Origin of the sequence: Tolumonas lignilytica, from assembly GCF_000527035.1 — a bacterium.
GTDB classification, from domain to species: Bacteria; Pseudomonadota; Gammaproteobacteria; order Enterobacterales; family Aeromonadaceae; genus Tolumonas; species Tolumonas lignilytica.
The window spans coordinates 3,121,350-3,179,020 of sequence record NZ_AZUK01000001.1; the positions used below are offsets into that span (position 1 = coordinate 3,121,350).

A 57,671-nucleotide genomic window follows, 5' to 3' on the forward strand; every position below is an offset into this window, starting at 1 on the left:
CACCGTGATCACCGGTTCCAAGAACCGTGAGCTTCACGACCGGCTGTATTAATTAACGAATTTGAATACGGGAGCGGGGCTTGATCTTCGCTCCCCAGTCAGAAAGGAATCCAATATGTCTTGTGATTGCGAAACAACCGAAAAGAAATGTGGCGAAGTTAACGCCCACAAAAAGGAGCGTTCCGGTGTTATTAACCCGATGCTCGATTGTCAGCCTGCGGGTGCCCAATATGCCTGTATCGGCATTCAGGATTGTATCCCGCTGGTCCACGGTGGCCAGGGTTGCTGTATGTTTGTGCGTCTGCTATTGGCACAGCATTTCAAAGAGAATTTTGATATTGCGTCATCTTCTTTGCATGAAGATTCTGCGGTATTCGGCGGTGTGCAACGTATTCAGGATGGCGTCATGGTGCTGGCCAAACGCTACCCGGAACTGCGCATTATCCCAATCATCACCACCTGTTCGACCGAAGTTATCGGCGATGACATCGAAGGGACAATCCGTCTGTGTAATAAAGCACTGAAAGAGGAATTCCCGGATCGCGACATCCATCTGGTACCAGTGCACACGCCAAGTTTTAAAGGCAGCCATGTCAGTGGTTATGACGAAGCGATGAAAGCGCTAGTCAAAACACTGGGCAAAAAAGGCAAACCAACAGGCAAAATCAACCTGTTCACCGGTTTTGTTAACCCTGGTGATGTTGAGCTGATGAAGCATTACCTGTCTGAAATGCAGATCGACGGTACGGTATTTATGGATACCACCACCTTCGAATCGCCGATGCTGCCTGGGAAAGAAATCAAAACGCGCGGTAATACTACTGTGGAAGATTTCCAGAACAGTGCCAATGCGATTGGGACTATCAGTCTGGCCCGTTACGAATCTGACACCGCCGCAAAAGCGTTGTTTGAAGAATTCGAAGTGCCGATGATCCCGACGGCGACGCCATATGGCATCAAAAATACCGATCTGTTATTGCAGAATTTAAGCGCGATGACCGGTAAACCGATCCCGGAATCACTGGTGCATGAACGCGGTTTGGCTCTGGATGCGCTGGCTGATTTAACTCACATGTTCTTTGCCAACAAAAAAGTCGCCATCTTTGGTCATGCCGATCAGGTGCTGGGGCTCGCTGAGTTCTGTATGGAAATGGAGATGGAGCCCGTGTTGTTACTGCTCGGTGACGACAACTCACGCTATAAAAAAGACACCCGTATTGCTGAACTGAAAAAATCAGTGAACTTCGATATGGAAATCGTCTTCAACGCCGATCTGTGGGAACTGGAAAACCGCGTTAAAAATGGTCTGAAACTGGATCTGATCCTAGGGCATTCCAAAGGCCGTTATGTTGCCATCGACAATAACATTCCGATGGTGCGTGTTGGCTTCCCAACCTTCGACCGTGCTGGTTTATACCGCAAACCGACTATGGGCTACCGCGGCGCGATGGAGCTGGCAGAGCAGATTGCCAATACCCTGTTCGCCCACATGGAATATACCCACAACAAAGAGTGGATCCTGAACACCTGGTGATCAGTTTTAAACAGCTCCGGTTCTCCGGAGCTGATTTCCTGCAGGAGATACCCACATGGAATCATTAGCCAGTTTACTTGTTGCGGCCGATCGTGAACACGGTTACCGGAATTTTCGTACGGAATACCGCGATATAGAGATGTACACCGCGAAAAACCGCAGTGCAGCGATTACTGAATATTTTCAAGCGCAGACAGGTCAACAGGCAATGCTTTCAACCCTGAGCGGCTTATGGTCATTGCTTACCTTGTTAGAAGCCGAGTTTTGTCAGCAACAACCGGAGTTACTGGAAGGTGTGACCGGTTGGCAACGCTACCAGCAACTCAGTAAACGCAACCGGATCGAGAAGATCATCGCGGAATGCTACCGCATCTTGCGGGTCATCCGCATTGCCTGGATCCACCCGGAGGGTGAAATCAAACAAAAGCAGGGCGTGATCGAATGTGGTTGTAATTGCAATGAATATCCGGTTCTGCTGCGTCTGACCCAAACCGGAGTCGGTCTGCTCCAGACGCTGGTACAGCGTTATCTGGAACGCCGGAACACGCCATATGGTGAGCGCTATCATGAAGCGATATTGCAAAATTATTATCAGGATCTTCTTGGCGAAATCCGGGGATTTGAGGACGAAGATCGCGCACTGTGCCAGTTTCGCACCGTGCTGAAAATGAATCGGCACGTAAGGCTTAATTGCCGCAATCCACGCTATGAGGTGTGTGATGGCTATTGCGTGATCCAGCTTGGCCCAAGTTTCGACGACGGGCAGTGTCATCCCATTGATTTTCATCTACGGCTCAATGACCGGTTTTATATCGTTCCGATGGAAGCTTTTTTTCCCTATCAGTCGGTTCCTGCCAGCGCATTGGCTAATTCCATCGCGATGACGGAACTGAGTGGCTGGGCGTGCCGTTCCGATTTTCAACCCCCAATGTAAGGAGTATTCCAATGTCAAAGAAAATAGGGCATTTACGCGTTGCAATATGCAGCAAAAGCCTCACACATGTTGATGCTAACTTTTCATTCGCCAAGCAGATTGTATTTTACGATGTGAGTTATGACGCCATTACGTTCCTTGATGTCACCAAATTCGCGTCACCACCACGTCGGCATGAGGCGGCAAAAGCAGCGGAAAGTCAGCCGATGGGAACTGGTCGGAAAGGGGGATGTTGTATGGCTGAACTGGGTGGCAGTGAAGTCGATCAGCTTTCTGCTCGGGTGGCCAGTCTGGAAGAATGTGATGTTCTGTTTTGTGTCGGCTTAAACGATTTGGCTGCTGTCCGCATCCGCGATGCGGGTGTTTTTCCGGTGAAGATGGAGACAGTCCGGGAAACGGATGAGGTGCTGGCTTCGTTGCAATGGCGCATGAACCACAACCCGCCATTGTGGATCCGCCGTCTGCTGGGCTATGGCAACCGAAACACCGAATACCGGGTTGCCGTGGGTGCTGAATAACGCATAAGCAGGAGCTTGCAGATGGAAGGTTCAACTTCTCAGTCGTGGTTGCAAAACGGCCTGAAAATTCTGGTGCTTGCCAGACATGTTCCGGATAGCAATCTGCTTTTACCTCTGAAGCAAGGGGTGCCAGACTATTCCGCATTCAGTTGGGTGCTGAATCCTTTTGATGAGGTAGCAACCGAAGCAGCGGTACAGTTACGACAGCAATTTAAAGAACAACATCCCGATTTACCTGCGGAAGTCATCATTGTCGGGAGAGCAGGGTCTGCGGGAACAGCCGCAGTGGAGCGTGCCCTGTCGTTGGGGGGTGACAGGGCACTGCTTCTTTCTGAAGCAGAAGAGCCGCAGATATTTTTAGCGCAACTGATTGAGCAAATCCGGGAAATTGCTCCCCATCTGGTACTACTTGGCCGCATGGCGCTCGGTGAGGAAAAAGGTGAATTGGCCGGTCAGCTGGCTGGCACATTAGACTGGCCATTGGCTACAGCGGTCAGCGAACTGGTACTTGAAAATCAGGCTTTGAATTTTCTGCAAAGACGTATCACGCAATCTCGTCACGCCTCACTGCCACTACCTGCCATTGTCAGTGCCGAACTGGATCTGGCTATTCCGCGTTATGTCACATTGCCAGCCTTGGTGGCCGCCCGACGTAAGCCTAAGCAAATGTGTGCTCCTGTCTCTGCGGATACAGAAACAGAGATCGCAGTTATGCCGGAAAACTGGCAATCACCACCAACCCGTCAAACCGGCTGCAAGGTTAATGATGTCCACGAGTTATTAGCCCGTCTCGCTGAACAGGGAGTGTTCTTATGACAATTCTGGTGCTGGCTGAACACGCGGCTGGAAAATTAACACAGGCAACCCACCAGTTGTTGGGTGTAGTGAAACAATGGCAGCAACCAGTGCATTTATGCATCGCGGCGACCGCAGAAACGCTGCCGACACTAATTGCGGATGCTGTAGTGTTGGATGGCGTTGAACAAATACTGACGGCGGCGTCAGCGCAGTTACTTTGGCCGGAACCGGCAGTCATTGCTGGATATCTCAAACCGCTTATTCCGCATTATCAGATCATGGCGGCTCCGCATCAGCAGGATCTGCTGGCGGCATTTGCGCTGTTATCGGGTAGTGAGCATTTACCGCTGCTAACGGATGTCGTGGGGTTTCGATGCAGTGACGAGAAACCGGATAAAGTGCCTGATCAATTTCTGACTGCTTATTATGATCAACAGGCATGGCGCTGGTTTCATCATGCAACGCCATCCGCTAAAAGTTTATTGATCACGGTGCAGACCGGGCATTTTTCTATGTCTGTACAGCAAAACAAACCCGCAGGCACCATGTTTTCTGTACAGGAGCTGACGTTGGCGATCTCTTCAAACGCAGCGGTGACGCAAGATTTTACTCAAGCATCAGGGGATGGAATGCGGCTGGATGAAGCAAAGATTGTGATCGGCGGTGGTCGTCCGTTAGGTAAACGTTTCATGCCGGTGATGAAACCACTGGCAACCTTGCTGTCTGCGGCGATAGGTGCGACGCGTGGTGCCGTGGATGCCGGTTTTGTGCCGTTTACCAGCCAGATAGGGCAAACCGGTTCGCATATTACGCCGGAGCTCTATATTGCCGTCGGGCTTTCTGGTGCGCCTCAGCATATCGCTGGCATTGGGCAGAGCCGGGTGATTGTCGCCATTAATAAAGACATCTCGGCCCCCATTTGTCAGCAAGCCGATTACATTTTGCAGGGGGATATGTTCGAGCTTCTGCCCGCCTTGTGTGACGCTATCCGGGCTCAAAGATCAGCACAGCAAACAACCGTGCTGGATGCAACGGATGCAGTTGTTGCGGAGGTGCTCTCTTGAATGAAACCGACGATGCTGCATTACGCTACGACATCCTGATCATCGGCGGCGGTCCGGCAGGGCTGTCTGCTGCTATTCATGTTAAGCAGCTCGCACCTGAATTATCGGTTTGTCTGCTGGAAAAAGGTGCTGCTATCGGTGCTCACCAACTCTCCGGTGCGATCGTGCCGGATGATTATCTGGCACCACTGCAGGCACTGGGGCACTTTTTTTCTCCTCCTCCCGCTGCGACAGTTGTGACGGATTCCCTATGGCACTGGTACAGCGCCCATCGGCAGTTTCGTTTGCCTGATTGGATCTTACCGCCAGCGTTCAGGCGGAAAAAAAAACAGTCATTGATTCAGCTCAGTTCACTGTGTCAGTGGCTGGGTGAGGAAGCCATGCAGCTTGGTGTGGATCTCTTTACGGCGCAGGCAGCCGCACATGCGCTTTATGATGATAATGGTGTTGTATGCGGAGTCATGACGGGGGACATGGGATGCAACGAAGACGGCACACCCGGCCCGCAATATATGTCAGGGATTGCCATTCATGCTGCCTATACCTTGCTGGCGGAAGGGGCTAAGGGGTCGCTGAGTCGTGAAATTGCGGAAAAATTTCACAGCCATGCAGGTAAACCGCAACATTACGCACTTGGATTCAAGGAACGATGGCATTTGTCGCAGGGTGGGCTAAAAGCCGGACAGGTGATCCACTCAATGGGCTGGCCGTTAAATCGTCATGCTGGTGGTGGTTTTCTGTATGCGTTCAGTGAACATGAACTGGCGGTTGGCTTGATTCTGCAACTGGATTATCGGGAGCCGGATCTCGACCCTTTTGCACTATTTCAGCAGTTCAAGGCACATCCGGCTATAGCCACCCTGCTGCAAGACGCTGAGTGTCAGGGGTTTGGTGCAAGAACACTGAATGAAGGTGGTTGGCAGGCTTTGGGTCAACGGGCTTTCCCGGGTGGGGCCTTTGTTGGCTGTGCGGCCGGATTACTCGATTTACTCAAGCAGCAGGGCATTCCGCATGCTATCCAATCGGGCGTACTGGCAGCAAAAGCCTGCGTCAATGCCAGAGGGCGAGGCGAGTCAGGTACTGTATTGCATGAATATGATTTGGCAGTAAAACAAGGGCCAATAGGTCAGGCATTGCGAGAGGCAAGCCCGATAAAGCCAGCACTGGCCAACCTGGGGGGAATAGTCGGAACATTCTGGCTGGCTGCACATTATTGGCTGAAAACGGTTGGTGGCTGCTTGCCGCAATTTGGGGTGAAGCTAGCAGACCATGAAAACCTGCTAACCGTCTCTTCTTCCGTTAAGGCGGTATTTGCGGCAGAAACGGCGCGCGATCAGGCGCTTTATCTAGCAAGAATAAAACACCCGGAAACGCAGCCATTGCATCTGCAGATCAGTGACAAGCCAATTTCACCACAGGAACTGGAGTACAGCAGACGGGTTCTTAGCCATTGTTGTCCTGGAAAGGTTTATGCGGAAGACGACGCTGTATTTGCTATCAGAGCCAACCGTTGTCTGCATTGTAAATGCTGTGAAATTAAAGATCCGGCCCAGCAGATACACTGGACACCACCTGAAAGCGGCAGCGGGCCGTCGTATTTAGGTTTATAAAGTTATCTTATTGTATTTAAGGATAAAATATTGCAGTGGTTATGCTGGTGACTGGCAATGATTCGAAAAGAACACTACATACGTAGTGTTCTTTTTTGTCCATTTTGTTCCCTTTCTGTGCAAAAAAAGCCTTTGTATTTCTATTTTCATGAAAAAATCATAATAATATCAATATATTAAATTAATGCCGTGTGCCGCCATTTCTGGTCTTTTTTTTGCTATACATCGTTATGCAAAAAAATATACAGAGGTGGTTATGCCGGATAACACAGCATTCTCGAACCATACCAGGGATGAAAAAGCGTTTCATTGCCAGCATCGGAAACAGCATACGATCCATCAGGTTGAGCAGATCGTCAGCGAATCCGATGTGATGAAACAACTAATGAAAGCACTGAGAAAAATCGCTCCGACACAAACAGCAGTGATATTGCGTGGCGAGCCGGGAACGGGGAAGGAAGTCATCGCCCGGGCCATACATCACTTTTCGCAAGTAGCCGACGGGTCGTTTGTTAAACTCTGTTGTGAACATCTGAACGATGAAAAACTCATGAATGATTTGTTCGGCAACCACGAACAGCAGGGTAAAACAGAAGGAAAACTGCATATCGCCGATGGTGGTACCTTATTTCTCACCGAAATTGCCCATTTCTCACTGCAGCTGCAAGGCAAACTCTTGCAATATCTGGAAGAAAACGCTTTCGAGCCAATAGGTGCCGCGCAGCCTGAATACAGCAATATCCGCATAATTTGTGCTTCAGAAAAAGACCTTGAGGCATTAGTGTTAACTCAGCATTTTTTACCTGAACTTTATTACCGTCTGCACATTGGTGTATTGAATCTGCCACCTTTACGGGAAAGAAAAGCCGATATTCCCGGACTGGTTCGTTATTTCTTTGAACGCTATAACCAGATCAACCATAGAAAACTGACGATCGATGCTGCTGTTTTGAAGCCGATTTTCAACTGCCATTGGCCGGACAACGTCCGTGATTTAGAGAACTGTCTGGAACATGCCGCATTGTTATCTGAAGATGATACGGTGCAGTCATTACCTTGCCAGCAAGGGAGGTGTATCCGGCAATACCTTGATGAAAAGATATCTCAGGCAAATAAAATCGCCACTGCTCAGTCGGAGAAAAAAATTATAGTTGGTCCGGAGCTGACAGCGCCGGTTGCCGGGGATGAATCCGCACTAAACACAAACTCGCACTCCTTGCTATCTTCTGTCGAACTGGAACGCAGTCGTCTGGTCATGACACTTGAAAAATGCGGATGGGTTAAAGCCAAAGCAGCCAGACAACTGGGCATTACAACCCGGCAATTAAGTTATGCGCTGCAGAAGCTGAATATTGCAGTGAAGAAATACTGAGGCGGGAGTTCTCGCCTGTTTTTAACCGGGTCTTCTGTTCTTAATTCAGAAAATGTAAATCGGAATAATGGAATCCAAAATGATGACAGGTGTTTTCCAGACTTCGGGTGGAAAATGCCTGTCGTGGCAACCGGGCATAATATTCATGCCCATTTACGTCGAGTAAAAGTTTCAGTCCACCCAATGCCGGAAACACTTTCTTTATTTTTGCGTCAAACGTGATCACATCGGTTGCTTCTGCATGATGTGATGGATGCGATAGAAAAATGGCGTCACCAGGCAGACAACATAACGACGCATTCAGTGACAGGGCGGAAAAGTGGCTTGCTAAGATATTTCCCGGTAGTTTCAGTTGCTGATCATTTAGCGAAACCGGCAACAGATTGTCCATCGCCACTAAGCGCGCAATGGATTCATTGACGGGTTTTCGCATGATGATCTCCGGGGAATCATCCTGAACAATCCGGCCGTTATCAATCACAAGTGCACGATCAGCAAAATTCAATACATCGGTAAAGATATGACTGACTAAAATAGCGGTTATTTGATGCTGGTTGCAGAACGAACGCATCATCTCAATCATGTCCCGTCTACTGGCCATATCTAAAGCTGCCGACGGTTCATCGAGTAATAAAAGCTCTGGCTTGGCGATCACGGCTCGGGCGAGGCAAACCCGTTGTGTCTCGCCTCCCGAAAGTTGCGCGGCATCGCGTTGTATCAGATGTTCCGCCTGAAATGCGGCTAAAGCCTGACGGACTTTGCCGGGAATGTCTCTTTCAGTTGTTTGATGAAACTTTAAAACACAGGCCAAATTATCATAAACACTCATATTCAGCAGGTGGTTTTCCTGAAAGGCGAGGGAACAGCGGCGTCTCAGCGTAATTGGCCGTGCTGTTGCGGTATCTTCGCCAAACAATGAATAGCGCCCCTGAAATGCAGTGAGTAAATTGATGACTTGCAGCAGGGTACTTTTCCCTGCGCCATTCCGACCCAGTACCGCAACAAGTTCTCCTTGGTTAATTTGCAGGGAAGGTATATTCAGGATCTCTTTGTCATTTTGCCAGACAGACAGTGCCGTCATGTCAATTACCGGCGACGTCATTTCGCTATCCTCACCAGCTTCATACTTTTGTACTGCAGATAAGTCATGCACCAGACCACCAGAAAGGTGACCAATAACAAAATCGCGCCAATCATCAGTGCAAAACCATAGTTGCCTTTACCCACCTCTAATACGGTGGCGGTCGCCAGCACGCGTGTCTGACCTTTAATATTGCCGCCCACCATCATAGAGGCTCCCACCTCTGAAACGATGCGGCCAAAACCAGCAATCACCGCAGCGACTAACCCGATTCTGGCTTCATGCATCAGATACCTGATTGCCTGCAAAGGGGTCGCACCCAGCGACAACAATTGCAGATAGAGTTTTTCATTCAGACTACAGATGGCTGAAAAACTCAGACTGGCAACAATCGGCGTAGCGACAATCGTTTGCACAATAATAATTGCTGATGGGGTATACATCAGATTCAGAAATCCAAGCGGACCATAACGCCAGAATATCAGACTCACGATTAAGCCAACCACGACGGGGGGAAGGCCCATGCCGAAGTTCAGAAATGCACAGAGGATCTTTTTACCTCGGAATTGATGAGTGGCCAGTAAAATCCCGGTAGGAACACCCAGAAATACACTGATTAACGTGGCTGTCAGTGAAATACTCAGAGTGAACAGGGTAATCGACAGCACATCACTTCCGGCAAATAAACGGGATAATTCACTGAAATCCGGCATGGGTTTCTTCCCAATCTTGCTTGAGTTATAAACCGTAGTCTTTTTCTGATTTGCCGCCATCAATAACAAATAACGGTTTACCAAATTCTTTTATGCCATGGTCAGCGATGAGTTTTTGTCCCTGTGGTGATAACAAAAAGTCGACAAACGCTTTACCAGCCGCTGCATTCACACGATTGAATTTTTGCGGGTTGGTTTGCATGGCATGAAAAAGATTTAATAGGCGGTTTTCATGCCCGGTCATTACATCCAGCGATAAGGTTTTTTTCAAAAAGGTAAAGGTGCCGCTGTCCGTGAGTGTATAGCCGTTTTTCTCATCACTAATGCGTAACGCATCGGCCATGCCTGCCCCAACTTCCTGATACCAGCCGCCTTTGGGCTCAATGCCAGCTGATTTCCACAGACTCTGTTCCATTTTGTTGGTACCGGAATTGTCACCACGGGAAATAAACGTCGATTTGGCAAGGCTGATTTTTTTAAGAGCATCTAACGAGTCGAGGCCATGAATATGCGCCGGGTCTTTGGCCGGGCCAACGAGCTGATATTCATTGTGCATGATGAGTTTGCGATTTACGACTGCCCCCTCTTTTTCGACAGCTTGCTCTGCTTTGGGGGCACAAACCAGCAAGGCATCAACTTCGCCTTTTTCTGCCAGTGCGAGTGCTTGTCCGGTTCCTATCGATAGCTTTTTCACCTTATAGCCAGTTTTTTGTTCAAAAGGTGGGACAATGACATCCAGTAATCCGCTGTCTTCAATACTGGTTGTCAGCGCGATGATCACTTCTTTAGGGTTATCTGCGGCGTATGAAAAAGAGCTCGTACTCATTGCCGCAAAAAAGATTGTTTTGAATAACATATTTTTAAAGTGATAAATCATGGTGATGAACTCCATTTTGTGATGTTCATCTCATATGGCAACTAATGTGCCGCTATGGTATTAATTGATATGCTATTGAATATAAAGTAAAAAATATAAAATCTGACGGTGCATTTATACATCTTTGTACTAAAAGAGGAGGGTAAATACGTGAATGAACAATATAAATAATGGTAAAACATATGGCATCGAACTCTCCTTTACGAAAGGCTTGTTAATTTAATGAGAATTCGAATAAGTTTAAATTATGTACCTATTGAATTGACCTGTAGCTAGGTTAAAAATGGAGCATCACTCGAAAGAGTAAAAATTTGTGTAAGTAGCATTCTGATACCCCCTATTACAAGGAGACTGGAATGCTAATTTCTGATCAAATCCTCGATCAACTTCCTGCTGATTGTAAATCCCCTAAGGACCTGAGAAGTGAACAAGGTTTACTCCGTCAGTTAACTAAAAAGCTGGCCGGCCATTCTTCCGCCAAACAAAGTAAAATTTTATAGATTTCGAGGGCTTATGAGAAATCATAAGCCCTTTTTCGTTTCTGCGTTCTCAACAGATTTTAGGGGGAACAGAGAGCCAGTTATTGTGCGGTTTCAATAATATGTGTGACATTGGCGATGTAGTTTTTTCCTGAAAAACCTAACTTATCCAGTTGAAGTGCTATCTTTTCAATAAGATGTTTAGCGTTATACACAGATAAATCGGCTGCAGTGAGCATGGCCTTGTCCATGCCTAACGAGATGTACTGCTGTTTGGCAAACCCAATGACATAACCAATTTTATAATCATCTGACGTTGATATTCCGCCGATCGCACGGTCTATTTTTCTTGTTTCTGAGGCTAATATGCCTGCGATATGACCTGTATTAAAATCGCTCATTTTGTGCTCTCCCTATAAGAAAATTTAAAGGAATACGGTATTGAATAAACAAATATATTGATTAATAACAACCAAATAGACATTTATTTCGTATTTATTTTCATTATGAGAGCAAGCCTGCAAAAGTTCATTACAGACATCTTGGAACTGGTTTAATCGAAGACAAGGACAAAGTCAATCTGAATATTAAGGAGCCTTAATCAAGGCCCTTAATATTCGTGCTCATTTAATTGAGCTGTCCGAGAGGAACGGTTGAGATGCTGTTTTTAGGTGAGCCGTCGACCAGCTTGTCGGAATACACCAGATACACTAAGACGTTTCTTGTTTTATCTAAAAACCGGACGACATGAATTTTTTTAAATAATAAAGAGGTTTTCTGGGTAAACACCTCTTCGCCATCGGGTTTAATGTCATGTACCTGAATAGGCCCTATCTGGCGGCACGCAATGGAGGCATCCGAGGTATCTTCAGCGACGCCTAATGACCCTTTAACACCGCCCGTTTTTGCTCTGCTTAAATGACATGCCACACCACTTACTTTCGGGTCATCGAATGCTTCGATAATGATTTTGTCATTTGCCCCTAATAGTTTAAACGTCGTACTGACACTCCCTATAATCTCTGCTTTTGCGATCAAAGGAATGAGGCTTAATAGCAAAACAACAGCACTGGATACAAACTTTTTCATTGGTTATTCCTTAACTGAATGACGCAACCCATTGCATTATTACATTACTCTAACATTGCAGACCGGATAGCTTTTTCAAGTTATTTTCGGCAGGCAAAGTTAATTTTGGTGATGTAAGTTCGATTCATGGCTGGCTATGTTTGTTATAACGAAAACTCAACAAACAATAGGGAAGCATATTATGGTCAATGTTGAAAAATTACAAAAAGAGCATTTTATTAGCTATGACCTTGTATTACCTCACTTTCATGGCTATCCAATTCGGGTTATTACGGCATCCTGCCCATGGTCTGAGGAACATCTCTCGGCTAACATACTGAATGTTGCTGTCACCCTGCCTGGCGAGGATGGAGTTGCACAACTGAAACAGATGCTGAAATCAATCGACGTCACGCCCGGTGAATAAGTACGCATTTCAATGTATCTTACACAAACAGGCGTAGTTGGCTGAACCATCGGCCAACTACTCGATAAATGGGCTGTGATTAGCTGTATTTCTTACATTTTTAGGTTGTATTTTTTTAGATATTCCGCGGCCAGTGTTTGTGCTTCATACAGGTCATCGGGGCTGAGTTGCTGGGCAATGGTATCCCGCGTTTTGATGGCATCCTGATTATGCATGGCTGCGACAGATAACCAGGCATATGCTTGTTTATCGTCTTTGATCATGCCTTGACCTTCATAATACATTCCGCCCAAAAAGGCCTGCGCGTTAGCATTTCCCTGTTCTGCAGATTTTTGATACCAGTAAGCGGCCTGAGCATAATTGTGGGGAAAGCCTTGCCCCTGATAATACATGGTACCTAGGCGGAATTGCCCGTTATCATCACCTTGCTCCGCCGCTTTTTGATACCAGTATGCGGCTTGCTGAAAACTCTGATAAACCCATTGGCCTTCAAAATACATGGCACCAACAATCACCATCGGATGAAGATTGACTTGCCTTGAGGCTTTTTGAAACCAGTAGGTTGCCTGCTCGTTGCTTTGTTGAACGCCATTCCCCTCAAGATACATTGAACCGATCAATGCCTGAGCGTTGACATCACCATGTTGTGCGACTTTCTGAAACCAATATGCAGCTTGCTGATAATTTTGTGGAATACCTTCGCCACGGAAATACATCGAACCAACCAATGTCTGAGCAATAGTGTTACCTGTTTCTGCGGATATTTTACAGTAGGGGAAGGCTGCAGCATGATTTCCTTTGGTATCAAGAGAGATACATGTCTGGGAAGATGAAATCTTATTGATCTTCATTTTATCAGCCATGTCGGTTTGCTCTGGTTGATTAGAGGAACACCCAAAAAGCAAAAGCGCGATCAGAATTGAAAATTCCTTTTTTAACTGAAACATAAGCTAATCCTTATATTGCTGAACATGAATATTCCGGATCATGAAGCACACTAGGTATGTTCAGATGGTTATCAGTGACGAACGCTTTCATTCTTAATAGTAAATAAACGCGTTCTTATCAACCTGAGTGGGTGGTTACGGCTTACAAGTCACGTATTCAAATATCTCAAAGCTGGTTCATTCAATTAGGCCCTGAGATAATCCATCTTTATTGTCTCTATTCTCAAAATTCATAAGAGCCATTGTATGTCTGAAAAATATTCCGGATTCACAGAGATCCTGACGCATCCTGATTTTATCGTGGTGAACAAAATGGCAGGGGTGGATATGCATGATGACATGGGCGTTCCGGGTCTGGTCTCTCGTGTTTCAGCCGCTATTGGTCAGGATGTTTATCCTGTGCATCGATTGGATAAGGTGACCTCCGGCGTGGTTCTTTTGGCAAAAAATACCGAAGCCACCCGCTTGTTGAGCCTGTCGTTTGCTGAACGAAAGGTCAAAAAAATCTATCTGGCTATCAGTGATCGTACACCGAAAAAGAAGCAAGGTTGGATCAAAGGCGATATGGCAAAAGGAAGGAATGGTTGCTGGCGCTTACTTCATTCGCTAGATAATCCTGCTGTTACCTATTTTCAGAGTTTATCACTGAAAATACCCAAGCATCGCTTGTACATCATCTTTCCTCATACCGGTAAAACTCACCAGATCCGGGTGGCCATGAAAAGCATAAGTGCCCCAATTCTTGGTGATGAGCGTTATGGTGGAACACCGGCAGAGAGAACCTATTTACATGCCTGGCGACTGCAATTTCCCTATTCAGGAGCAGATTATAGTGTGGAAGCCCCACATCGGTGGGGTGAAAAAATAGACAGTGATGTGGATTTGCAAAATTTTATCCCTTAAAAAGGTTTTTTTTGCTATCTTATCTGCCTGAAGTGAGGTTATTTGATGCTTGTTTAGTTTTTTATTCTGTAAAAAATGGCATCTCACGAACATTACTTCTGGTTTTGTGGCTAACTATCGGAACATAAACCAGAAAATAGCCCGGAATCTTGATTTTTGACCTGTTGCACCAATTTGGGGTTTCTGGTTGGTGCTGTTTATGTCAGATATGCTTTATTTCGTGGTGTTTTGCAGAGTTTTATAGCTCTGCATTTTGGCCTGATAGTTGCTTTTATTGATTGCAAGTGCTGCTAAGCATAGTCAGTACTAATCCAATAATGTGATTCACTCAACCTGGCAGGGAAGATATATGTCAAAACTAAAATATTTAACAGGCGTTGCATCTGCTGTTGCTTTATTAGTCGCAAGTAATGCTCAGGCAGCATCAGGTGACACTCTGGCAAATGTTAAAAAGAAAGGCTATGTGCAATGTGGTGTGAATGATGGTTTGCCTGGCTTTTCCAGCCCGAATGCAAAGGGCGTTTGGGAAGGTATGGATGTTGATGTATGCCGTGCATTGGCTGCAGCTATTTTCTCTGATGCCAGCAAAGTGAAATATATTCCATTAGGTGGTAAAGAACGTTTCACCGCTCTGCAATCAGGTGAAGTTGACATTCTGTCACGTAACACAACTTGGACTCTGACTCGTGACGCGACTCTGGGTCTGATCTCCACAGCAACCAACTATTATGATGGTCAGGGTTTCCTGGTTAAAAAATCATTGGGCGTGAAAAGTGCTAAAGAGTTAGATGGTGCAACCGTTTGTGTAGAAGGCGGTACCACTACAGAAATGAACCTGGCTAACTATTTCAATGCTAATCATATGAAATACACACCAGTGGTATTCGATAACAATGATCAAACCGTGAAAGGTTTTGAATCTGGTCGTTGTGACGTTTATACCTCTGACAAATCAGCAATCTATGCTTCTAAAACCAAACTGGCTGATCCGAACAGCGTAGATGTATTGCCTGAAATTATCTCTAAAGAACCTTTAGGCCCAATGGTTCGTCAGGGTGATGACCAGTGGCAATTGTTAGTTAAATGGACTGTCTTTGCGATGGTCAACGCAGAAGAACTGGGTGTTACCAGCAAAAACGTTGATGAAATGAAAACCAAAGGCAGCCCAGATGTGAAACGCCTGTTAGGTCTTGACGCACCGGATGGAACAACTCTGGGTGCAGTGAAAGACTGGGGTTACCAAATTGTGAAACAGGTTGGTAACTATGGTGAAGTTTATGACCGCAACGTAGGTAAAGATTCACCACTGAAAATTACGCGTTTAGAAAACAATTTGTGGAACAAAGGCGGTTTCCTGTACGCACCACCAGTACGTTAATTGCATTTGGAATGATGGGCGGAGTGTTTCCGCCCATTTAAGTGACAAGTTTTACTGGAGTTAAATTTAGCATGCCTGCTGAAAACTCAAAAAAAAGCAACAACGCGGTAGCTACTCGCTGGATTTATGATCCTAAAGTACGTGGGATTTTGTTTCAGGTGTTAGCGGTTGCCTGTGTTGCATGGATGTTGTTTTATTTCGTTAGCAACGCTATGCACAATATGGAATCACGCGGGATCGCGACAGGTTTCTCTTTCCTTCAGCACCGGGCTAGTTTTGGTATTGTTCAAACCCTGATTTCTTATTCAGAAGATGATACTTATGGCCGGGCATTTGTCATCGGTTTACTCAACACCCTCCTCGTATCAGGAATAGGTATTATTTTAGCCACTGTTCTTGGTTTCCTGATTGGTATAGCTCGTCTGTCAAACAACTGGTTACTGAGTCGTGCTGCTGCGGTTTATATTGAGATATTCCGTAATATTCCATTACTTCTACAGATTTTTTTCTGGTATTTCTGTGTGTTACGCGCATTACCAGGACCAAGACAAAGTATCGATATCGCCAATGCATTTTTTCTGAACGTACGTGGGTTATACATTCCTGCACCAATAGCCGAACCAGGTTTTGGTATTGTTGCTATTGCGTTCGTGATTGCCATTGTCGGTGTGTTTTTTCTCAGCCAATGGGCTAAAAAGCGTAAAAATCTGACTGGCCAGCCTTTTCCTGTGTTTTTCAGCAGCTTGGGGTTATTAGTTGGTTTGCCGTTGGTCGTTTTTCTGATTGCCGGTATGCCGTTGCATTGGGAATTACCAGCCCTGAAAGGATTTAACTTCCGCGGTGGTTTAACAGTTATTCCTGAATTGTTCTCTATGGTTGTGGCGTTGACTATTTTTACTGCGGCATCGATCGCGGAAATAGTTCGCTCTGGGATCATGGCTGTATCCAAAGGTCAGGTAGAAGCGTCACATGCGCTGGGGTTGAAAAATGGTCTGACACTGCGTTTCGTGGTGATTCCTCAGGCCATGCGCGTCATCATTCCTCCATTAACCAGCCAATATCTGAACTTGATTAAAAACTCTTCACTGGCTACTGCGGTGGGTTATCCGGATCTGGTTTCTGTCTTCATGGGCAGTACGTTAAACCAGACTGGTCAGGCTGTGGAAATTATTGCCATGACAATGGCGGTCTATCTGACTATCAGCATTGTGACCTCTGTGTTAATGAATATTTATAACGCCAAAAAAGCGTTGGTGGAGCGTTAATATGGTTGTATATCGCGATCAGCCCAGTTTGCCTGCGCCGGCCAGTCAAACCAGCATTGCCGGATGGTTACGTAAAAATCTGTTTTCAAGTGTAACTAACAGTGTTGTTACTTTAGCTTTACTGTATTTTTTAGTGCCTCAGATATGGCATGCGATTGAGTGGGGCTTGCTGAAATCAGATTGGTTCGGCGATAACCGCAGTCAGTGTGTGTCTGGTGGTGCGTGCTGGGTGTTTATTACTAATCGGTTGAACCTGTTTATTTATGGTTTCTATCCGTCTAGTGCATATTGGCGTGTGAATTGGGTTTATGTCTTAACGGCTGTTCAGGTTGTGGCCTTGCTGTATCCAAAAACACCGCATAAAACCATTTTATCTGTGATTTTCTTTGTGGTTTATCCCTTTGTTGTTTTCTTCTTACTCCACGGCGGTGCATTCGGGCTGCCAGTAGTTGAGACCAATAAATGGGGCGGGCTGATGCTGACGTTGTTGCTGGGGATTGTGGGCACTATTGCCGCTTTGCCTCTGGGCATTGTTCTGGCATTGGGTCGCCGTTCTGAGATGCCAATTATCCGAGCTTTAAGTGTCGTTTTCATTGAGTTCTGGCGTGCTGTACCATTAATTACTGTGCTTTTCATGGCATCAGTGATGTTACCGCTCTTTTTATCCGGTCAAGTAAACATGGATAAATTGCTGCGTGCTATGATCGGTATCATTCTGTTTGAGTCAGCTTATGTTGCGGAGGTTATTCGTGGCGGTTTGCAGGCTATTCCGAAAGGTCAGTATGAGGCAGCGAAAGCGTTAGGTTTGAACTACTGGAAATCAATGGGTCTGATCATTATGCCGCAGGCATTAAAATTGACGATCCCTTCATTGGTTAACACGTTCATTGAGTTGTTTAAGGACACCAGTCTGGTGACAATTATCGGGCTTTTCGACCTGTTGTCGGTTGCAAAAGCAGGGTTGTCAGATCCGGCTTGGTTAGGTTTTTCTACTGAAGCGTATACCTTTGTCGCTTTAGTATTCTGGGTTTTCTGTTTTGGTATGTCTCGTTACTCTATGTATTTAGAAAAACTGCTGCATACAGGTCATAAGCGCTGAGGACATGTTGATGAATATCGCTAAGAATGAAATTGTTGTTGAACTGAATGATGTCAACAAGTGGTACGGTGAATTTCATGTTCTCAAGAATGTGTGTTTGCGCGTCAAGAAAGGTGAAAAAATCGTTGTTTGTGGCCCGTCTGGTTCTGGCAAATCAACCATGATCCGTTGCATCAACCGTCTTGAAGAGCATCAGCAGGGCGACATCATTGTTAAAGGTACACCTTTGACCAATGATCTGAAAAACATTGAAAGTGTACGCCGTGAAGTCGGCATGGTGTTCCAGCACTTCAATCTGTTCCCACATCTGACGGTGTTGGAAAACTGCTGTCTGGCGCCTATGTGGGTACGTAAGGTTCCGCGTAAAGAAGCAGAAGCCACGGCAATGAAATATCTGGAACGTGTACACATTCCGGATCAGGCTTTGAAATATCCAGGTCAGCTTTCTGGTGGTCAACAGCAACGTGTGGCAATTGCCCGTAGTTTATGTATGAACCCTGAAATCATGCTGTTCGACGAGCCAACATCAGCACTGGACCCTGAAATGGTCAGTGAAGTATTGGATGTTATGGTTGAGCTGGCAAAAGAAGGGATGACGATGCTGTGCGTGACCCACGAAATGAACTTTGCCCGTAAAGTGGCCGACCGCGTCATTTTTATGGATAAAGGTCAAATCGTTGAAGAAGGGACGCCAGATGAGTTCTTCAATAATCCACAGTCGGAACGTGGTCGTATCTTCCTGAGTCAGATCCTGCAACATTAATTGTGGGTTGCTGACATGAAAAAGCCGCTTGAACAAGCGGCTTTATTTTTATCAGGATTTAGCCAATCTGATAAACCCTTACCTCAAAAGGCTGTAATAGTATGCGATTGATTGCGCTATGCGGTGATACGAAGTAGTTGTTCAGCCAAAGCTGGTCGTGATAGAGGCGAAATTCCTCATGGTGGAATAACGCATCATGATCGCTCATATTACAGATGATGATCGCTTTCTTATCACCCAGCGAACGGGTATAGGCATAGATCTGTGGGTCGTCAGCCATCAACAGTTCGTAATTACCATAGACCAATACGGATTCTGCTTTGCGCAGCCGGATCATCTGGCGGTAAAAGTTCAAGATGGAATCGGGTTGCGTTTCCTGCTGTTGTACGTTAATCAAGGTATAGTTCGGGTTCACCTTCAACCAGGGTTTTGCCGAGCTAAATCCGGCATTATGGGTAGCATCCCACTGCATAGGGGTTCGTGCGTTGTCTCGCGAGGTCAGAGACAACCAGTTGAGGATCATTTCATCGGTCATCCCCTCTTTTTTCATGCTGTGATAACGGTTTATTGACCAGACATCGTCAAAGTCCTCAATGGATGAGAATTTGGTGTTGGTCATACCGATCTCCTGACCCTGATAAATAAACGGGGTACCCTGCATCAGGAAATACATCGCGGCAATCGTGGTGGCACTTTCCCGCCAGTAGCGATCGGTATTACCCCATTTGGAGATCACCCGCGGAATGTCGTGGTTTTCAACATATAGCGCATTCCAGCCTTTACCGTGCAAATTATGTTGCCAGCGAGTAAATATTTCCTTTAGTGAACAGACATTTAATGGGCTGGTTGGATCGCCTTCCCACAATTTGACGTGTTCAAACTGGAATATCATATTGAGGCGGTTATGCCGCTCGGCCACCCAATCGTCAGCTTGTGTCGCTGAAACCCCATTCGCTTCCCCGACAGTCATGATGTCGTAATGCGCGAAGGTGTTTTTACACATGTCGTCGAGATAATCGAGCACACCTGTGGCATTGAGGTGTTTATCGAAAGAGGGGACATATTCTAAACCGGCAGGGTTTGGCATGTCTGCCAGGCCATCTTCCTTTTTCATATGGCTGATGGCATCAATACGAAAACCATCAATGCCTTTATTAAGCCACCAGTGCATCATGTCATACACCGCTTTGCGGACATCCAGATTATCCCAGTTCAGATCCGGTTGCCGACTGGAGAACAGGTGCATGAAATATTGACCGGTGAGCTCATCTTTTTTCCAGGCTGAGCCTTTAAAGATGCTTTCCCAGTTGTTGGGCTCTTTACCGTCTTTACCATCACGCCAGATATACCAGTCACGTTTGGGATTATCTATGGAAGAACGGGACTCCAGAAACCAGGGGTGTTCATCACTGGTGTGATTGACTACTAAATCGAGGATCAGGCGCATGCCACGGCTATGTACTTCACTGAGCAGGCGATCGAAGTCGGCCATGGTGCCGAATTCATCCATGATGTCCTGATAATCGCTGATGTCATAACCGTTATCATCGTTCGGTGATTTGTACATCGGGCAAATCCAGATAACATCAATACCTAGGTTTTTCAGATAATCGAGCTTGCTAGTGATGCCGTTCAGATCACCGATGCCATCGTCGTTGGAATCCATAAAACTGCGCGGATAGATCTGATAAGCGACCGCTTCTTTCCACCAGTGTTGGGTAATTTGTTGGCTCATAATCTTAATCCTTTCATCACCGGGTTCATGCCATTGATTGCTGATAGGCCACAGCAAAAGACTCATAGGGTTGCAGGGTGATTTCATCAGCCAGTGCGTGATGTGGCTGATAGTTACTGATCAGGCATTGGCCCTTGATGTATTGCACCTCGGCGGGTAATGACACGGTTATTTTCTTCGCACTAAAGTTGTTGAGCACGATGATGCGCTGCTCATTTTGAACACGTAAATAAGCAAAAATATCCGGATGGTCGTCGAGTAACGGGATGTATTGACCGTAAGTCATAATCGGTTGCTCTTTGCGCAGCTTGATCAGTTTTTGGTAGTGGAAAAAGACCGAATCTGGTTCATTCAATGCGGCTTGCACATTGATCTCGGTATAGTTCGGATTGACCTTCAGCCAAGGTTGGGCAGCGCTGAAACCGGCATTGACCTCATTATTCCATTGCATCGGAGTACGGGCATTATCACGGCCGTTTGCGTAGATCCCTTCCATCATTTTTTCATGTGGTACCCCAGCGGCAGTGCGCTCGTAATACAGGTTCAGTGATTCGATATCCTGATAATCATCAATCGTGTCGAATTTGACATTGGTCATGCCGATTTCTTCGCCCTGATAGATGTAAGGTGTCCCTTTGAGAAAATGCAGGGCGGTTGCAAGCATCTTGGCCGATTCAACGCGGAATTCACCGGTATCACCGTATTTAGACACCGCGCGTGGTAAGTCGTGGTTATCCCAAAACAGGGAGTTCCAGCCATTATCTGCCAGCTCGGTTTGCCATTTCGTGAATACTTTTTTCAATTTGATCAGATCAAAGGGTTGTGGCTGCCATTTACCGTGCTGTGGGTGCCAGCCGATGGTGATATGTTCAAACTGAAAGACCATTGAAAGTTCATTCCGGCTTGGGTCGGAATATAATTTTGCAATTTCCGGTGTGGCACTCCAGGCTTCACCCACGGTGAGTACGTCGCGATGTCCAAAAGTCGCCTTGTTCATTTCCTGCAGTAATGGATGCAGTCTGGCACCGTTCGCCATGACTTTTTGATCAATGTCTTTACCGATCAGGTCGATAACATCCATGCGGAAGCCACCGATGCCTTTATCCAACCACCAGTTCATCATCTTATGCACTTCTGCCTGCACTTTGGGGTTTTCCCAATTCAGATCAGGCTGACGTTTAGAAAATTGGTGGAAGTAATATTCGCCGGTCGCGGCATCAAACTCCCAGCCGCTACCGCCGAAGTAGGAGTGAAAATCGTTCGGCGCAGAGCCATCGGCTTGTGGCTCGCGCCAGATGTAATAATCCCGATAGGGATTGTCTTTGGATTTTCTGGCTTCGATAAACCAAGGATGTTCATCCGATGTGTGGTTGACCACTAAATCCATCACAATCTGGATATCGCGTTGTTTTGCTTCCGCGATTAGATTTTCCATCTCGGCCAGCGTACCGAATTCGGCGGCGATATCTTGATAATCTGAGATGTCATAACCGTTATCGTCCATGGGCGATTTATAAACCGGGGACAACCAGATGATGTTGATTCCCAGTTGCTGTAAATAATCGAGTTTGCTGATGATGCCGGCGATATCACCGATACCATCATTATTGGCATCACAGAAGCTGCGTGGGTAAATTTGATACACCACCGCGTTATGCCACCATTTTTTAGCTAATACGTTACTGTCCATCATGTATGGCCTATTTAATTTGTATGCAAATTAGGAACTGGCAGCCGTTTGACTGCCAGAGAAATTGATTAATGTTTGTTCTGCTTTTGAGGGAGGCGCTGGAATGCCTTGCCATCACCATCAAACAGGTAGCAATGCTCTACCGGTAATTGCACGCCGACGACTTGTCCGGCAGAAATGATGGAACGTTCGGCATTGCGGACGACCCAAGGCTCACTGGCATTCCCGTTATCAAGATAGAGATAGGTTTCGTTCCCCATGTGCTCGACAAACATGACATGAGCCTGGTATTGAGATTCCTGAACGTTGCCCCACAAGATATGTTCGGGGCGAATGCCTAAATTGACGCTTTGGCCTTCGGCATAACGTGGCGTGCTGATTGGCAGCACCAGCTGTTTGCCGTTATCTAGTTTCACCACACTTTCTGTTTCACCAGCCTGAACCAGACTGGCGGGGATCAAATTCATTTTGGGGGAGCCGATAAACTGCGCCACAAATTCGTTTGCAGGGTGGTCATACAATTCCAGTGGCGTGCCGACCTGTTCGATGTTGCCTTTGTTCAGCACTACGATTCGGTCAGCCAGCGTCATCGCTTCCACCTGATCGTGGGTTACATAGATGATAGTTGAGCCCAGACGTTTATGCAGATTGGCGATTTCCATTCGCATTTGTACGCGAAGGGCCGCATCCAGATTCGACAACGGTTCGTCAAACAAGAACAGTTTCGGTTCGCGGGCAATGGCGCGCCCAATGGCTACACGCTGCCGCTGACCACCAGAAAGATCTTTCGGGCGACGTTGCAGCAGAGGTTCTAACTGCAGAATGCGAGCACTGTTTTGTACTTTTTCGTCAATTTCTTCTTTTGATTTACCAGCCAGTTCCAAGCCAAAAGCCATGTTCTGATAAACACTCATATGCGGATAAAGGGCATATGACTGGAACACCATGCCGATACCGCGTTCCGAAGGGGTATCATCATTCACATAAGTGCCATCGATATACATACTGCCGGCAGAGATATCTTCCAGACCTGCAATCATGCGCAGCAACGTGGATTTTCCACACCCTGAAGGGCCAACAATCACAATAAATTCGCCGCTGTTTACCTGCAGGTCGAGTGATTTGATGACTTGAGCATGTTCGCTATAACGTTTGTTTAATTTCTCTAATCTTAAATGAGACATGGCTTTACATCCTGTTCGGTAGGCGTTCCCATTGGGAACGCCATTCATCATAAAAGTTATTTCAGGTAATCCAGATAAGGGCTCTGACGCGCGATCATCAGATCCACCAGCTCCGGTATGCTGCGGCATTTGTTATTCACGGAATCCACCAGCAAGGCCTGCACCACCAATTCGCGAGACTGATTCAGCACCGCTTCTGCCGTCAGATCGTGTACGGCCACCTGATTGGATAGCAGACCGGCAATACCCGCGGGTACATCGAGCTCAATACCGTGGACACCTTTGCTGTCGATGATGGCCGGCACTTCAACCGCGATAAACTCAGGTAACTGCTTGATAAAACCTTTGTTTGGAATGTTGACGGCCGCTTCTTCATAACCGGCATTAGTCAGAATGCCTTCGATGATGGGCACGACACGTTCTTTCAGTTTCAGCTCAATTACAGGTTCTACATGGCCGAGATAATTGCGATAGAACGTATAGAAATCGAGGATCCCGCGGTGATCACTGACGTCATAGGCCCAACTGATGTATTCACCAAAATGGCTGTCGCCTGTGATAGGCATATAGTTGAACTTGGTGAGAATTTCCTTAAACAGCGTGCGATCCGCCCATGGGTAAGCACTGTCGATCCCGCCCAGCGAATCACGTTCGGTGGCGCCCTCGGTTTCGATCAACTTCCCGTGTTTTTGGGTGTAGGCCAGAATGTCACTGAACCCCGGCAGCTTTTCAAAATAAGCCGGTGCTTTCGCACGCACATCGGGATACGCATCTTTACCGCTGTCACGGTAGCGAGCATTGAGCAGTACGCTGAAATGGTTCAGACCACCCGCCCGCAATTCGAGATTACTGAACGGCGTGTTCAGAATTTCCGGCAGATAACGCTCCAGTGACGCGATTTCATGGCACATGCCGACGAAGTTTAATTGCGGGAATTTCCGGTTGACGGTGGTGCAAATCCGGCTCATCGGGTTGGAGTAGTTGAAGATCCAAGCGTCAGGGCAGATCGCGGCGATATCCTCACAGATGGCCAGAATCGGTGGAATGATACGCAAGGAGTGGAACAGACCGCCAGGGCCGCCATTCTCGCCATAAACCTGCTGAATGCCATATTGTTGTGGCAGCTTCCAGTCCATATCCCACAGCGCGAACCGATCTCCGACTTCAATAGAAATCATGATGAACTGAGCGCCTTTCAACGCTGTTTTACGATCTGTGGTGGCGCTGACCGAGAAGGGCAGGTCTTTTTCTGCAATGAATTTCTTTGCGGTCTGTTCGGTCGCCGCTAATGCAGTGGGGTTGATGTCGTGTAATACAATTTCACTACCGGCCAGTGTGGTGCTTTGAAAGATGTCGCCCAGCGTGCCGTAACCAAACTGCGCACTGCCTGCACCGATAAGGACAATTTTTGTACTCATTCTGTTCACTCCTGATTAAAGGTAGAAATTCCGGCACTAACCTTTGACAGCACCACTGGTCAGCCCGCTGACAATACGTTTCTGGAAAATCAGTACCATGATGATGATTGGCAAGGTCACCACGACAGAGGCGGCCATGATGTTGCCCCAAGGTAATTCAAACTGAGAGGCACCCTGTAACATGCCGATCGCAACCGGAACGGTGCGTTGCTCGTTCGAGATGATAAATGTCAGGGCAAACATGAACTCATTCCAGGCACCGATGAAGGCCAGCAGACCTGTAGTGACCAGCGATGGCCCCATGATGGGCGCGAAAATGCGGCTGATGATGATCCACAGACCGGCACCATCAACGATCGCGGCTTCTTCCAGTTCAACGGGTAATGACTTCATGAAAGTGGTCAGAACCCACACGGTAAATGGCAGTGAAAAGGTGGTGTAAGAGAGGATCAGTGCGCCCAGCGAATCATACAAACCGAGGAAACGTACCAGCTCAAACATACCGGATAACACGGCAACCTGTGGGAACATGGAGACACACAGAATAGTGAACAGAATGTATTTACGTCCTTTGAACTTGATGCGAGCCAGCGCAAATGCAGCGGTAATCGAAACCAGCAAGCAGATCCCAACGGTCACTGTTGCCACGAGAAACGAATTCAACAGACTGCGGGCGATGCCGTTTACCATCAGTGCATTGACATAATTCTCCCAGTGGAACGATGTTGGCAGATAATTCGTGAGGAACAATTCCTGCCCGGTACGCAATGAGGTCAGGATGGCGTTGTAAAATGGGAACACACAAATCACACTGGCCAGCGCTGCAGCAGCATAAATCAAAGTCTGGTGAGCGAGATGGCGTTGGCGGCGAGTTAACTTCATTATTTATTCTCCTTGCCTTCGTCATTGTAACGACCGAGATACAGGAAGCAGGCGGCGATACCGGCAACCATCATGAATACCAATACCGAAGCGGCAGAACCGGAACCCATTTGTTGATACGAAACCAGTTGTTCACGGGCATAACCGGAAATGGAGATGGTGGCTTCACTATTTGAGGTGAGCACATAAATCAGGTCGAACACTCGTAAGGCATCCATCACGCGGAAGATTAAGGCCACGATCATGGCTGGCATGATTAAGGGGATGGTAATACGGGTGAAGCGTTGCCATGCCGTCGCACCGTCAACGCGAGCTGCTTCATAAAGATCGGATGGGATCATTTGCAGCGCAGCTAACAGCATCAGAGCCATGAACGGAACAGTTTTCCAGACGTCTGCGATCACCACTGCCCACATCGATAAGTTCGGTTCTGCAATCCATGCCAGCGGAGAATGTATAACGCCCATTCGTGTGAGCAGATCATTGATGACGCCATATTGATCATGGAACATCCAGCCCCACATTTTGGCCGTCACGATAGTTGGAATGGCCCACGGCACCAGAATGGCCGCACGAACCACGCCTTGCCCGCGAAATTTCTGGTTCATCAGCAGTGCCAGTAACATGCCGAAGAACAATTCAAAGGAGACTGAAACGCCCGTAAACCAGAGAGTGTTCAGTACTGCTTTCCACCACAAAGGGTCGGCTAATACCCCAATACTTTCACCATCGGCCCAGGCCAGATAGTTATCGAAACCCACCATGTTATAAAGATCGGGGGTATCTAATGCGGCATCGGTAAAACTGTAAAATAAGGTGCGTAATAATGGCCAACCAGCAACAGAAGCCAGCAGGACAAGAGCCGGTGCAACCAAGATCCATGCAGCTCGGCTGCGGCGTTGTTGCAGACTGCATTTTTTCTTCTGCGGAAGGGCTTCGCTTTGCTGATTTGCCTTCGAGGCTGTCTCTTTGGAAGGCAATGATTCAGAATGGTGATTCATCAACGTTTACTCCTTGTGGGACAAAAGCTGAACAACAGTATTGCCCCTGACCGGGGCAATACATTCATGCTTACTTCCACTCTCTACCTTTGATGCGTTTCAGTTTGCTTTCCAGATCTGCTACTGCTTTTTCACCGGTGGAGCGGCCACTCAAGACATCATAAGCAGCGTTGTAAACAGCTTTCGAGACTTTAGGAAACTGTGATTTTGTTTCCACGGCTGGGCGGGGAACGGCGGTGGCGAACACGTCTTTAAATTCAGCCAGATATGGGGCTGAGGCCATTACTTCAGGATCTTGATAAACATCCAGACGAGACGGCGCAACACCTAAGGTTTTGAACTGCATTTTCTGTGATTCGGCATCGGTCAGAATACGGATCAACTGGATTGCTGCATCCGGGTGCTGGGTGTACGCACTGACAGCCCATTGCCAGCCGCCTAGAGTGGCTGCGTGTTGACCATTTTCACCGCCTTTCGGTACAGGAATTACCCCGACCTTACCTTTGACCGGGCTGGTCGGATCTTGCGCCAGAACATAGGCATATGGCCAGTTACGCATGAATGCGGCATCGCCGTTCTGGAATACCGCACGGGACTCTTCTTCCATGTAGCCCAGTGCGCCTTTCGGCGAAATGGTATCGATCCAGCTGGCTGCCATGTTTAATGCTTTGGCTGCTTGCGGATTGTTCACCGTGATTTTCCCGTCTTTATCAACAAATGTGCCGCCGTTATAAGAGGCGATCCATTCGAGAGCATCACAGGTCATACCTTCATAGGCTTTACCCTGGAAGACAAAACCCCAGAAGTTTTTCTTGCCAGCTGCACGTTCACCTTTCTGGATCTTTGCAGCGATGCGAGTGAGTTCTTCCCAGGTTTTAGGTGGCTGTTCACCATATTTTTCCAGCAGGTCCTTGCGATAATACATGGCACCCGCATCCAGGAAGGCAGGGATAGCTTTCACTTTGCCGTTTACGACATCGTTATTCCAGGCGGATTGGAAGAACTGAGGTTGCAGATCTTTTACTTTGTCTGTCAGGTCTAACAAATGTTTATCTAGCACACCCAACCACACAGTATCGGCCTGAAATACATCGACTGCTTTGCTGTCTTTCGCGGCGAAGATTTGCTGGAATAAGCCTAATTTTTCATCTGATGCCGGAGGTAATTGCACAAACTCCAATTTGTTGTTTGTTTCTTTTTCAAAGCGGGCTTTGATGTAATCACAATAAGCTTTACCGGTACTGCTGTTTGCACATTCCATTTTCAGCGTATCAGCATGCGCGGTATTCAGAGCTCCGGCAACCAATGCGGTAATCAGACCCAGGGTGTGTTTTTTCATAGTAACCTCTCGTCATCGTTATAGAGTATTTGGTTGGGAAATCGTCCCTAAAGCATAGCCAACCAAATGTTTGATACCTGAACAGCAGTGATGTTAGAGAGGATGAGAACCAAAAAGAAATGATTTATTTACGCTTTGATATAGAATTAATCTATATCTTCGCGTCAGAGAGTGATCATGGACAGAATTTTGCAGCAATTCCTTGAGGTGGCGACTTTACAAAATGTGAGTCATGCAGCGAAAAAACTATGTTTGAGCCAGCCAACATTGACGCATAACATGAAGAAGCTGGAAGAGTCTCTGGAAGTGCAGCTTTTTATCCGTACTTCAAATGGCGTGAAACTGACTGAATTTGGTGAGGTGTTATTAGAACAAACCCGGATCATGCAACGCATCTATGACAACACGCTGATCAAAATGGAAATGCTCAAAGAACGCCATGAACGTGAGTTAAGAATAGGCTCCGGGCATGCATGGTGGTTCCTGTTTCTCAGCGATATGATTGATATTTATCGTCAGGTGCATTCAGCCGCGAATATTTACATCGACATTGGTAATCATTTAAGACTGATGGATCTGCTGCTCAGTGGTGACATCGACCTCTTTATTGGGCATGAAATTCCCGGGTTGAATAAGCGAGCCGGAGTCTTCTTCATCCCTTTATTTATCTCGCACGATAAAGTCTTCGTTCGGGAAAACCATCCATTAATGATGAAACCTTGTCGTCTTGATGATTTACTGGATTATCCAACCATCGAAATTACCCCAGACGAAGTGCGTCACGCCCATGTTGTAGAAGATTTTCAACCCAAGAAACTCGAACGCACGCAGCTACATCTCACGGAAAAAATTCTGTATCGCAGCAACTCGATTGTGACCTGCATTGATATGGCTCGAACAACGAACGGACTTTTACCGTTTCCGGGTTCTATGGCGTCTTATTTCAAGCAGTTCAATCTGGTTAGTCTGACTCTGACTGAGGAATATACAAAAGGTAGTGTCGGTATTTACATGATCAGAGAACGTCAGGACGATCCGCATATTAAGGACGTGTTAATGCTGATCCAGCAGAGTTTAGAAAAAAAACGGCATTTGATTTTTTAAGCAGACCTGCGAGAGGCCCGGGAATAACCTATTCCCGGGTAAATATCATTCTTTACCGACTAGATCCGATAACGCCTTAACGGCACGTTTGACGGGATTTAATGAGTCAGTACCAACCGATGGTTCTGCAGGGGTGAGCAATGGCAATAACTGATCATGTACGGTCTTGACTGTTCCCATACCTAAAATGATCTGATATTGGCCACTGGTACGGAAGGTACCGGAGACTTCACTGATTTGAGCAAGAGCATGCTCATTTACAATGGAATCATCACTGAGTACAAACCGTAAGCGTGTCGCGCAATAGACCATCGATATGATGTTGTCATTACCACCTAACGCTTCAAAAATAGTCTGAGCTACTGTTTTTGTATCCATGAGGGTTCCTCTTGTTATGGCTGGATCTATTGCATCGTAATCAACCTATTTTCATTCCTGAAATGCTTTTTTATCACACAGATATAGATTAAATCTATATCTGTGGCCTTTTTTAAGATTAAATCAAAAAATACTTAATAAATTCATCATATTGCAATCGTGATGATTTGACATATAGAGGAAGAAATAAGCGCAAAGACCTGCGTGAAAACGACTAAACTAAATAATACACACAAAATATAAGGGTATATTCTTTGACCCTGTAGCTTTTGTGGCAAAGATGATGGAACACGATCTGTCAGCAAGGGAGCGTTGCCATGTCGATGAATAGTAAAATAACCCGTGTTCAGGTCCATTTCTTTTTAATCATTGGTGTGGGTATATTGTTGGCCACTCCAGCATTAATGAATAGTTTTCTAACAGGGCATGATTTTTTATTTCATATCATATTTAGTCAGCATTTTAGTGAACAATTCTGGCAGGGCGAAATATACCCACGTTGGATGCTGAATATGAATGTGGGATTGGGCAGTCCGACCTTTTTCTTTTATGCACCAATTCCATATTATATCACGAGCCTGATCATATTTTTAATTCTTGGTGATATAAGCGGTTGTTTGCCTCTAGTTATTTCAGCAACGTTAGCATTAACTGCATCTGGAATAACATCTTATTTGTGGTTAAGAAAATTAGCGACAGATAATATGGCTTTGAGCTTTTCAATGCTCTATATGATGCTACCATATCATTTCATTGTTGATTTTTATATTCGTTTCGCTTTCGCTGAACTATGGGCATTTGTATGGATGCCGCTGATTTTTATGTTTAGTTATAAAACCAGTGAAGAAGGGGAAGCTAATCTTATTTGGTTAGCGATAGCATTATCATTGTTAATGATGACGCATTTACCGACATTGATAATATTTATGCCGGTATTTATAAGCCATTTTCTATTTGTAAATGAAAAAGAGAATAGAAGAAAAACAGTAGCAAGTCATATGATTGCTACCGTTCTTGCGATTGGTTTAGCTGCTGTATATTGGGTGCCGGCAATGACTACGCAGGAATATGTGTCTATGAAAAGCATGTTTTCAGGCATGTTTCACTATACGAATAATTTTTTATTAACCGGCCCCATTTATGGGCATAGCCGGTCATTCTGGAATTATCTTTCCTTCATTACACTGTTTCTAAGTCTGGTGGTTTTTATTGTGTGGTTCTTCGGTAGAACGAAAACTGATGTGATGTTCCACAAATCCATTAATTTCTGGATGGTAATATCATGGTTATCTTTATTTATGACATTGCCACTAAGTCGTTTCGTCTGGGAGATTTTTCCAGTTGTGCAGAAAATACAATTTCCATGGCGTTTTAATACCATACTTTCCTTTGCATCTGTCACTTTGTTTGCTTTGGCTTTTTCAAATAAACATGAAATACCATTAAAGATAAATACACATAAATTGCTTGTTTTTTTATCGTTGTTGTTGGGCGTGCTACTCATCAGCGAATTTGTATATGGCTATAATTCAATGGTCAATAAGCGGATGAATGAAAAAGATGTAATCTCTTATTTTCTTATCAGTCGAAGCCCTCAGGAATACAGACCCTATTGGGTGCCTGAGGAACAATTTTATTCTGATCATATAAAGGCATTTGCGGCCTCCATTCCCAAAGTTACAAGTGATAGCAACACGCAATGGGAGATTAAGAAATGGTCACCACGATTAATCATTCTAAAAACGAATGCTACGAAAAACAGTGTGGCGGTGTTACATCAATTCTATTATCCCGGTTGGGTCGAAAAAATTAATTCAGTCTCTGAGGCCGTACCAGTGACCTATACCAATCAGGGGGTGATCCAATTTATGATCCCTTCGGGTCAGCATGAAATCACGTTGACGTTGCAAACACTGTTAGAGGAGAAAATAGGGACTGTCATCAGTGCATTATCTTTGGTTGTGTGGTTTGTTTTACTACTGTTCATGCGTAAGGAAAAGCAGAAATAGAGAAGATAATGGCGTCCCCGGCGCGACTCGAACGCACCGCCTGCTCCTTAGGAGGGAGCCGCTCTATCCTGATGAGCTACGGGGACTTGGTGCTGATGGTACAAGAAAATTTATAAATTTCAATGATCTCGATAAGCTAAAGCTATACTAGGAATATAGCTTGTCACGTTCAGGTTGCAGAGATTGTTGAATCCAGATTTAGATACCATGAATGTACTGTTGTTAAGTTAAGCAAAGGTAGACAAGGGGAGCGTGTTATGCGGGATAAGCAAAATAAGCCAAAAACTATTCGGATCATTCTTCAGGTATTTATTTTTTTTATGGCTTTTTTGAACATCGGGCAGACCTTTGCCACCGAGCAAACTCTTCATTATTTTCCCTCCGGTCCAATATACGATTACCGCTGGAAACTGCTGGAACTGGTGCTGAAACATACCGAACAGAAACCAAATTCATTTCATTTAGAACCATATACGGAAGATATCACTCAAAACAGAGGCATCTCCTTACTGCAATCGGGTGCGATTGATGTAATCGCATTAGGCACAAACGCCGAACGTGAAAAGCAGGTTCTTCCAATAAAGATTGATATCTTACGCGGCATTGTGGGGTTCCGGTTATTGGTCATTCGTGCCTCAGAACAGGCTCACATTGCACAGATGGATGCACAATCTCTACGCAAAAATTTAATGTTTGGTCTTAACAGTCAGTGGGCTGATTTGCCGATTATGCGTGCAAATGGTTTTTCCGTCGTTACGTCTTCTGATTATGAAAACTTATTTGTGATGTTAGCGGCGGGCCGATTTGACGCATTTCCACGCGGGCTCAACGAAGCACAAATGGAGTTGGATCAGCGAAAGCAGAATTATCCGCAACTGGCTGTTGAAAAAACAAAAGCACTGTTTTTTCCTTATCCGGTCTATTTTTGGGTTAACAAAAACAACACCGCGTTGGCGCAAAGAATAGAACGAGGGTTAAAGTTATCTCTGCAGGATGGCTCATTCCAAAAATTGTTTGAAAGTTACCATGCGTCAGAAATTGCAAAGATAAAAAAAGAAAAACGGGAAATCATTAAGTTAAATAATCCGATATTACCGGCGGGTAACTCATCGCCAGACACCAGTTGGTGGTGGCCAAAACAGGATAAAGGTGTTACTTATTGATAGTGTTATAAAATATTTGAATCAGGAGATGCGATGCGTTCAACACAAACACTATCTCGCCGCCTTCTATACACCATGCTTCCCTGGTATGTGTTGTTAACGATTAGCGTTGCCAGCGTTCAGTTGATGATTCAATATTTTATTGTTGATCACGATATCGGTAATGATCTGATCTCCTTGAATCACACGGTGGAACCTGTGGTAACTGAAGCAGTCTGGGAACTCGATCCGCTGCAGTTATCTTCTGCTGCTCGGGGTGTGAGACAAAACGCGATTGTTACGGGTGTCAGGATCAGGAATGAAAAAAATAAAACACTGGTGACTGATGGTGAGATCCCGCCATTACAAAATGAATCGGCTGATTTTCTATCGCGGGCGTATAAACAAAAAGAACAACCTTTATATCATCTGTCGCTTGATGGTCATCGGCATCTGATTGGTTATCTGGATCTGTACTCCAGCAAACAGGTACTTTGGGATCGCATCAAATATAGTCTTTCCGTGATATTGCTGAACTCCATTATTCAGGCAACTTGTCTGTGGTTTATTTTTTCATGGGCTGTGCAATATCGATTATCCAATAGTGTCACTCAAATGGCGAAAACCATCGCGGGTTGGCAATTTAAAGCCAAAGACATGCGTGTCGAACAGATTGAATATCCTTATACCGATGAGTTGGGCGGGCTGGTGGATGCCCTGAATGAAGGGCAGGTTCAGCTCTTCGATTCCATGCAAAAACTCAATGATATAAATCTGAATCTCGAACAGCTAGTTAAAGACAGAACGGTAGAATTACGGCAAGCCAAAGAAGTTGCAGAACAGGCAAATCTCGCCAAAAGTCAGTTTCTTGCCAATATGAGTCATGAGATTCGCACCCCAATGAATGCGATCCTTGGGATGCTATTCCTTGCTCTTAAAACAGAGATGTCACCCAGTTTACATAATTACTTGGTTAAGGCTCAGGGCGCAGCTCATTCGCTGCTGGGGATCATCAACGATATTCTGGATTTTTCCAAAATCGAAGCCGGTAAGCTGGAATTGGAACACATTGAATTTGGTCTCGATAGTGTGCTTGAGCAAGTGACCGATGCGATCAGTTATCAGGCCGAAAATAAAGGCATTGAATTTCTCATTCGTCATGATGCCAATATTCCTCCGGTTTTAATTGGTGACCCGCTGCGGTTGGGTCAAATTCTTCTGAACTTATGCGGGAATGCCGTGAAATTCACAGAACGTGGTGAGGTCGAGCTTGCGTTCTATTGTCTTGGTATCACTGAGTCTGAATTAAATATGCAGATCAGTGTTAGAGACAGTGGCATTGGTATGACTCAGGAACAACAGGACAAACTATTCCAAAAATTCACGCAAGCCGACCAATCGACCACCCGTCATTACGGTGGCACAGGGCTGGGGCTGGCTATTTGTAAAAATCTGGTTGATATGATGAATGGCCGGATCTGGATTGAGAAAACGCAATTAGGCAAAGGCACAACAATTTGCTGTACGCTTACCTTCAACATCGGGCAAAAACTTCGGACCCGTCGTAGTGAGTTGCTGGAACAGGTGGGGCCACTGCTGCAAGATATTCGTGTATTAGTCGTGGACGATAATGCCTTGTCTCGCGAAATATTAACGGAGCTGCTGCATTTTTTCCGAATTGATGTCAGTGAAGCGAACGATGGTCCTACCGCGTTGTTAGCCCTTGAAACGGCCAATCTGAAACCATTTGATGTGGTTTTAATGGATTGGAAAATGCCGGGAATGAATGGGGATGAGGTTGTCAGACGAATTCATGCCGAGAAAGGTTTGGTACATCAACCCAAAATCATTATGGTCACCGCCTATGGACATGAAGATGTTATTCAGTTGGCTGAACAGGCGGGCGTTGATGGTTTTCTGATCAAGCCGGTATCTCCGTCGTCACTCCTCGATACCATTCTTTCAGCGCTTGGCCGAGGGCGGGTGCTGCGCGAAATAGACGATACACATCAGGATGCCATCGTATTTGCGGAACATAATGATTTTACCGGTAAACAGATCCTGCTGGTTGAAGACAATGACATCAATCGTGAATTCGCAGTGGAACTATTGCGCAGTCAGGGCATTGTTGTTGACGCCGCTGTTAATGGTGCAGAAGCTATTAAAATGGTTCAAGAAAAAATCTATGACTGTGTATTGATGGATATTCAAATGCCGGTGATGGATGGTTACGATGCCACGCGCCATATTCGTGCCTTAGCTACAACTCCGGGTGGAGCACGATTTGCCACATTACCGATTATTGCCATGACCGCGTTGGCAATGGTTCAGGATGCCGAGAGAATCCATGCCGTCGGTATGAATGATCATATCACTAAGCCGGTTGAGCCCAGTCGGTTGATGTCTGTACTGGCGAGATGGATGCCCTCAACCCCATCGGATGGAGGAGAGCCGGCTCATCATTCCGCTAACATTGTCCCGGCATATTCCAACGAACTATTAGCCCTGACGACCTTGAATATTAAACAGGGGATCCGCCGTATCGGTGGCAGAGAAGACGCTTATCGGAAACAGTTACGTCGTTTCAGAGAACATTACGGCAATGCAGATAAGCAACTGCAGCAGCTTTCAGAACAAGATATTCAACAGGCTGAAGCTTATTGTCATGCGTTAAAAGGTGTAACGGGGAATATCGCGGCAACCAACCTTTTTGAATCAGTTTGTGTTATTGATAAACAATTGAAAGCTGGGCATTCGCCGAGTTCGTCACAATGGGAAAATATGCGACATCACTTGCATCAAGTGATCAAGGATATTGATAGTCTCATTGATATTTCCTCTTTGACATTAAGCACCTCACGATTAAATGATGACGAGATTAAAGAGAAATTTAGTCAGTTAGCGAATGCACTAAAATTTGATTTAGGGGCTGCTGAATCATTGTTTACAGAGCTTAAAGGAAATTTATCCAGTCCTGATATGGAGTCAGCTTTGCGTGATATTGAAGAAAAAACGGACAGTTTTGCGCTGGATGAGGCATTGAGCCTATTGAGTCATTTACAAAATAAATGGCAAAGCAGAGAACGGTGAGTGACATGACTGAACCCTCAAAGAGCCGTTTCAAAATATTGATTGTGGACGATGTCCACGAGAATTTGCACGCGCTGATGAATATTCTTCGCGATGATTATGCCATTGTGGCGGCTACGAATGGTGAAAAGGCACTTGAAATAGCACAGTGCAAACCGCAACCCGATTTAATTCTGCTGGATATCAAAATGCCTGGCATGGATGGCTATTCCGTCCTTTCCCGGCTGAAGGCCGATTCCTCAACCACGAACATTCCGGTTATTTTTGTTACGGCATTATCAGACGAAACTGATGAAAGAATCGGGCTCAAAATGGGTGTTGCTGATTATATCACCAAACCAGTGAATGCAGAGCTACTGCGTCTGCGGGTTCAAACACAGTTAGCACTGAGTGGTTATCGCAAAAATCCTTCTCTTTTGGATGCAACAGGACACACATTACCAGGGGAACAACCGACTCTTCTGATCGTTGATGATGTCCCGGAAAATATTCATTCGCTGATTGAAGTCTTGAAAAATGATTACCGGATCATGGTTGCCAATAATGGTCGTCGAGCCATTGAGCTCTCTCAAAGTAACCCACCAGATTTGGTTCTGCTAGATATCAAAATGCCGGATATGGATGGTTACGATGTCTGCCGTCAAATCAAAGCCTCTCCAGCAGGGAATTATATTCCGGTCATCTTTATTACGATCGTTGATTCTACCGAAGATAAAGTGAGGGGGTTTGATGTCGGTGCTGCAGATTATGTCACGAAACCTTTTGATATCGATGAAGTGCGCGTACGGGTACGAATTCATCTGGAATTGAGTCGTCTGAGGCGTTTTCTTGAGCATGTTGTCGATGAGCGTACGGCTTTATTAGCAAAAAGTGAGCAGAAATATCGCATCCTGGCCGATTATTCACCTAATTGGGAATATTGGCTGGCTCATGATGGAAGTTATCTCTATGTATCACCTGCCTCGACCCCTATTGCAGGCTATAGCCCGGCAGATTTTTTTGCTGATGCCCGATTGATGGAAAAAATCATCGTACCGGAAGATCTTCCTCTTTGGTTTGAACATGGACCATACAACAATAACAAAGATCATTCGGTATCTTCAGTCACGCTGCGGATCAGACACAAAGAAGGTGCTGTGCGCTGGATAGAGCATGTCTGTATTCCTGTTATTGATTCATCCGGTCTTCAAACTGGATTCCGGGGAACACTCCGCGATATTTCTACCAGAAAACAAGCGGAAGAAAAATTAAGTCTCGCGGCAGCCATATTGGAAAATACGACAGAGGCCGTCATCATCACGGATGCACAGAATAATATTCTGAGCGTCAATAATGCGTTTAATCGCATCACCGGATTTGAAACGCAAGAGGTGATAGGTGGCAAACCCTGGATGTTGAAATCTGAGCGCCATGAACGTGATTTTTATCATTCGTTATGGCATGAGCTAAAAACAACAGGTACCTGGCAGGGAGAGATCTGGAATCGCCGCAAAGATGGTTCTGTTTTCCCTGCGTTATTCAATATCTGCGTGCTGCGCAATGAGGCGGGTGACATCACCCATCATGTTGCTGTGTTTTCTGATCTCAGTCAGATCAAGAATACAGAACAGAAGCTCGATTTTTTAATCCATCGAGACCCGCTAACAGAATTAGCGAACAGAACGCTGTTTCATGAGTTTTTAACTCAGGCTATCCAGCAGGGCGAGCGCAGTCACTCCCAGTTCGCGTTGCTGTTTATTGATCTTGATAATTTCAAGATGATAAATGAAAGTCTTGGTTCCCGTATGGGGGATCAATTGCTTATTGCAGTGGCTAATCGTTTTAGGAACATGTTGCCCGGCGTCGGTTCTATCGCGCGAGTTAGTGGCGATAAATTCAATATCATTCTGGAAACGAGCCATTTTTCTATCGGTCCGGATTTAATCGCACAACAAATCCTGGATGCGTTTAATGAACCTTTCAATATAGAAGGCCATGTGGTCTATAGCGGGGCCAGTATCGGTATTGCGTTATATCCTGAGGATGGTTCTGATGCTGAAACATTACTGCTGCATGCTGATGCGGCATTACATCAGGCAAAATCGCAAGGCAGAGGGATATTGTGTTTTTTCTCACCACAAATGACCTCGCTTGCCAAAGCGCGACTGGATTTAGGCCTCGAATTGAGGCGGGCAATTCAGGAAAATGAACTCTGCCTTTATTATCAACCACAAATTGATGTCATTAATGGCCAAATTATTGGTTTCGAGGCTTTGGTTCGCTGGCAACATCCTACCCGGGGCATTATATCGCCAGCAGAGTTTATCCCTTTGGCGGAAGAAAGTGGCTTGGTTGTGCCATTGGGCGAGTGGGTATTGCGAGCGGCATGTCGGCAGTTTAAAACATGGTCGCAGACTCAGCCATCACTGGGCAATATAGTCGTTGCTGTCAATGTATCAGCTGTGCAACTCACCCGTGATAATTTTACAAACACAGTAAAATCCATTTTAGACGAAACTGGTATTCGGCCAGAAAACTTAGAAATAGAAATTACGGAAAGTGTTGTGATGTCTAATTTAGACAGCGCAATAGCCACGATCGGTGGTTTGAAAAATCTGGGTGTCAGCTTGTCGATTGATGATTTTGGTACTGGATATTCTTCCTTAGCCTATCTCCAGCAACTGGCTGTACATAAACTGAAAATAGATATTTCATTTGTAAGAAAGATTTTGGAAAACAGCGGGGATGCCTCAATTGTCCAAGCTGTCATTGCACTTGGTCATAGTTTAGGTCTTCAAATTATCGCAGAAGGCGTTGAAGAACTGGCTCAAGCACAATATCTGCGCTTTTTACAATGCGATGTTATTCAGGGATATTTAGTGAGTAAGCCAATGTCATCTGACATGGTCGATCTCTTTTTGCAAAAATTTCAACCACTGCAAATTCCGGTTAATGATGAAGGCTCTCGGACGCTGTTGTTAGTTGACGATGAAGCGAAAGTCTTGTCTGCGTTAATTCGTTCACTACACCGCGAAAATTATCATATCCTCACTGCTTCTAATCACGAAACGGCGCAGAAATTGTTAGCGGAAAATAAGGTGGGCGTCATTATTTGTGATCAGCGAATGTCAGGCATGAATGGCATTGAATTCTTGTCACAAATACGGATTGCTCATCCCCAAACGGTGCGCATTGTTTTGAGTGGTTACAGCAGTGTCATCACACTGACAGAAGCGATTAATCAGGGCGAGATATATCGTTTTCTGACTAAACCATGGGACGAAGCAGAGTTAAAAGAAGTCATCCGGGATGCCTTCCGGTTTTATGAAAAAAATATCACGTATTATCGGTAGGATAAACAAACAGCGAGGTTAGGCTCGCTGTTTGTTTTTGGCAAATTACTCGGCGATCAGTTGATATTGGCTATGTAAAATATCAATGATTTCTTGTTTTGGATTTTCACTGCGTGCTAATGGGTGACCGATGATTTTCTCGGCGATGCCAACATAAGTGCGAGAAATATCCATCATGACTTCGACGGGCAGGGCATTATCACGCGCCAAGGCAGCCCGTTCCGGCATACGATCTTTGTTCAACAGAATGTCCGGATCAGGAAAGTTATTGAGTAACCATTGACGGAAACCTTCTTTCGATTGCTCAATAATTTTACCTTCACGGTAGGCAGAACCTTCCCAGATACGAGAACTATCAGGCGTACCGACTTCATCCATGTAGATCATTTTGTCATTGCCCGCTGCATCTTTGACATAACCAAATTCAAATTTGGTATCGACAAAGACTTCATCCAATGCGGCCAGTGCATCACTGATAGCGTTAAAACCTTCTTTCAGTAATTTTTCATACAAATCGATGTCAGCAATGCTTTTGAAATTAAACGCTTTGTAGTGACGTTCCAAATCGGCACGTGAAACGTTGACGTCGTCTGCTTCAGGTACGCCTTCCAAACCACGCATGATGCCTTTGGTTGACGGCGTGATCAGCGTTTCTGGCAGTTTTTGCTCTTTTTGTAAACCTTCTGGTAGCGTGATCCCGCAGAATTCACGTTCGCCTTTGCTGTAAGCGCGCCACATAGAGCCAGTGATGTACTGGCGAGCAATTGCTTCAACCATGATTGGGCTGGCTTTTTGCACGATCCAAACAAATGGATGAGGCACATCCAGAATATGGCTATCAGCTAATCCTTTTTCTTTAAATAGTTTAAACCAATGGCTAGAAATGGCATTCAGAGCAGCACCTTTACCGGGTACGCCGTTCAAACCATCTTCACCGTGCCATATGCAATCGAAAGCAGAGATGCGGTCACTAATAACCATAATGGCCAAAGGTGTATCGGCAGGAACGTTATACCCTTTTTCACGAATTAAACGTGCGCTGTCTTCGGCTGTTAACCAATACACGCTGCGAACTTTACCTGAATGAACAGGCTTATCAGTACGGATGGGCAGGTTATCGTTTACCGCAAGAACTTTATCTGCAAGACTCATAGAGTTCCCTTCTAAAGAGATTGGCTATTTTGAGAGGTCTGGATTGTAACAGAGAACATCTGCTGCAACACTAACCCCATTTAGAAATTGCATCGGCTGAGTAACCGATGCAATGCAGGCAGATACGTTATGCTTGGGCATATAGATCATGAAAAATACAGATTAGTAGGCATAGGCCACGCGAATATGAATAAATTTCGCGTCATCCCACCGCATGTTGTCCATTCCGAAGCCCAACTCTAGCTTATTCCAGTTTGTTGTTAATTCGATGGATTGATCAATCGGGCGATACCAGGCAAAAACCTGCCATTGTCCAATTTGCTGTCCGGCCCCCAGACGAGGAACGTAATCTTTAAATTGATATTGCAGCCCGGCACCATATTGCCAACGACCAGTTTGATAAATCCACTGTGTATCAAAACGAAGCGGCAGAGTTTGACGGTACGTGCCGTAATTTTTTTCTGTACCGGAGATCAGTGGTGCCCAAGTGGTATAACCACTAGAGCTGGTATGCTGGCGATCACTATAAGCAACAGCCTGTGTGTAGGGAGCATCTTTCCACCAGATTGCGGCAAGTAAGTCTTTGACTTCCGTGTGATTATGCCATTGCTCTGTCGGGTGCCAGTCAAAAGCAAAATCCAGTGCACCACCGTATCCCGTTAATTGCTCGGTCAGTACTCGGTCAAAAAGCAGATCATCGCTGTAGGCATAATCTACATTGGCGTTATATTCGTACTCTTTTGCACCAGTGGCGGTGGCTGTACCGTTGAGATTGCCTTCGATAAGATAACTACCTTGCAGAAAGGAAAGCCCGACGGTGGTTTTGAAAGTGGGCTGCCACTCGTTTTCCCAGCTCAGACGCAATCCTTTCGCCGTGATCGCGTGTGCTTTTAAATTAACGTCATATGTTCTACCGATGGGTAAATTTTCATTATTACGTACCGCACCGTAAAGTTCGGCAGTATCACCCGAAAAGTTCAGTGCATAGTCGCGGCGGTATAATACCCCCAGCCCCCAGTTATTCAGTTTCGCTCCAGTTTCAAACCAACTATAAATATATTGTTTTTCACCTCGTTGATGCTCGCCTTTCCAGCCATGTAAGGTATCCATAACAGAAATTGGCTCACTGCGAGCAAAGGCATCGGTGTAAAGATAAGGCTGAATATCAGCCAATTCGGTGGCCGAACAATTGGCAGAAACCAGAAACAAAATGGCACTAAAAAAACGCCCACCAATGTGGGCGTTTGAACGATACAAAAAAGATTTCATCATGGATATTACTGTAATGTCTCAAAGGTACCGTCAATGTAGCTGACTTTGACTGCGCCATTATTCAGTGTTGCAACATCTGCGACTTTTTTGGTGCCAACATAGAGGGCTCCGGTTGCAGAATGATCGGCGACAGCTACGTCTTTCAGAACCAAACTGGTTCCTGAAGGCGCAGTGACGGTAAGGCTACCGGTTTGAGCACCCAAATCAACATTATCCAGATTGATGGTGTATTGTTTGGTATCCCAGTTTACCAACAGGCTGGCTGAACCACCCTTAAAGGCATCTCGATTGACCACAGCAGAGACTTTTGCATGTGGTAAACCTGTGACATTGGTCAGTTCAAATGCCGCATTTGCGGTGACTTTCAGGAATTGATCAGCTGATTCTTTATAATCACCAAGCTGAATTTCACCGAATAAATCATTATTGCTGTATGAAACAACCTGATTGTTAAAATCGGTATATGTTCCATTTCCCAAAGCAACATAAGCTGATGTAACGGTTGAACCTGAAATAGACGCATAATCAGTAGCAATAATGTCATTTAACACAGTCGCTGGGTTATAGACAGCTGCATAGGTGTTATAACTCTCTAGCGTATTACTATACTGGCTATTGCCATCAATCCATGAACCATTAGCATCGTAGTCACTATATCCATAGCCTGCGGTATAAGATGTACCGTATGTCCATTGGGAATAACCGTAATTAATATTCCAATTTTGAGTGGTAGATGGGATTGCTTTGAGTGCTTTTAATTGAGCAATAGTAGTTGCATCAATCACATTCGATTTATGAACCCAAACTGTATTTTCACTGTTCAGATATGCCATCAGATCAAAAGTTTCTGAGTTGGTCAGATCCAGACCCACAGAGGCTTTAATATCCTGACTATCACTGGTGGTAAAGTCACCGCTCAGCGCCACGGATCTTAAAGTCAGCGGGAATGAGTCATACAGGGCTTTGGACATTTTGCTCGCATCAGGTTTAACCAGTTTAAATTTGGCATTCCCTGCAAAGGTAGCCCCATTCGCCTGTAAAGACAGATCCAGATTTTTCAGTTCAATAGCTGTCAGTGCATTGCCTAAATTATCGCCAGTTGCACTAGTCAGAGCTGTTGCAAAAGTAGCCTGAGCTTGACCGTTATTGACAGACATACTTGTGAAACCATCAGAAATACCACCACTAATATTGACGGTATATTGTGTTTTATCTGTTTTAGCATAGTTGATTTCGTCAAAAGAAAGATCTGTGCTTAAAGTCAGATTATTTACCGTGATGGTTCGTGCATTAGCTTCTGTTCCTTTCAATGAACCAGATAATACAGCACTTAAGCCAGCGCTAGTATTCGTGGTAGTCAGAGTAAGGGTACCTAAAGTGTCTGAACCAGATTTTATTTCAACAGGGAATGTACCACCGAGATGAACTTGCTGATTATTAATTAATTGAGCAAACATCTGGTCTACCGCTAAACCCAACAAACTAGCCATTGCAGCAGAATCTTTATCAAAGACCTGAACAGCTTGATCGGCATTTGTACCTAAAGCATCGAGCGGGGTTTTGAAATCAGTATTAACGATGTCATAAACCAAACTACGGGTGTCGGTGATTAGAGTTTTCGCTTTGGCGACATCGGTATCACCGTAGTTTGCATTGACTGATGGGGTTAGTGAACCATCGGTCGTATTCTGTTCTATATAAGAAGCTTGGTTGGTAATAGCGGCTTGCGTTTCACTGGAGAGGCGAGTTTGCATGGCTGGATCTGCTATTGTATCACTCCAAGCCTGTTGCAGTTGTGTTGGCGATATGGCATCTGTTGAATCCATTTTGCCATCTTCCAATGCTGTACCCAACTGTGTAACTACAGTAGCAACATTCGTTGAATCATTGGTAAACTTCATCAACGCTGCACTCATCGCTGCAGCTCGTTGTTCGTCGGCGGTAGCTGTAGAAGAGAAATTATCTGCGGTAATATCCACCGCTGGTGTGGTTGCCACATTAAAACCAACCAGTGAGGTCACCTGAGAAAGAGCATTGTTAACGGCTGTCGTTTGCTCAGTGGCTGATGCTGTTGTGGCTAGGGCCGTTTCTGCTTTGTGAGCTGCCATGTTGGTATATGGCGTTACTGGCACGTTAGTAAGAGTTGGGGTGGAAACTGAAGGTAGAATTGCTGCCATTGTGAAATCACTAGTCAGTGCAATGGGGGTACCGAAAGTACTACTATTACCACAGCCTGCCACGTTATCGCATTTCATTGTGGTATTCGTACCAGCTGTGATTTCAATTTTAAGCGGGCCGCCGGAGTAATTGGTCAATGTTAAAGAGTAATTACCCTGATCATCGGTCGTTGTGCTGCCAACAGTGGCCCAATTTTTATTAACATATTCTTTTGCTGTTACGATCCCGTGTTGAATAATCCCTTTGGCTGCAGTACCAGACACTGAGTATGTTGTTGGTGTGGAAGAGGTGCTACTTCCACCACCACCGCCACAGGCGGTTAATAATGCAGAACTGATAGCGACGGCCAGTGCTAATTTTTTAAATTCCATTTGTTACTCCATGTAAACCAGTTTTGTTAATTTTCGTAAAGATATCAGCATAACTGGTTATTTTGCGCAAATAATTGCATGCAAAATGTGGATTTTTATGGAGCCAGATCAAGAAACTGCACAGGGTCGTTTGCTACTCCAATTCAGCCAAATCATTTACCTGAATATTGCCTGGTGCATATTGTGATAAGGGGCGCAATACTGCATTTTCTGCATAGACTTTGCTAACTTCCATCGTACCGGACGCGGCGTTCCGAAGCGGATGTTCTTGCCCATCCGTATCCGTAAAATCAGCTTTATGCAGAATATGGAAACGATCACCCACTTTAAGTCCGTTGGTTTTCCCTAAGTTGATATGATAATCAAGCCCATCAACGCGGATAATTCGAGCCGTAGGACGTTCACATTGCAGACGGCCTTTGAGTTCCTCGTTGATCCGATTCAGCGTTGCGGTTATTTCCAGACCATATGATGATTGCCAGAAATCCTGGCTCGCTGGGTCAACGACGGCTTCACGATCAAAGGTCCAGTGTGCTTGAGTCTGATAAAAAGGTTGTTCAAGCAACTGTCCGGTTAATCCATCATAAAGATAGAGCTGCAGCGTGAAATGCCGGAGAGGGTTTCTAAACCAGGTACCCGGAAAAACATTATCCAGAATACCCTGTTCTGGTTTTTGAATGGAGGCATCGGTAATGCTGCCAAAAAGCATATATTGGCTGTTGGTTTGTTCTGCCAAACTGCGGATCTGTTGTGCAAAAGCACTATCACCTTGGTGTAGTTTACCGGGCTCGACACCGAGATTATTGTCCAGCCAGTTATGAGTGACAAAAATCTGACGTTGCTGACCGAGGCGTTCAAATAAAGCACGGGTAATTGCTTTATTGAGATCATAAATCTGACCATAGCGCGCATCGTCTTTGTGCTGCCAGTTAAAGCGGATCAGGGATATATTCTTCGCATATAGCCCGCCACTGCATCCAGAACGATCAGCGACAATATAAGAACGGACATGAACAAAAATACGTTCATCCCGGATCTCTTCATCCAGCAGCTGATATTGTCGGACTTCACTGTTTGCTCGGATCTGGAAATCATCGCGAGTCAGTGCGCCATTACTTAAACTCTCGATGCTGGATACGGATGCGCCGGCTTTTAACATCGCCTGCCGCAAGGCATCTTGAATGGCTTGCTGACGCGCATACTCTTCATCGTTATTAATGATTGCGGCACTGCCAATCGTTTTATACCAAGCCGCCTGCAAGGGGAGTGATATTATGCATAAGAGTAAAAGAATCCAACGTTTCATAATATGTGGCAGTGAGTTCAGTAATGAAGAATATTATGCACAATCTATACCATCGGAAAATTGACATCTCTCCTCAAGATATTTCAAGGACTGTCGATAAAGGAGTATGCCAGGAGAAGGATTGGGTCTAATAATGAAAAAATACAGACCATTAGTGGTTGTCGCCATGCTGATGTTATCAGCATGTGCTGATCGAACCGGTATGAACTATGACGGGCCAACAAGAGAAAAAGGGTTGGCATTAAATCGTTTGGTGTCAGATATGACGGATCGATTGTTCGCCACCAAGATACCGGGAAATACAGTGTTATCGCCAATTGCGGTAACGTCGATGGTGAACCTGAGCACATTGGAGAGTACCAATTCGCTTGGGGAGCAAATATCAGAAGATTTTGTGCATGAATTACACCGCCGTGGTGAGGTCGTACTCGACTATAAAATCACGGGCAGCATTAAAGTGACACCGGAAGGTGATTTCTCGATGAGTCGTGATTGGACTGAATTATCGAAACGGATCCCGGCGGGACGAGTGTTAACGGGAACGATGTCTCGGAATGACTTGGGCGTGGTGCTCAATATGCGCATCATCAATATGCGGACCCGTTTGGTAGAAGCCACCTCTCAGGGATTTGTGCCGAATGAGCTGATGCAGGGAAGTATCGATTCCGGTCGTACTGTACTGGTTACCAAAGGCATGGTTGTCAGGGGCGAGTTCCCGTATGACCAGTATGGCCGACCGCTAACGATGACACATTAGGAGGCAAATTATGTCTCGTTTCATATGGATTATTGCATTAGTGAGCTCTGTCTTTTTGGCGAGTTGCACGACTCACCGGATTACACGCTATACACATGAAGCACCGGATGAATTTCCGGTATTACGCTCTGTAGGGTATGGCATTATTGATGTTCAGCCAGGCCCTACACGTTCTGAAAAGATCTTGCAGGCTATCCGGGCCTCTCGGCTTGATGCTTATCGCGAATTGACTGAACAAGTTTATGGGAATGCCATTCAGGCTGACACTACATATAAAGATAACCGTCAGGCCAGCAATCGTATGCATGCAAATGTCGATGGCTTATTACGTGGGGCTCGGGTAGTGAAAAGTTACCCTGTCGATAATATGTATGCCACCGAATTGGAGTTAGATACCAAGGTACTTTATAACCTGTATCAAATGGATCATGCCTATTAAGAAAATAACTCCCGTAAGCGGGAGTTATTTTTTCAGAGATGATCCCTATCAGAGATAGTGTGATTCCATCCAGCTCTCTAAAATCAATTGGGCGGAAACAGCATCCACCCGGCTTTTTCCTAATGCTCGATAGCCGCCATGTTCAAATAATCGGGCTTTGGCATCCGTGGTGGTCAAACGTTCATCCTTGTATTCCACCTGAAATCCGAAACGACCATGCAAGCGTTGCCCAAATTTTCGGGCACGCTGTGTCATTTCCTGTTCTGTCCCGTCCATATTCAGGGGTAAACCCACAATGAGGAGGTCGGGCTGCCATTCCTTGAGAATCTTCTCAATTTGAGTCCAATCCGGGATCCCGTCATTGGCCTTCAATGAAGTAAGTGGTGACGCGGAACCTGTGATTTCCTGACCGGTTGCGACCCCAATACTTTTGGTTCCAAAATCAAAACCCATTAATGAACGCTGACCGGCTTCTTTCATGCGTGTCCCGCCTCCGGAGCAATCTGCCAGATATCAATGCCTAATGACTTACTAGCGGCTAACCAACGATCTTCAACTGGCGTATTGAAGATGATTTCGGATGAAGCTGGGATAGTCAGCCAAGTATTATCCAATAATTCTTGTTCTAACTGTCCTTCTTCCCAGCCGGCATAGCCGAGCGCAACCAAGTATTGTTTGGGTTCGGCAGACGTTCCCAGCGTGGATAGAATATCCAATGAGGTGGTCATCATCAGTTCATCGCTGATTGACATGGAGGCATGAAAGCCATCCATTGGCGTGTGGAGAACAAAGCCTCGGTCGGTGCTCACCGGCCCACCAGACAAAACCGGTTTACCTGACAGGGAAAAGGAGGCATTTTCCATTCTCATCTGGGTCAGCAACTGACACAGATCAAGGTCTAAGTTGACATTGAGTACAAGACCCATTGCACCTTTTTCAGTATGTTCACATACATAGATAAGCGAACGCTCAAAGAAATCATCATTGAGCGTTGGCATCGCAACCAGAAAATAATTCTGTAATGACTGCATCATTATTAAAGAGTGTTCCTTAACTGGTTTTGCTCAGACGACGCTCGATGGCATCCATCAGCAAACCACAAATATTAATATCAAATTCGGCTTCAATTTCCCGGACACAGGTTGGACTGGTGACGTTAATTTCAGTCAAACGATCACCGATAATATCCAGACCAACGAAAATTAAACCTTTTGCTTTCAGTGTTGGACCCACCGCACGGGCAATTTTCCAGTCATTTTCCGTGAGTTTTCTTGGCTCACCACGACCACCGGCAGCCAGATTACCGCGGGTTTCACCCTGAGAAGGAATTCTTGCCAAGCAATAAGGGATTGGCTCGCCATCAATCACCAGTACGCGTTTATCGCCGTCACTGATTGCTGGCAAAAAAGTTTGCGCCATGCAATACCGTGTTCCGTGCTCAGTTAATGTTTCTATGATCACACCGACATTAGGGTCGTCTTGTTTCATGCGGAAAATAGAAGCACCACCCATACCATCCAATGGTTTCAATATCACATCCTGATGTTGCTGGTGGAATGTGCGTAATTTGCTAGCTGAACGAGTAACGAGCGTTGTCGGGGTATGCTCTGCAAACCAGGCAGTAAACAATTTTTCGTTGGCATCACGTAAACTCTGCGGTTTGTTGACGATCAGCGTGCCTTGATCTTCCGCTCGTTCAAGCAGATAAGTAGCATAGATAAATTCGGTATCAAAAGGCGGATCTTTACGCATCAGGATCACATCAAGCTCATGCAACGGCTGATCAATCACTTCCCCTAAGGTATACCAACCGGAATAGTCCTGACGGACTTCCAGCGGACGCATGGTCGCATAAGAGATACCTTGTTCGAGATAAAGATCACTCATCTCCATATAATAGAGTTCGTAACCTCGTTGCTGTGCTTCCAGTAACATGGCAAAACTGGTGTCTTTCTTGATGTTGATGGAGTTAATAGGATCCATCACGATACCTAATTTAATGCTCATTTATTCTCCTAACACAGATCGCCGAAACGGCATTGCAGAGCAGTAATCGCCGTCAGGGCCGCAGTTTCAGTTCGTAAAATGCGAGGGCCAAGCAGCATTTCCTGAAAATCGAATTGTTGCGTCAAGGCAATTTCTTCGTCAGATAGACCCCCTTCAGGGCCAATGACCAAGCGGATCCCATTGGTTGGTTCAGGTAAGGTACCAACTGAATAATTGGCTCGCGGGTGTAACGTCAATTTCAATTCTTCCGTCGGTTCCGCCAGCCATTTTTCCAATGACATAACCGGACGAATGATTGGTACGGAATTGCGGCCACACTGTTCACAGGCACTGATGGCGATTTTTTGCCATTGTTCCAGCTTTTTATCTAGTCGGTCGCCTTGTAATTTAACGCCACATCGGGAAGACCATAATGGGGTGATCACGTTTACACCAAGTTCTACCGATTTTTGGATCGTAAATTCCATTTTATCGCCACGGCTTATAACTTGTCCTAAATGGATAGCCAGCGGTGATTCGACCGTATGATCTGTAAATTCCGTCAATCGGACAGTAACGTGTTTTTTCCCACTATCAATGATGACGGCCTGATACTGACCACCTTGTCCATTAAAAAGACAAATTTCTTGATCAGGTACCATGCGTAATACACGGCCAACATGATTCGCCGCATCTTCATCTAAAGAGATGGTAGCACCAATACTCAACGGCGAGTTTTGGTAAATTCGTGGAACACGCATCTGGCAATATAACTCCTGAGAGATGGTTATGAAATTTGGCGGGCGGTGATGTTTTATGATGCCAATCATGGAGGGTAAGGATAACATGCCTGTGATTCTTAATAGTAATCTTGTTAATCATACATACATGGTGTGAAGGAGCAGAAACAGATGGAATTAACCCAACTGATTGGTTTTGGCGTTGCAGGTAATTTTGCAGGACATCTGGAACAAGCTGGTGAAGCCAGCGATTTTGTAAATGTAAAAGTCAAAGACACTATTCAGCCTAAAGCTATCTTTCCGTTTTATGTTCCACATCACTCAGACAGTTTTTTAAGTGTCTATCCGGTATCACATGATCGTATTCAATTCCCGAAAGGGGCTGATAATCTGCAGATCGAACCGGAAGTTTGTCTGATCTGCGACGTCGAATATGAAAACAATCAGGTAAAAGCATTAGTTCCCCGCGAATTTGCGGCATTCAATGATTGCTCTATTCGGCGTCCGGGTGCACGAAAGATCAGTGAAAAGAAAAACTGGGGCGCGGCCAGTAAAGGGATGTCATTGCAACGACTTGCGTTAGATAAATTCTCCGCTGGTGGAGAACTGGATCATTACCACATTGCCAGTTTTCTGCGCCGTAACAACGTATGCCACGCTTACGGACTGGATAGCCCGGCCATTGAGTACAGTTATTTTCATGAGACTTTGCTGGATTGGGTCATTGAAAAGATGAATAACCAGAAGGATGAAGGTCCGGCAGAAGACATTGCGGCGTTACTGGCAAAGGCTAAATATCCGCAGCGTGTCATTATCAGTATCGGTGCCACCCGTTATACGCCATTTGGTGAGCAGAATTTTTTGCAACCAGGTGATGAGAGCATTGTTGTAGTGTATGACGCGCGACGTTATAACGCTGACCAAATAAAGCAAATGGCAAGCTCTGGCGAGCTTATCGGCGAGGGGATGAGTGTATTGTGTCAGCGAGTGGTTGCAGAGTAGAACCACAACGGCGACAACAATACTGCCGGTCACCGCGTAACACTGCGCGGTGACGTCGCACAGATAGCTGATGTTGCTGGCAGTCGCATTGGTATGCGTACACTGCACCCTGCACTTTGGTTACATCCATCTTATGTGTTGTGCGGGGAGGGATGTTAAATACCTCCCACATCACCTTCTGCCATTCCACTCCATGCGGTTTTACCCGTCCCCAGATAGCGTGGACGACTAGATGTGCTATTTCATGCGGGATCACTTCCTGTTCAAATTCATGCGGATTGTCTTGCAACAGAACAGGGTTAAGCCGGATATGCCAGTCGCGCAGACGAGCTGTGCCTGCGCATTTACCGCGTTGATCCAAGGTGATTTTGGGGTGGGCAAATTCGCGATTAAAGTAACGGGCAGCCAAGGCAAGATAATGGCTGGCCGCCACTTCTATCTGAATCAGACCGGTGATGTTGGAGATACTTAGCATATGCCGGATCGAAAAAAGGCTTAAGGCAGAATTATACAGATAAAAGAAAGGGGCCGAAGCCCCTTTTAAAACATCATTATTTCAGACCGGCGAGGTCACGCAACAGCGCAGCTTTATCTGTCTTTTCCCAAGGGAATTCTTCACGGCCAAAATGACCATAAGCGGCAGTTGCTTTGTAAATTGGTTGGATCAAATCCAGCATTTCAATCAGACCATATGGACGCAGATCAAATTGATCACGAACCAACTGCGTCAGTAACTCTTCGCTAACCTTACCGGTGCCGAAGGTTTCAACACTGATTGAGGTTGGTTCGGCTACACCGATGGCATAAGAAACCTGAATTTCACAACGTTCAGCCAGACCCGCAGCAACAATGTTTTTTGCAACATAACGGGCAGCATAAGCCGCAGAGCGGTCAACTTTTGATGGATCTTTACCAGAAAATGCGCCACCGCCATGACGAGCCATGCCGCCATAGGTATCTACAATGATTTTGCGGCCGGTCAGACCACAGTCACCCATTGGGCCACCGATAACGAAACGACCCGTTGGATTGATGAAATATTTGGTATTTTTACTTACCCATTCAGCAGGCAACACCGGCTTGATGATGACTTCATGTACTGCCTCGATCAGATCTGACTGGCTGATATCCGGCGCATGTTGGGTTGACAGAACAACCGCATCAATACCTTCGATCTTGCCTTGTTTATCATAAATAAAGGTGATCTGACTTTTGGCATCCGGGCGTAACCATGGCAGCGTGCCATTTTTACGAACTTCAGACTGACGCTTCACCAGACGGTGCGCATAGGTAATAGGTGCAGGCATTAACACATCGGTTTCATTGGATGCGTAACCAAACATCAGGCCTTGGTCGCCAGCACCCTGTTCTTTGGGATCAGCGCGGTCAACACCTTGATTAATATCCGGAGACTGTTTACCGATAGCATTCAGTACAGCACAGGAGTGGGCGTCAAACCCCATATCAGAATGGGTATAACCGATATCACAAACGGTTTTACGCACCAGTTCTTCGATATCAACCCAGGCAGAAGTGGTGATTTCACCACCTACCAGCACCATCCCTGTTTTAACGAATGTTTCGCAAGCGACGCGCGCTTTAGGATCTTGTTCCAGAATGGCATCCAGCACCGCATCGGAGATCTGATCCGCGATTTTATCTGGATGTCCTTCAGCAACGGATTCGGAGGTAAACAGTCTTGCCATTTTAATTCTCTAGTGTAAAAGTTGAAGGCGATTGCAATCGGGTTCAGAACCAGCTTGCAAATAGCAGTATCCACATCTGGACGTCTATCTATGTGACTATTGTCGCAGTCAATAGCGATATCGTCAATGTACGGGGAAAATTAACCTAAAGATCATTGCTATGAACAGTGTCACGATAAAATAACCGAGATAACATTTGCGCAACCCGCGATCAGTTTGGGACAATACGCTCCTTACTTAAATGTATAGACCCAATTGAAGCAGGAGTGACAAATGCCCTCTCGTAAAGAGTTAGCCAATGCCATCCGGGCATTGAGCATGGATGCAGTTCAGAAAGCCAATTCCGGACACCCGGGCGCCCCTATGGGGATGGCTGATATTGCCGAAGTGCTGTGGCGTGACTTTTTGAACCACAACCCCGCTAACCCAAAATGGAGCGAGCGCGACCGCTTTGTTCTTTCCAATGGTCATGGCTCGATGCTGTTGTACTCCCTGCTGCATCTGAGCGGCTATGATCTGTCGATCGATGATCTGAAAAATTTCCGTCAGTTGCATTCCCGTACACCGGGTCATCCTGAATATGGTTATGCACCTGGTGTAGAAACCACAACCGGCCCATTAGGTCAGGGGATCACCAACGGTGTTGGTATGGCTCTGGCTGAGAAAGTGCTGGCAGCTCAATTTAACCGCCCAGAGTTTGATATCGTCGATCACTACACCTATGTCTTCATGGGCGATGGTTGCATGATGGAAGGTATTTCCCACGAAGCATGTTCGCTGGCGGGTACTTTGAAGCTGGGTAAACTGATTGCATTCTGGGATGACAACGGTATCTCTATCGATGGTCATGTGGAAGGCTGGTTTACAGATGATACTCCTGCTCGTTTCGAAGCGTATGGCTGGCATGTGATCCGTGCTGTTGATGGTCATGACGCCGATGCGGTGAAAGCAGCGATTGAAGCAGCCAAAGCAGAAACATCTAAACCAACCCTGATCTGTTGCAAAACAGTAATTGGCTTTGGTTCGCCAAATAAAGCAGGTTCTCACGACTGCCACGGTTCACCATTAGGTGCAGCAGAAATTGCTGCGGCACGTGAATTCCTGGATTGGAAATATGAACCTTTCGTCATTCCGGCTGATATCGCTGCTGAATGGAATGCAAAAGAAGCAGGCGCAGCTAAAGAAGCTGAGTGGAATGAAAAATTTGCAGCCTATTCTAAAGCTCACCCGCACTTGGCTGCAGAATATATTCGCCGTGTTAATGGTGAACTGCCAGCTAACTGGGCCGAAGCTTCACAGGCTTTTGTTGAACAACTGCAAGCAAACCCTGCGAAAATTGCATCACGTAAAGCAAGTCAGAATGCCATTGAAGCATTTGGTAAGCTGTTACCTGAATTCCTGGGTGGTTCAGCAGACTTGGCTCCTTCTAACCTGACTATGTGGTCTGGTTCTGAATCACTGACAGCCGATGATGCCTCTGGTAACTATGTTCACTATGGTGTGCGTGAGTTCGCGATGTCTGCCATGATGAATGGTGTGGCATTACACGGTGGTTTCATTCCTTATGGCGCAACTTTCCTGATGTTCATGGAATATGCGCGTAATGCAGTGCGTATGGCTGCGTTGATGAAGCAACGTTCTATCTTTGTTTATACCCATGACTCAATCGGTCTGGGGGAAGATGGTCCAACACATCAGCCTGTTGAACAAATTGCCTCGCTGCGTTTGACACCAAATATGAGCACATGGCGCCCATGTGATCAGGTTGAATCTGCCATTGCCTGGAAATATGCGGTAGAACGTAAAGATGGTCCGAGCGCATTGATTTTCTCCCGTCAAAACTTGACGCAAATGGAACGTACGCCTGCTCAGCTGGCTGATGTGTCCAAAGGTGGTTATGTTCTGCGTGATAGCGAAGGAACGCCTGATGCGATCCTGATTGCGACGGGTTCTGAAGTTGAACTGGCGATGCTGGCGGCGGATGAACTTACCGCTAAAGGTCGTAAGATCCGTGTTGTCTCAATGCCATGTACCGATGCATTTGATGCGCAGTCAGTGGAATATAAAGAATCTGTATTGCCATCTGCTGTAATCAAGCGCGTTGCGGTAGAAGCGGGTATTGCTGATTATTGGTACAAGTATACCGGCCTGAACGGTAAAATTATCGGTATGCATACCTTCGGGGAATCAGCACCAGCCGAATTACTGTTTAAAGAGTTTGGTTTTACTGTAGAAAATGTAGTTCAAACTGTTGAAAGTTTGTTCCAAGCGTAAATGCAATGTTAAACGGGAGCTTCGGCTCCCGTTTTTTTCACAGAAAATCTGTGTCAAGTATCGCGTTTGCGGCATAAGCACAGTAAACTCGTTGCGTTTGAATGATTAGTAGGTCACAACATCGCTGTTGTGGGTATGACTTCAGTCTCCCTGATTTAGATCAGGAAAAAAACAACACACACAACTGAAGTCTCCCCTCTATAATCCAGCTGACGCACTAAACTTCATAAGTTGAGTCTTATTCAGGAAGATTAATAAGGCCAACGGCACTGACTTCGTTATATGTCTAAAAATATAGGGGACTAACATGTCTGTTATCAAAATGACTGATCTGGATCTGGCTGGCAAGCGCGTACTGGTTCGTGCTGACCTGAACGTACCAGTGAAAGATGGTAAAGTAACTTCTGACGCACGTATCGTTGCCACTCTGCCAACCATCAAACTGGCTCTGGAAAAAGGCGCCAAACTGATGATCACTTCTCACCTGGGTCGTCCGACTGAAGGCGAGTACAACGAAGAGTTCTCTCTGCTGCCAGTAGTGAACTACCTGAAAGACAAACTGTCCTGCCCAGTACGTCTGGCTAAAGATTACCTGGACGGTGTTGAAGTTGCAGCTGGTGAACTGGTTGTTCTGGAAAACTGCCGTTTCAACAAAGGCGAAAAGAAAAATACTGAAGAGCTGGCTAAGAAATACGCTGCACTGTGCGACGTATTCGTAATGGACGCTTTCGGTACTGCACACCGTGCTGAAGGTTCTACCTACGGTGTTGCTCAGTTTGCACCTGTTGCTTGTGCTGGCCCACTGCTGGCTGGTGAACTGGAAGCGCTGGGTAAAGCGATGGACAAACCAGCTCGTCCAATGGTCGCTATCGTTGGTGGTTCTAAAGTTTCTACCAAACTGACTGTTCTGGAATCTCTGTCTAAAATCGCTGACCAGCTGGTAGTTGGTGGTGGTATCGCTAACACCTTCATCGCGGCTGCTGGCCACAATGTTGGTAAATCTCTGTGCGAACACGACCTGATCGACACAGCTAAGAAACTGGCTGCTGAAACTACTATTCCTGCAACTACTGACGTTGTGGTTGGTAAAGAATTCTCCGAATCAACTCCTGCTACTATCAAAGCTGTAGCTGACGTTGCTGACGACGACATGATTTTCGATATCGGCCCTGATTCTGCGAAAGCACTGGCTGACATCATCATGAACGCTAAAACCATTCTGTGGAACGGTCCTGTTGGCGTATTCGAATTCGACCAATTCGCTAAAGGCACTGAAATCATTGCTAAAGCGATTGCTGAATCACCAGCATTCTCTATCGCTGGCGGTGGTGACACTCTGGCTGCTATCGATAAGTTCGGTATCGCTGACAAAGTGTCTTACATCTCTACCGGTGGTGGTGCATTCCTGGAATTCGTAGAAGGCAAAAAACTGCCAGCAGTTGCGATTCTGGAAGAACGCGCTAAAGCGTAATGATAATGACGGGAGGCTTTTAGTCTCCCGTTCTTCTGCCAATAGGCAGTGACTAATTTTTTGTAGCAACTCGTTTAGCTCCGCAGTTCGAAGCTAAACACCTGATAGGACCTTTGAAATGTCTAAGATCTTTGATTTCGTGAAACCAGGCGTTATTACCGGTGACGACGTACAGAAAGTGTTTGAAGTAGCAAAAGAAAACAACTTCGCACTGCCTGCTGTTAACTGTGTTGGTACTGATTCTGTTAACGCTGTTCTGGAAGCTGCAGCTAAAGCTAAAGCGCCAGTAATCGTTCAGTTCTCTAACGGCGGTGCTGCATTCATCGCTGGTAAAGGTCTGAAACTGGAAGGTCAGAAAGCCGCTATCATCGGTGCTATCTCTGGTGCTAAACACGTTCACGCAGTTGCTGAAGCCTACGGTATTCCAGTAATTCTGCACACTGACCATGCAGCTAAAAAACTGCTGCCATGGATCGATGGTCTGTTAGACGCGGGTGAAAAACATTTCGCTGAAACTGGCAAACCACTGTTCTCTTCTCACATGCTGGATCTGTCTGAAGAATCTCTGGAAGAGAACGTAGACATCTGCTGCAAATACCTGGAACGCATGGCAAAAATGGGCATGACCCTGGAGCTGGAACTGGGTTGCACTGGTGGTGAAGAAGACGGCGTTGATAACAGCCACATGGATCAGTCAGCTCTTTACACTCAGCCAGAAGATGTTGCTTATGCTTACGAGCGTCTGAGCAAAATCAGCCCACGTTTCACCATCGCTGCTTCATTCGGTAACGTACACGGTGTTTACAAACCAGGTAACGTTAAACTGACTCCAAGCATTCTGGATGCTTCTCAGAAATATGTTTCTGAAAAATTCGGCGTACCAGCAAAAACTCTGAATTTCGTATTCCACGGTGGTTCAGGTTCTACTGATGCTGAAATCAAAGAGTCTGTAAGCTACGGTGTAGTTAAAATGAACATCGATACCGATACCCAGTGGGCAACTTGGGAAGGTATCCTGAAATATTACAAAGATAAAGAAGCTTATCTGCAAGGCCAGCTGGGTAACCCAGAAGGCGTAGATTCTCCAAACAAGAAATACTACGACCCACGTGTATGGCTGCGTAAAGCTCAGGAAACTATGATTGCTCGTCTGGAACAAGCATTCAAAGAACTGAACGCTATCGACGTTCTGTAATTTCAGAAAATAGATAAAGAATAAAAGCGCCTGCATGCAGGCGCTTTTTTATTTTTAGAATTATTATTAATCAGTAAGTTAATGATGAGTTGTATTATCTTTATGTAAAGGTAAGCTTATAGGGTGAAATTTTGTTGAGTAGCATTTGATGCTTTGGCGACAAATTATTTAAGTGAATCAAGGACAATCATGACAGTAGCAAACGAACAACAAGATGCATTATTAGAGTGTTTGCTGTTTATGTCTCAACACTATGGTATGGCCAATACCAAGGAAGCGTTAACATCAGGCCTTCCATTGGAAAACGGTGTTCTTACTCCTGAGTTGTTTCCTCGCTCAGCACATAGAGCTGGCTTTGTTGTCGACTTTTTTTCTTCTCCGTTAGAGGCGATCCCAACTCTACTTCTACCAGCTATTCTTCTCATGAAAGATGGTCGTTCTGCGGTGTTATTATCAATTAATAAGCAGACATCACAGGCGGTGCTCTTTTTTCCTATTGGCAGTCTCGGCCAACAAACTGTCTCGTTAGCTGTTTTGGCAGATGAATTCTCTGGCAATGGTTTTTATGTTAAACGCCGTTTACAGTTTGATGCCCGGGCTCCTGAAGTATTAAAACCACGGGAAGGTCACTGGTTCTGGAGCACCTTGCTCGAATCACTACCTATTTATAAGGATGTCTTAATTGCAT

The 57,671-nt window shown here is 45.7% G+C and carries 51 protein-coding genes and 1 tRNA gene (2 of these 52 cut by a window edge); 27 read left to right on the top strand and 25 right to left on the bottom strand.

Features of this window, described 5'->3' with window-relative positions:
- The 8 genes from vnfG to H027_RS0114735 all read left to right on the top strand — a co-directional run.
- Window positions 1-52: the 3' end of a V-containing nitrogenase subunit delta gene (vnfG, locus tag H027_RS0114700; protein WP_024873203.1), read on the top strand. The gene continues 287 nt to the left of window position 1, outside the view; 52 of the gene's 339 nt are visible here — the last part of the coding sequence; the start codon falls outside the window, past its left edge; it ends in the stop codon at window positions 50-52.
- A gap of 63 nt (window positions 53-115) precedes the next feature.
- Window positions 116-1,534 (top strand): nitrogenase component 1, encoded by a 1,419-nt coding sequence (locus H027_RS0114705; protein WP_024873204.1) that lies wholly within the window; start codon window positions 116-118, stop codon window positions 1,532-1,534.
- Window positions 1,535-1,589: 55 nt separating this feature from the next.
- A complete protein-coding gene (locus H027_RS18020) occupies window positions 1,590-2,468 on the top strand; it encodes a hypothetical protein (protein WP_024873205.1) in 879 nt (292 codons plus the stop codon).
- Window positions 2,469-2,479: 11 nt separating this feature from the next.
- Window positions 2,480-2,986: a NifB/NifX family molybdenum-iron cluster-binding protein gene (locus tag H027_RS0114715; RefSeq protein WP_024873206.1), complete on the top strand. Its 507-nt coding sequence runs from the start codon at window positions 2,480-2,482 to the stop codon at window positions 2,984-2,986.
- 21 nt (window positions 2,987-3,007) lie between these two features.
- Entirely contained in the window at window positions 3,008-3,802 is a 795-nt protein-coding gene (locus H027_RS0114720) for an electron transfer flavoprotein subunit beta/FixA family protein (RefSeq protein WP_024873207.1), read from the top strand.
- The gene (locus H027_RS18520) at window positions 3,799-4,848 is read left to right on the top strand and encodes an electron transfer flavoprotein subunit alpha/FixB family protein (RefSeq protein WP_024873208.1); all 1,050 of its coding nucleotides are present in this window, start codon (window positions 3,799-3,801) and stop codon (window positions 4,846-4,848) included. Before H027_RS0114720 ends, H027_RS18520 begins: the two co-directional genes overlap by 4 nt.
- A complete protein-coding gene (locus H027_RS0114730) occupies window positions 4,845-6,458 on the top strand; it encodes an electron transfer flavoprotein-ubiquinone oxidoreductase (RefSeq protein ID WP_024873209.1) in 1,614 nt (537 codons plus the stop codon). The genes H027_RS18520 and H027_RS0114730 overlap by 4 nt, the downstream gene beginning before the upstream one ends.
- A gap of 256 nt (window positions 6,459-6,714) precedes the next feature.
- Window positions 6,715-7,830 carry a sigma 54-interacting transcriptional regulator gene (locus tag H027_RS0114735; RefSeq protein WP_161632465.1) on the top strand — a complete coding sequence of 372 codons (1,116 nt, stop codon included), beginning with the start codon at window positions 6,715-6,717 and terminating at the stop codon, window positions 7,828-7,830.
- Window positions 7,831-7,870: 40 nt separating this feature from the next.
- On the opposite strand, the gene H027_RS0114740 is transcribed toward H027_RS0114735, so the two are convergent.
- From H027_RS0114740 to H027_RS0114750, 3 genes are read right to left on the bottom strand one after another with little or no spacing between them, the layout of a single operon-like run.
- Window positions 7,871-8,932, bottom strand: coding sequence for an energy-coupling factor ABC transporter ATP-binding protein (locus H027_RS0114740; protein WP_024873211.1), 1,062 nt, complete (start codon window positions 8,930-8,932; stop codon window positions 7,871-7,873).
- Window positions 8,929-9,624: an ABC transporter permease gene (locus H027_RS0114745; protein WP_024873212.1), complete on the bottom strand. Its 696-nt coding sequence runs from the start codon at window positions 9,622-9,624 to the stop codon at window positions 8,929-8,931. Before H027_RS0114745 ends, H027_RS0114740 begins: the two co-directional genes overlap by 4 nt.
- Window positions 9,625-9,649: 25 nt before the next feature.
- Window positions 9,650-10,501, bottom strand: coding sequence for an ABC transporter substrate-binding protein (locus H027_RS0114750; RefSeq protein WP_161632466.1), 852 nt, complete (start codon window positions 10,499-10,501; stop codon window positions 9,650-9,652).
- Between the two features lie 356 nt (window positions 10,502-10,857).
- Between H027_RS0114750 and H027_RS18950 the strand changes: the two genes are divergently transcribed.
- Window positions 10,858-11,001 carry a hypothetical protein gene (locus tag H027_RS18950; RefSeq protein WP_161632467.1) on the top strand — a complete coding sequence of 48 codons (144 nt, stop codon included), beginning with the start codon at window positions 10,858-10,860 and terminating at the stop codon, window positions 10,999-11,001.
- A gap of 80 nt (window positions 11,002-11,081) precedes the next feature.
- On the opposite strand, the gene H027_RS0114760 is transcribed toward H027_RS18950, so the two are convergent.
- Together H027_RS0114760 and H027_RS0114765 are read right to left on the bottom strand one after the other, a co-directional pair.
- Complete coding sequence (locus H027_RS0114760) at window positions 11,082-11,381, bottom strand: hypothetical protein (RefSeq protein WP_024873214.1); 300 nt, start codon at window positions 11,379-11,381, stop codon at window positions 11,082-11,084.
- 226 nt (window positions 11,382-11,607) lie between these two features.
- On the bottom strand, window positions 11,608-12,069 hold the full coding sequence (locus H027_RS0114765; protein ID WP_024873215.1) for a CreA family protein: 462 nt from the start codon (window positions 12,067-12,069) through the stop codon (window positions 11,608-11,610).
- A gap of 181 nt (window positions 12,070-12,250) precedes the next feature.
- Here H027_RS0114765 and H027_RS0114770 point away from each other — a divergent pair, with 181 nt between their 5' ends.
- Window positions 12,251-12,475 (top strand): hypothetical protein, encoded by a 225-nt coding sequence (locus tag H027_RS0114770; RefSeq protein WP_024873216.1) that lies wholly within the window; start codon window positions 12,251-12,253, stop codon window positions 12,473-12,475.
- 92 nt (window positions 12,476-12,567) lie between these two features.
- Here the strand turns inward: H027_RS0114770 and H027_RS0114775 are convergent, their stop codons facing one another.
- Window positions 12,568-13,422: a tetratricopeptide repeat protein gene (locus H027_RS0114775; RefSeq protein WP_024873217.1), complete on the bottom strand. Its 855-nt coding sequence runs from the start codon at window positions 13,420-13,422 to the stop codon at window positions 12,568-12,570.
- Window positions 13,423-13,668: 246 nt separating this feature from the next.
- Here H027_RS0114775 and H027_RS0114780 point away from each other — a divergent pair, with 246 nt between their 5' ends.
- The 5 genes from H027_RS0114780 to H027_RS0114800 all read left to right on the top strand — a co-directional run bounded on the left by H027_RS0114780 (window position 13,669) and on the right by H027_RS0114800 (window position 18,830).
- Complete coding sequence (locus H027_RS0114780; protein WP_051449003.1) at window positions 13,669-14,325, top strand: TIGR01621 family pseudouridine synthase; 657 nt, start codon at window positions 13,669-13,671, stop codon at window positions 14,323-14,325.
- Between the two features lie 349 nt (window positions 14,326-14,674).
- Entirely contained in the window at window positions 14,675-15,703 is a 1,029-nt protein-coding gene (locus tag H027_RS0114785) for an amino acid ABC transporter substrate-binding protein (RefSeq protein ID WP_024873219.1), read from the top strand.
- Window positions 15,704-15,774: 71 nt separating this feature from the next.
- Window positions 15,775-16,968 (top strand): amino acid ABC transporter permease, encoded by a 1,194-nt coding sequence (locus H027_RS0114790; RefSeq protein WP_024873220.1) that lies wholly within the window; start codon window positions 15,775-15,777, stop codon window positions 16,966-16,968.
- A gap of 1 nt (window position 16,969) precedes the next feature.
- Entirely contained in the window at window positions 16,970-18,067 is a 1,098-nt protein-coding gene (locus tag H027_RS0114795; protein ID WP_024873221.1) for an amino acid ABC transporter permease, read from the top strand.
- Between the two features lie 10 nt (window positions 18,068-18,077).
- Window positions 18,078-18,830 carry an amino acid ABC transporter ATP-binding protein gene (locus H027_RS0114800; protein ID WP_081741527.1) on the top strand — a complete coding sequence of 251 codons (753 nt, stop codon included), beginning with the start codon at window positions 18,078-18,080 and terminating at the stop codon, window positions 18,828-18,830.
- A 58-nt stretch (window positions 18,831-18,888) separates the two neighbouring features.
- On the opposite strand, the gene H027_RS0114805 is transcribed toward H027_RS0114800, so the two are convergent.
- The 7 genes from H027_RS0114805 to H027_RS0114835 all read right to left on the bottom strand — a co-directional run bounded on the left by H027_RS0114805 (window position 18,889) and on the right by H027_RS0114835 (window position 28,079).
- Window positions 18,889-20,565, bottom strand: coding sequence for a glycoside hydrolase family 13 protein (locus H027_RS0114805; RefSeq protein WP_038149308.1), 1,677 nt, complete (start codon window positions 20,563-20,565; stop codon window positions 18,889-18,891).
- 25 nt (window positions 20,566-20,590) lie between these two features.
- Window positions 20,591-22,258 carry a glycoside hydrolase family 13 protein gene (locus tag H027_RS0114810; protein ID WP_024873224.1) on the bottom strand — a complete coding sequence of 556 codons (1,668 nt, stop codon included), beginning with the start codon at window positions 22,256-22,258 and terminating at the stop codon, window positions 20,591-20,593.
- A 65-nt stretch (window positions 22,259-22,323) separates the two neighbouring features.
- Window positions 22,324-23,439 carry an ABC transporter ATP-binding protein gene (locus tag H027_RS0114815; RefSeq protein WP_024873225.1) on the bottom strand — a complete coding sequence of 372 codons (1,116 nt, stop codon included), beginning with the start codon at window positions 23,437-23,439 and terminating at the stop codon, window positions 22,324-22,326.
- 56 nt (window positions 23,440-23,495) lie between these two features.
- Window positions 23,496-24,857 (bottom strand): family 4 glycosyl hydrolase, encoded by a 1,362-nt coding sequence (locus H027_RS0114820; protein WP_024873226.1) that lies wholly within the window; start codon window positions 24,855-24,857, stop codon window positions 23,496-23,498.
- A gap of 36 nt (window positions 24,858-24,893) precedes the next feature.
- A complete protein-coding gene (locus H027_RS0114825) occupies window positions 24,894-25,739 on the bottom strand; it encodes a carbohydrate ABC transporter permease (RefSeq protein ID WP_024873227.1) in 846 nt (281 codons plus the stop codon).
- On the bottom strand, window positions 25,739-26,740 hold the full coding sequence (locus tag H027_RS0114830; protein ID WP_024873228.1) for a carbohydrate ABC transporter permease: 1,002 nt from the start codon (window positions 26,738-26,740) through the stop codon (window positions 25,739-25,741). The genes H027_RS0114825 and H027_RS0114830 overlap by 1 nt, the downstream gene beginning before the upstream one ends.
- Window positions 26,741-26,810: 70 nt before the next feature.
- On the bottom strand, window positions 26,811-28,079 hold the full coding sequence (locus H027_RS0114835) for an ABC transporter substrate-binding protein (protein WP_024873229.1): 1,269 nt from the start codon (window positions 28,077-28,079) through the stop codon (window positions 26,811-26,813).
- A gap of 177 nt (window positions 28,080-28,256) precedes the next feature.
- On the opposite strand from H027_RS0114835, the gene H027_RS0114840 reads away from it, so the two are divergent.
- Entirely contained in the window at window positions 28,257-29,183 is a 927-nt protein-coding gene (locus H027_RS0114840; RefSeq protein WP_202593447.1) for a LysR family transcriptional regulator, read from the top strand.
- Window positions 29,184-29,228: 45 nt separating this feature from the next.
- Here H027_RS0114840 and H027_RS0114845 read toward each other — a convergent pair whose 3' ends face one another.
- Window positions 29,229-29,561 carry a PTS transporter subunit EIIB gene (locus H027_RS0114845; protein ID WP_024873231.1) on the bottom strand — a complete coding sequence of 111 codons (333 nt, stop codon included), beginning with the start codon at window positions 29,559-29,561 and terminating at the stop codon, window positions 29,229-29,231.
- 317 nt (window positions 29,562-29,878) lie between these two features.
- On the opposite strand from H027_RS0114845, the gene H027_RS0114850 reads away from it, so the two are divergent.
- On the top strand, window positions 29,879-31,570 hold the full coding sequence (locus H027_RS0114850; RefSeq protein ID WP_024873232.1) for a glycosyltransferase family protein: 1,692 nt from the start codon (window positions 29,879-29,881) through the stop codon (window positions 31,568-31,570).
- Window positions 31,571-31,579: 9 nt separating this feature from the next.
- Here the strand turns inward: H027_RS0114850 and H027_RS0114855 are convergent.
- A tRNA-Arg gene (locus tag H027_RS0114855) sits at window positions 31,580-31,656 on the bottom strand.
- A 171-nt stretch (window positions 31,657-31,827) separates the two neighbouring features.
- Here H027_RS0114855 and H027_RS0114860 point away from each other — a divergent pair.
- The 3 genes from H027_RS0114860 to H027_RS18955 are packed head-to-tail and all read left to right on the top strand — an operon-like array spanning window position 31,828 to window position 39,134.
- Entirely contained in the window at window positions 31,828-32,733 is a 906-nt protein-coding gene (locus H027_RS0114860) for a substrate-binding periplasmic protein (protein ID WP_024873233.1), read from the top strand.
- A 33-nt stretch (window positions 32,734-32,766) separates the two neighbouring features.
- Window positions 32,767-35,802, top strand: a complete 3,036-nt coding sequence (locus tag H027_RS0114865; RefSeq protein WP_024873234.1) for a response regulator — start codon at window positions 32,767-32,769, stop codon at window positions 35,800-35,802.
- 5 nt (window positions 35,803-35,807) lie between these two features.
- Window positions 35,808-39,134 (top strand): response regulator, encoded by a 3,327-nt coding sequence (locus H027_RS18955; RefSeq protein WP_024873235.1) that lies wholly within the window; start codon window positions 35,808-35,810, stop codon window positions 39,132-39,134.
- A gap of 45 nt (window positions 39,135-39,179) precedes the next feature.
- Here H027_RS18955 and H027_RS0114875 read toward each other — a convergent pair whose 3' ends face one another.
- The 4 genes from H027_RS0114875 to H027_RS0114890 all read right to left on the bottom strand — a co-directional run bounded on the left by H027_RS0114875 (window position 39,180) and on the right by H027_RS0114890 (window position 45,413).
- Window positions 39,180-40,286, bottom strand: coding sequence for a phosphoribosylaminoimidazolesuccinocarboxamide synthase (locus H027_RS0114875; protein WP_024873236.1), 1,107 nt, complete (start codon window positions 40,284-40,286; stop codon window positions 39,180-39,182).
- A 162-nt stretch (window positions 40,287-40,448) separates the two neighbouring features.
- On the bottom strand, window positions 40,449-41,558 hold the full coding sequence (locus tag H027_RS0114880) for a hypothetical protein (RefSeq protein ID WP_024873237.1): 1,110 nt from the start codon (window positions 41,556-41,558) through the stop codon (window positions 40,449-40,451).
- Between the two features lie 5 nt (window positions 41,559-41,563).
- Window positions 41,564-44,107 (bottom strand): hypothetical protein, encoded by a 2,544-nt coding sequence (locus tag H027_RS0114885; protein ID WP_024873238.1) that lies wholly within the window; start codon window positions 44,105-44,107, stop codon window positions 41,564-41,566.
- 133 nt (window positions 44,108-44,240) lie between these two features.
- The gene (locus H027_RS0114890; RefSeq protein WP_024873239.1) at window positions 44,241-45,413 is read right to left on the bottom strand and encodes a flagella assembly protein FlgT; all 1,173 of its coding nucleotides are present in this window, start codon (window positions 45,411-45,413) and stop codon (window positions 44,241-44,243) included.
- 133 nt (window positions 45,414-45,546) lie between these two features.
- Here H027_RS0114890 and H027_RS0114895 point away from each other — a divergent pair, with 133 nt between their 5' ends.
- Together H027_RS0114895 and H027_RS0114900 are read left to right on the top strand one after the other, a co-directional pair.
- Window positions 45,547-46,170 (top strand): FlgO family outer membrane protein, encoded by a 624-nt coding sequence (locus tag H027_RS0114895; protein WP_024873240.1) that lies wholly within the window; start codon window positions 45,547-45,549, stop codon window positions 46,168-46,170.
- Window positions 46,171-46,180: 10 nt separating this feature from the next.
- On the top strand, window positions 46,181-46,609 hold the full coding sequence (locus H027_RS0114900; RefSeq protein WP_024873241.1) for an LPP20 family lipoprotein: 429 nt from the start codon (window positions 46,181-46,183) through the stop codon (window positions 46,607-46,609).
- Window positions 46,610-46,657: 48 nt separating this feature from the next.
- Here the strand turns inward: H027_RS0114900 and ruvX are convergent, their stop codons facing one another.
- The 4 genes from ruvX to rsmE are packed head-to-tail and all read right to left on the bottom strand — an operon-like array spanning window position 46,658 to window position 49,356.
- Window positions 46,658-47,089 (bottom strand): Holliday junction resolvase RuvX, encoded by a 432-nt coding sequence (gene ruvX / locus H027_RS0114905; RefSeq protein WP_038149311.1) that lies wholly within the window; start codon window positions 47,087-47,089, stop codon window positions 46,658-46,660.
- A complete protein-coding gene (locus tag H027_RS0114910) occupies window positions 47,086-47,640 on the bottom strand; it encodes a YqgE/AlgH family protein (protein WP_024873243.1) in 555 nt (184 codons plus the stop codon). The genes ruvX and H027_RS0114910 overlap by 4 nt, the downstream gene beginning before the upstream one ends.
- 19 nt (window positions 47,641-47,659) lie before the next feature.
- Window positions 47,660-48,616 (bottom strand): glutathione synthase, encoded by a 957-nt coding sequence (gene gshB, locus H027_RS0114915; protein ID WP_024873244.1) that lies wholly within the window; start codon window positions 48,614-48,616, stop codon window positions 47,660-47,662.
- An 8-nt stretch (window positions 48,617-48,624) separates the two neighbouring features.
- Window positions 48,625-49,356, bottom strand: a complete 732-nt coding sequence (gene rsmE, locus H027_RS0114920) for a 16S rRNA (uracil(1498)-N(3))-methyltransferase (protein ID WP_024873245.1) — start codon at window positions 49,354-49,356, stop codon at window positions 48,625-48,627.
- Window positions 49,357-49,506: 150 nt separating this feature from the next.
- Between rsmE and H027_RS0114925 the strand changes: the two genes are divergently transcribed.
- The gene (locus H027_RS0114925; RefSeq protein WP_024873246.1) at window positions 49,507-50,337 is read left to right on the top strand and encodes a DUF5718 family protein; all 831 of its coding nucleotides are present in this window, start codon (window positions 49,507-49,509) and stop codon (window positions 50,335-50,337) included.
- On the opposite strand, the gene H027_RS18725 is transcribed toward H027_RS0114925, so the two are convergent.
- Both H027_RS18725 and metK read right to left on the bottom strand, forming a co-directional pair.
- Window positions 50,288-50,812 carry a SprT family zinc-dependent metalloprotease gene (locus H027_RS18725; protein WP_081741529.1) on the bottom strand — a complete coding sequence of 175 codons (525 nt, stop codon included), beginning with the start codon at window positions 50,810-50,812 and terminating at the stop codon, window positions 50,288-50,290. The genes H027_RS0114925 and H027_RS18725 overlap by 50 nt on opposite strands.
- 76 nt (window positions 50,813-50,888) lie before the next feature.
- On the bottom strand, window positions 50,889-52,043 hold the full coding sequence (gene metK, locus H027_RS0114935) for a methionine adenosyltransferase (RefSeq protein ID WP_024873248.1): 1,155 nt from the start codon (window positions 52,041-52,043) through the stop codon (window positions 50,889-50,891).
- 273 nt (window positions 52,044-52,316) lie between these two features.
- On the opposite strand from metK, the gene tkt reads away from it, so the two are divergent.
- From tkt to H027_RS0114955, 4 genes are all read left to right on the top strand, one after another.
- Window positions 52,317-54,317 carry a transketolase gene (tkt, locus tag H027_RS0114940; protein WP_024873249.1) on the top strand — a complete coding sequence of 667 codons (2,001 nt, stop codon included), beginning with the start codon at window positions 52,317-52,319 and terminating at the stop codon, window positions 54,315-54,317.
- A 307-nt stretch (window positions 54,318-54,624) separates the two neighbouring features.
- The gene (locus H027_RS0114945) at window positions 54,625-55,788 is read left to right on the top strand and encodes a phosphoglycerate kinase (RefSeq protein WP_024873250.1); all 1,164 of its coding nucleotides are present in this window, start codon (window positions 54,625-54,627) and stop codon (window positions 55,786-55,788) included.
- 118 nt (window positions 55,789-55,906) lie between these two features.
- Window positions 55,907-56,983, top strand: a complete 1,077-nt coding sequence (fbaA, locus tag H027_RS0114950; RefSeq protein ID WP_024873251.1) for a class II fructose-bisphosphate aldolase — start codon at window positions 55,907-55,909, stop codon at window positions 56,981-56,983.
- Between the two features lie 189 nt (window positions 56,984-57,172).
- A protein-coding gene (locus H027_RS0114955; RefSeq protein WP_024873252.1) for a type I secretion system permease/ATPase crosses the window boundary here: on the top strand, window positions 57,173-57,671 show its 5' portion. 1,646 nt of this gene lie beyond the right edge of the window; 499 of the gene's 2,145 nt are visible here — the first part of the coding sequence; the start codon lies at window positions 57,173-57,175; the stop codon falls past the right edge of the window.

Coding starts and splice junctions, on each gene's coding strand:
- H027_RS0114715 (WP_024873206.1), top strand. CDS start 2,480: ATGTCAAAGAAAATAGGGCATTTACGCGTTGCAATATGCAGCAAAAGC.
- H027_RS0114750 (WP_161632466.1), bottom strand. CDS start 10,501: ATGATTTATCACTTTAAAAATATGTTATTCAAAACAATCTTTTTTGCG.
- H027_RS0114775 (WP_024873217.1), bottom strand. CDS start 13,422: ATGTTTCAGTTAAAAAAGGAATTTTCAATTCTGATCGCGCTTTTGCTT.
- H027_RS0114795 (WP_024873221.1), top strand. CDS start 16,970: ATGGTTGTATATCGCGATCAGCCCAGTTTGCCTGCGCCGGCCAGTCAA.
- H027_RS0114810 (WP_024873224.1), bottom strand. CDS start 22,258: ATGATGGACAGTAACGTATTAGCTAAAAAATGGTGGCATAACGCGGTG.
- H027_RS0114895 (WP_024873240.1), top strand. CDS start 45,547: ATGAAAAAATACAGACCATTAGTGGTTGTCGCCATGCTGATGTTATCA.
- H027_RS0114865 (WP_024873234.1), top strand. CDS start 32,767: ATGCGTTCAACACAAACACTATCTCGCCGCCTTCTATACACCATGCTT.
- H027_RS0114760 (WP_024873214.1), bottom strand. CDS start 11,381: ATGAGCGATTTTAATACAGGTCATATCGCAGGCATATTAGCCTCAGAA.
- H027_RS0114850 (WP_024873232.1), top strand. CDS start 29,879: ATGTCGATGAATAGTAAAATAACCCGTGTTCAGGTCCATTTCTTTTTA.
- ruvX (WP_038149311.1), bottom strand. CDS start 47,089: ATGAAAGAAGCCGGTCAGCGTTCATTAATGGGTTTTGATTTTGGAACC.
- H027_RS18955 (WP_024873235.1), top strand. CDS start 35,808: ATGACTGAACCCTCAAAGAGCCGTTTCAAAATATTGATTGTGGACGAT.
- H027_RS18020 (WP_024873205.1), top strand. CDS start 1,590: ATGGAATCATTAGCCAGTTTACTTGTTGCGGCCGATCGTGAACACGGT.
- H027_RS0114830 (WP_024873228.1), bottom strand. CDS start 26,740: ATGAATCACCATTCTGAATCATTGCCTTCCAAAGAGACAGCCTCGAAG.
- metK (WP_024873248.1), bottom strand. CDS start 52,043: ATGGCAAGACTGTTTACCTCCGAATCCGTTGCTGAAGGACATCCAGAT.
- H027_RS0114785 (WP_024873219.1), top strand. CDS start 14,675: ATGTCAAAACTAAAATATTTAACAGGCGTTGCATCTGCTGTTGCTTTA.
- H027_RS0114835 (WP_024873229.1), bottom strand. CDS start 28,079: ATGAAAAAACACACCCTGGGTCTGATTACCGCATTGGTTGCCGGAGCT.
- H027_RS0114845 (WP_024873231.1), bottom strand. CDS start 29,561: ATGGATACAAAAACAGTAGCTCAGACTATTTTTGAAGCGTTAGGTGGT.
- H027_RS0114740 (WP_024873211.1), bottom strand. CDS start 8,932: ATGACGTCGCCGGTAATTGACATGACGGCACTGTCTGTCTGGCAAAAT.
- H027_RS0114860 (WP_024873233.1), top strand. CDS start 31,828: ATGCGGGATAAGCAAAATAAGCCAAAAACTATTCGGATCATTCTTCAG.
- H027_RS0114825 (WP_024873227.1), bottom strand. CDS start 25,739: ATGAAGTTAACTCGCCGCCAACGCCATCTCGCTCACCAGACTTTGATT.
- H027_RS18725 (WP_081741529.1), bottom strand. CDS start 50,812: ATGCTAAGTATCTCCAACATCACCGGTCTGATTCAGATAGAAGTGGCG.
- H027_RS0114720 (WP_024873207.1), top strand. CDS start 3,008: ATGGAAGGTTCAACTTCTCAGTCGTGGTTGCAAAACGGCCTGAAAATT.
- fbaA (WP_024873251.1), top strand. CDS start 55,907: ATGTCTAAGATCTTTGATTTCGTGAAACCAGGCGTTATTACCGGTGAC.
- H027_RS0114820 (WP_024873226.1), bottom strand. CDS start 24,857: ATGAGTACAAAAATTGTCCTTATCGGTGCAGGCAGTGCGCAGTTTGGT.
- H027_RS0114875 (WP_024873236.1), bottom strand. CDS start 40,286: ATGAGTCTTGCAGATAAAGTTCTTGCGGTAAACGATAACCTGCCCATC.
- H027_RS0114805 (WP_038149308.1), bottom strand. CDS start 20,565: ATGAGCCAACAAATTACCCAACACTGGTGGAAAGAAGCGGTCGCTTAT.
- H027_RS0114790 (WP_024873220.1), top strand. CDS start 15,775: ATGCCTGCTGAAAACTCAAAAAAAAGCAACAACGCGGTAGCTACTCGC.
- H027_RS18950 (WP_161632467.1), top strand. CDS start 10,858: ATGCTAATTTCTGATCAAATCCTCGATCAACTTCCTGCTGATTGTAAA.
- H027_RS0114745 (WP_024873212.1), bottom strand. CDS start 9,624: ATGCCGGATTTCAGTGAATTATCCCGTTTATTTGCCGGAAGTGATGTG.
- H027_RS0114885 (WP_024873238.1), bottom strand. CDS start 44,107: ATGGAATTTAAAAAATTAGCACTGGCCGTCGCTATCAGTTCTGCATTA.
- H027_RS0114770 (WP_024873216.1), top strand. CDS start 12,251: ATGGTCAATGTTGAAAAATTACAAAAAGAGCATTTTATTAGCTATGAC.
- rsmE (WP_024873245.1), bottom strand. CDS start 49,356: ATGCGTGTTCCACGAATTTACCAAAACTCGCCGTTGAGTATTGGTGCT.
- H027_RS0114900 (WP_024873241.1), top strand. CDS start 46,181: ATGTCTCGTTTCATATGGATTATTGCATTAGTGAGCTCTGTCTTTTTG.
- H027_RS0114735 (WP_161632465.1), top strand. CDS start 6,715: ATGCCGGATAACACAGCATTCTCGAACCATACCAGGGATGAAAAAGCG.
- H027_RS0114925 (WP_024873246.1), top strand. CDS start 49,507: ATGGAATTAACCCAACTGATTGGTTTTGGCGTTGCAGGTAATTTTGCA.
- H027_RS0114910 (WP_024873243.1), bottom strand. CDS start 47,640: ATGCAGTCATTACAGAATTATTTTCTGGTTGCGATGCCAACGCTCAAT.
- H027_RS0114780 (WP_051449003.1), top strand. CDS start 13,669: ATGTCTGAAAAATATTCCGGATTCACAGAGATCCTGACGCATCCTGAT.
- H027_RS0114890 (WP_024873239.1), bottom strand. CDS start 45,413: ATGAAACGTTGGATTCTTTTACTCTTATGCATAATATCACTCCCCTTG.
- H027_RS0114800 (WP_081741527.1), top strand. CDS start 18,078: ATGAATATCGCTAAGAATGAAATTGTTGTTGAACTGAATGATGTCAAC.
- H027_RS0114815 (WP_024873225.1), bottom strand. CDS start 23,439: ATGTCTCATTTAAGATTAGAGAAATTAAACAAACGTTATAGCGAACAT.
- H027_RS0114705 (WP_024873204.1), top strand. CDS start 116: ATGTCTTGTGATTGCGAAACAACCGAAAAGAAATGTGGCGAAGTTAAC.
- tkt (WP_024873249.1), top strand. CDS start 52,317: ATGCCCTCTCGTAAAGAGTTAGCCAATGCCATCCGGGCATTGAGCATG.
- H027_RS18520 (WP_024873208.1), top strand. CDS start 3,799: ATGACAATTCTGGTGCTGGCTGAACACGCGGCTGGAAAATTAACACAG.
- H027_RS0114840 (WP_202593447.1), top strand. CDS start 28,257: ATGGACAGAATTTTGCAGCAATTCCTTGAGGTGGCGACTTTACAAAAT.
- H027_RS0114880 (WP_024873237.1), bottom strand. CDS start 41,558: ATGATGAAATCTTTTTTGTATCGTTCAAACGCCCACATTGGTGGGCGT.
- H027_RS0114945 (WP_024873250.1), top strand. CDS start 54,625: ATGTCTGTTATCAAAATGACTGATCTGGATCTGGCTGGCAAGCGCGTA.
- H027_RS0114765 (WP_024873215.1), bottom strand. CDS start 12,069: ATGAAAAAGTTTGTATCCAGTGCTGTTGTTTTGCTATTAAGCCTCATT.
- gshB (WP_024873244.1), bottom strand. CDS start 48,616: ATGAGCATTAAATTAGGTATCGTGATGGATCCTATTAACTCCATCAAC.